At 63.0% G+C, this 56,859-nt stretch carries 47 protein-coding genes and 2 riboswitches (2 of these 49 cut by a window edge); of the genes, 25 read left to right on the top strand and 22 right to left on the bottom strand.

The genetic code is table 11. The features are described 5' to 3' along the window. The 10 genes from livH to AC1RTQ_RS10060 all read right to left on the bottom strand — a co-directional run. A protein-coding gene (livH, locus tag AC1RTQ_RS10105) for a high-affinity branched-chain amino acid ABC transporter permease LivH (RefSeq protein ID WP_492875390.1) crosses the window boundary here: on the bottom strand, positions 1-531 show its 5' portion. It extends 393 nt beyond the left edge of the window; only the first 531 of its 924 coding nucleotides appear in the window; the start codon lies at positions 529-531; the stop codon falls past the left edge of the window. Between the two features lie 96 nt (positions 532-627). After that, complete coding sequence (locus tag AC1RTQ_RS10100) at positions 628-1,749, bottom strand: branched-chain amino acid ABC transporter substrate-binding protein (protein ID WP_492875388.1); 1,122 nt, start codon at positions 1,747-1,749, stop codon at positions 628-630. 349 nt (positions 1,750-2,098) lie between these two features. Continuing rightward, entirely contained in the window at positions 2,099-2,761 is a 663-nt protein-coding gene (locus AC1RTQ_RS10095) for an RluA family pseudouridine synthase (protein WP_492875386.1), read from the bottom strand. A gap of 20 nt (positions 2,762-2,781) precedes the next feature. Then, complete coding sequence (locus AC1RTQ_RS10090) at positions 2,782-4,962, bottom strand: PAS domain-containing hybrid sensor histidine kinase/response regulator (RefSeq protein WP_492875384.1); 2,181 nt, start codon at positions 4,960-4,962, stop codon at positions 2,782-2,784. Positions 4,963-5,205: 243 nt separating this feature from the next. Beyond that, positions 5,206-8,109 (bottom strand): aminomethyl-transferring glycine dehydrogenase, encoded by a 2,904-nt coding sequence (gene gcvP / locus AC1RTQ_RS10085; RefSeq protein ID WP_492875382.1) that lies wholly within the window; start codon positions 8,107-8,109, stop codon positions 5,206-5,208. Positions 8,110-8,199: 90 nt separating this feature from the next. Beyond that, positions 8,200-8,751: a MolR family transcriptional regulator gene (locus tag AC1RTQ_RS10080; protein ID WP_492875380.1), complete on the bottom strand. Its 552-nt coding sequence runs from the start codon at positions 8,749-8,751 to the stop codon at positions 8,200-8,202. 47 nt (positions 8,752-8,798) lie between these two features. Next, the gene (gene gcvH / locus AC1RTQ_RS10075) at positions 8,799-9,173 is read right to left on the bottom strand and encodes a glycine cleavage system protein GcvH (protein WP_302090954.1); all 375 of its coding nucleotides are present in this window, start codon (positions 9,171-9,173) and stop codon (positions 8,799-8,801) included. 124 nt (positions 9,174-9,297) lie between these two features. Beyond that, complete coding sequence (gcvT, locus tag AC1RTQ_RS10070) at positions 9,298-10,434, bottom strand: glycine cleavage system aminomethyltransferase GcvT (protein ID WP_492875378.1); 1,137 nt, start codon at positions 10,432-10,434, stop codon at positions 9,298-9,300. 64 nt (positions 10,435-10,498) lie between these two features. Further along, positions 10,499-10,624: riboswitch (glycine riboswitch) on the bottom strand. A 19-nt stretch (positions 10,625-10,643) separates the two neighbouring features. Then, a riboswitch (glycine riboswitch) is annotated at positions 10,644-10,754 on the bottom strand. 88 nt (positions 10,755-10,842) lie between these two features. Beyond that, complete coding sequence (locus tag AC1RTQ_RS10065) at positions 10,843-11,418, bottom strand: energy transducer TonB (protein ID WP_492875376.1); 576 nt, start codon at positions 11,416-11,418, stop codon at positions 10,843-10,845. A 13-nt stretch (positions 11,419-11,431) separates the two neighbouring features. Then, entirely contained in the window at positions 11,432-12,514 is a 1,083-nt protein-coding gene (locus AC1RTQ_RS10060) for an MBL fold metallo-hydrolase (RefSeq protein ID WP_492875374.1), read from the bottom strand. A gap of 150 nt (positions 12,515-12,664) precedes the next feature. Between AC1RTQ_RS10060 and AC1RTQ_RS10055 the strand changes: the two genes are divergently transcribed. Further along, positions 12,665-12,994, top strand: a complete 330-nt coding sequence (locus tag AC1RTQ_RS10055; RefSeq protein WP_304349152.1) for a hypothetical protein — start codon at positions 12,665-12,667, stop codon at positions 12,992-12,994. A 69-nt stretch (positions 12,995-13,063) separates the two neighbouring features. On the opposite strand, the gene AC1RTQ_RS10050 is transcribed toward AC1RTQ_RS10055, so the two are convergent. From AC1RTQ_RS10050 to AC1RTQ_RS10030, 5 genes are all read right to left on the bottom strand, one after another. Next, on the bottom strand, positions 13,064-14,692 hold the full coding sequence (locus AC1RTQ_RS10050) for a DHA2 family efflux MFS transporter permease subunit (RefSeq protein ID WP_492875372.1): 1,629 nt from the start codon (positions 14,690-14,692) through the stop codon (positions 13,064-13,066). 15 nt (positions 14,693-14,707) lie between these two features. Further along, on the bottom strand, positions 14,708-16,012 hold the full coding sequence (locus AC1RTQ_RS10045; protein WP_302090948.1) for an HlyD family secretion protein: 1,305 nt from the start codon (positions 16,010-16,012) through the stop codon (positions 14,708-14,710). Positions 16,013-16,163: 151 nt separating this feature from the next. After that, complete coding sequence (locus AC1RTQ_RS10040) at positions 16,164-17,648, bottom strand: efflux transporter outer membrane subunit (protein WP_304349155.1); 1,485 nt, start codon at positions 17,646-17,648, stop codon at positions 16,164-16,166. Between the two features lie 60 nt (positions 17,649-17,708). Then, the gene (locus AC1RTQ_RS10035) at positions 17,709-18,284 is read right to left on the bottom strand and encodes a MarR family winged helix-turn-helix transcriptional regulator (RefSeq protein WP_409812461.1); all 576 of its coding nucleotides are present in this window, start codon (positions 18,282-18,284) and stop codon (positions 17,709-17,711) included. A gap of 220 nt (positions 18,285-18,504) precedes the next feature. After that, complete coding sequence (locus AC1RTQ_RS10030; RefSeq protein WP_302090945.1) at positions 18,505-18,975, bottom strand: CopD family protein; 471 nt, start codon at positions 18,973-18,975, stop codon at positions 18,505-18,507. A 155-nt stretch (positions 18,976-19,130) separates the two neighbouring features. Here AC1RTQ_RS10030 and AC1RTQ_RS10025 point away from each other — a divergent pair, with 155 nt between their 5' ends. Beyond that, positions 19,131-19,379, top strand: coding sequence for a hypothetical protein (locus AC1RTQ_RS10025; RefSeq protein ID WP_492875369.1), 249 nt, complete (start codon positions 19,131-19,133; stop codon positions 19,377-19,379). A 107-nt stretch (positions 19,380-19,486) separates the two neighbouring features. Here AC1RTQ_RS10025 and katG read toward each other — a convergent pair whose 3' ends face one another. Both katG and AC1RTQ_RS10015 read right to left on the bottom strand, forming a co-directional pair. After that, positions 19,487-21,688 carry a catalase/peroxidase HPI gene (gene katG / locus AC1RTQ_RS10020; RefSeq protein ID WP_492875367.1) on the bottom strand — a complete coding sequence of 734 codons (2,202 nt, stop codon included), beginning with the start codon at positions 21,686-21,688 and terminating at the stop codon, positions 19,487-19,489. Between the two features lie 343 nt (positions 21,689-22,031). Beyond that, positions 22,032-22,574: a PAS and helix-turn-helix domain-containing protein gene (locus AC1RTQ_RS10015; protein WP_302090942.1), complete on the bottom strand. Its 543-nt coding sequence runs from the start codon at positions 22,572-22,574 to the stop codon at positions 22,032-22,034. A 74-nt stretch (positions 22,575-22,648) separates the two neighbouring features. On the opposite strand from AC1RTQ_RS10015, the gene AC1RTQ_RS10010 reads away from it, so the two are divergent. The 7 genes from AC1RTQ_RS10010 (at position 22,649) to dnaE (ending at position 32,188) form a co-directional block, all read left to right on the top strand. Then, complete coding sequence (locus tag AC1RTQ_RS10010) at positions 22,649-23,347, top strand: CoA transferase subunit A (RefSeq protein WP_302090941.1); 699 nt, start codon at positions 22,649-22,651, stop codon at positions 23,345-23,347. Positions 23,348-23,350: 3 nt separating this feature from the next. Beyond that, positions 23,351-23,827 (top strand): DUF3806 domain-containing protein, encoded by a 477-nt coding sequence (locus AC1RTQ_RS10005; protein WP_304349157.1) that lies wholly within the window; start codon positions 23,351-23,353, stop codon positions 23,825-23,827. Between the two features lie 30 nt (positions 23,828-23,857). Further along, positions 23,858-24,496: a 3-oxoacid CoA-transferase subunit B gene (locus AC1RTQ_RS10000; RefSeq protein ID WP_492875364.1), complete on the top strand. Its 639-nt coding sequence runs from the start codon at positions 23,858-23,860 to the stop codon at positions 24,494-24,496. A 195-nt stretch (positions 24,497-24,691) separates the two neighbouring features. Further along, positions 24,692-26,044, top strand: a complete 1,353-nt coding sequence (locus AC1RTQ_RS09995) for an HD-GYP domain-containing protein (RefSeq protein ID WP_302090938.1) — start codon at positions 24,692-24,694, stop codon at positions 26,042-26,044. A 334-nt stretch (positions 26,045-26,378) separates the two neighbouring features. Next, a complete protein-coding gene (gene imuA, locus AC1RTQ_RS09990) occupies positions 26,379-27,251 on the top strand; it encodes a translesion DNA synthesis-associated protein ImuA (protein WP_492875362.1) in 873 nt (290 codons plus the stop codon). A gap of 1 nt (position 27,252) precedes the next feature. Next, on the top strand, positions 27,253-28,785 hold the full coding sequence (locus tag AC1RTQ_RS09985; RefSeq protein WP_492875360.1) for a Y-family DNA polymerase: 1,533 nt from the start codon (positions 27,253-27,255) through the stop codon (positions 28,783-28,785). Further along, positions 28,778-32,188 (top strand): DNA polymerase III subunit alpha, encoded by a 3,411-nt coding sequence (gene dnaE, locus AC1RTQ_RS09980; RefSeq protein ID WP_492875358.1) that lies wholly within the window; start codon positions 28,778-28,780, stop codon positions 32,186-32,188. Before AC1RTQ_RS09985 ends, dnaE begins: the two co-directional genes overlap by 8 nt. Positions 32,189-32,224: 36 nt before the next feature. On the opposite strand, the gene AC1RTQ_RS09975 is transcribed toward dnaE, so the two are convergent. Then, on the bottom strand, positions 32,225-33,133 hold the full coding sequence (locus AC1RTQ_RS09975; RefSeq protein WP_492875356.1) for a LysR substrate-binding domain-containing protein: 909 nt from the start codon (positions 33,131-33,133) through the stop codon (positions 32,225-32,227). A 114-nt stretch (positions 33,134-33,247) separates the two neighbouring features. Between AC1RTQ_RS09975 and AC1RTQ_RS09970 the strand changes: the two genes are divergently transcribed. The 9 genes from AC1RTQ_RS09970 to AC1RTQ_RS09930 all read left to right on the top strand — a co-directional run bounded on the left by AC1RTQ_RS09970 (position 33,248) and on the right by AC1RTQ_RS09930 (position 43,148). Continuing rightward, positions 33,248-34,228 (top strand): Bug family tripartite tricarboxylate transporter substrate binding protein, encoded by a 981-nt coding sequence (locus tag AC1RTQ_RS09970; protein ID WP_492875354.1) that lies wholly within the window; start codon positions 33,248-33,250, stop codon positions 34,226-34,228. Further along, complete coding sequence (locus AC1RTQ_RS09965) at positions 34,225-35,472, top strand: CaiB/BaiF CoA transferase family protein (protein WP_053282158.1); 1,248 nt, start codon at positions 34,225-34,227, stop codon at positions 35,470-35,472. The genes AC1RTQ_RS09970 and AC1RTQ_RS09965 overlap by 4 nt, the downstream gene beginning before the upstream one ends. Then, entirely contained in the window at positions 35,469-36,698 is a 1,230-nt protein-coding gene (locus AC1RTQ_RS09960; RefSeq protein ID WP_492875351.1) for a CaiB/BaiF CoA transferase family protein, read from the top strand. Before AC1RTQ_RS09965 ends, AC1RTQ_RS09960 begins: the two co-directional genes overlap by 4 nt. A 25-nt stretch (positions 36,699-36,723) precedes the next feature. Continuing rightward, positions 36,724-37,233: a MaoC family dehydratase gene (locus AC1RTQ_RS09955; protein ID WP_053282156.1), complete on the top strand. Its 510-nt coding sequence runs from the start codon at positions 36,724-36,726 to the stop codon at positions 37,231-37,233. A 79-nt stretch (positions 37,234-37,312) separates the two neighbouring features. Continuing rightward, positions 37,313-38,290, top strand: coding sequence for a Bug family tripartite tricarboxylate transporter substrate binding protein (locus AC1RTQ_RS09950; RefSeq protein WP_492875349.1), 978 nt, complete (start codon positions 37,313-37,315; stop codon positions 38,288-38,290). Between the two features lie 14 nt (positions 38,291-38,304). Next, positions 38,305-39,462 carry an acyl-CoA dehydrogenase family protein gene (locus AC1RTQ_RS09945; RefSeq protein ID WP_492875347.1) on the top strand — a complete coding sequence of 386 codons (1,158 nt, stop codon included), beginning with the start codon at positions 38,305-38,307 and terminating at the stop codon, positions 39,460-39,462. A 14-nt stretch (positions 39,463-39,476) separates the two neighbouring features. Next, positions 39,477-40,514 (top strand): acyl-CoA dehydrogenase family protein, encoded by a 1,038-nt coding sequence (locus AC1RTQ_RS09940; protein ID WP_492875345.1) that lies wholly within the window; start codon positions 39,477-39,479, stop codon positions 40,512-40,514. Between the two features lie 30 nt (positions 40,515-40,544). Further along, positions 40,545-41,333, top strand: a complete 789-nt coding sequence (locus AC1RTQ_RS09935; protein WP_492875343.1) for a crotonase/enoyl-CoA hydratase family protein — start codon at positions 40,545-40,547, stop codon at positions 41,331-41,333. A 264-nt stretch (positions 41,334-41,597) separates the two neighbouring features. Next, the gene (locus tag AC1RTQ_RS09930) at positions 41,598-43,148 is read left to right on the top strand and encodes a methyl-accepting chemotaxis protein (RefSeq protein ID WP_492875341.1); all 1,551 of its coding nucleotides are present in this window, start codon (positions 41,598-41,600) and stop codon (positions 43,146-43,148) included. Positions 43,149-43,502: 354 nt separating this feature from the next. Here the strand turns inward: AC1RTQ_RS09930 and AC1RTQ_RS09925 are convergent, their stop codons facing one another. Together AC1RTQ_RS09925 and AC1RTQ_RS09920 are read right to left on the bottom strand one after the other, a co-directional pair. Continuing rightward, positions 43,503-45,716: an AsmA family protein gene (locus AC1RTQ_RS09925; RefSeq protein WP_492875339.1), complete on the bottom strand. Its 2,214-nt coding sequence runs from the start codon at positions 45,714-45,716 to the stop codon at positions 43,503-43,505. 271 nt (positions 45,717-45,987) lie between these two features. Next, entirely contained in the window at positions 45,988-46,938 is a 951-nt protein-coding gene (locus tag AC1RTQ_RS09920; protein ID WP_304349166.1) for a LysR family transcriptional regulator, read from the bottom strand. Between the two features lie 113 nt (positions 46,939-47,051). On the opposite strand from AC1RTQ_RS09920, the gene AC1RTQ_RS09915 reads away from it, so the two are divergent. From AC1RTQ_RS09915 to AC1RTQ_RS09885, 7 genes are all read left to right on the top strand, one after another. Beyond that, a complete protein-coding gene (locus tag AC1RTQ_RS09915; RefSeq protein ID WP_492875337.1) occupies positions 47,052-48,167 on the top strand; it encodes an aryl-sulfate sulfotransferase in 1,116 nt (371 codons plus the stop codon). 29 nt (positions 48,168-48,196) lie between these two features. Further along, positions 48,197-49,192 (top strand): Bug family tripartite tricarboxylate transporter substrate binding protein, encoded by a 996-nt coding sequence (locus tag AC1RTQ_RS09910; protein ID WP_492875335.1) that lies wholly within the window; start codon positions 48,197-48,199, stop codon positions 49,190-49,192. Positions 49,193-49,340: 148 nt separating this feature from the next. Then, a complete protein-coding gene (locus AC1RTQ_RS09905) occupies positions 49,341-50,258 on the top strand; it encodes a pseudouridine synthase (protein WP_492875333.1) in 918 nt (305 codons plus the stop codon). A 90-nt stretch (positions 50,259-50,348) separates the two neighbouring features. Next, positions 50,349-50,897 carry a TetR/AcrR family transcriptional regulator gene (locus AC1RTQ_RS09900; protein ID WP_492875331.1) on the top strand — a complete coding sequence of 183 codons (549 nt, stop codon included), beginning with the start codon at positions 50,349-50,351 and terminating at the stop codon, positions 50,895-50,897. 5 nt (positions 50,898-50,902) lie between these two features. Next, positions 50,903-53,083 carry an efflux MFS transporter permease gene (locus AC1RTQ_RS09895; RefSeq protein ID WP_492875329.1) on the top strand — a complete coding sequence of 727 codons (2,181 nt, stop codon included), beginning with the start codon at positions 50,903-50,905 and terminating at the stop codon, positions 53,081-53,083. A 16-nt stretch (positions 53,084-53,099) separates the two neighbouring features. Then, positions 53,100-54,323, top strand: a complete 1,224-nt coding sequence (locus AC1RTQ_RS09890; protein ID WP_492875327.1) for an HlyD family secretion protein — start codon at positions 53,100-53,102, stop codon at positions 54,321-54,323. Beyond that, a complete protein-coding gene (locus tag AC1RTQ_RS09885) occupies positions 54,320-55,768 on the top strand; it encodes an efflux transporter outer membrane subunit (protein ID WP_492875325.1) in 1,449 nt (482 codons plus the stop codon). Before AC1RTQ_RS09890 ends, AC1RTQ_RS09885 begins: the two co-directional genes overlap by 4 nt. Positions 55,769-55,823: 55 nt before the next feature. Here the strand turns inward: AC1RTQ_RS09885 and AC1RTQ_RS09880 are convergent, their stop codons facing one another. Both AC1RTQ_RS09880 and AC1RTQ_RS09875 read right to left on the bottom strand, forming a co-directional pair. Further along, positions 55,824-56,528, bottom strand: a complete 705-nt coding sequence (locus AC1RTQ_RS09880) for a ribosomal protein L7/L12 (RefSeq protein WP_492875323.1) — start codon at positions 56,526-56,528, stop codon at positions 55,824-55,826. A 37-nt stretch (positions 56,529-56,565) separates the two neighbouring features. Then, positions 56,566-56,859: the 3' end of a YwqG family protein gene (locus AC1RTQ_RS09875; protein ID WP_492875321.1), read on the bottom strand. Its footprint extends 471 nt past the window's final position; 294 of the gene's 765 nt are visible here — the last part of the coding sequence; its start codon lies off the right edge, out of view — the gene reads right to left on this strand; it ends in the stop codon at positions 56,566-56,568.

Genomic DNA, 56,859 nt, shown 5'->3' with positions numbered 1-56,859 from the left:
CGAATGCTTGATGTACATGGTCAGTGCAATCATCAGCACCACGGTCACTGCGATGATGAGCACGCGGGTATAGGGGATGAAGACCTCGAAATTACCCATCTGGAAATTGATGGCGCCGGGCAGCAGCGAAGGCACGGCCATATCGCGGGCGCCCTGGCCCAGAGCCACCCAGTTCTGCAGGAATATGGACATGCCGATGGCCGAGATCAGTGCTACCAGACGCGGGCTCTGGCGCACGGGCTTGTAGGCCACCTGTTCGACGACTAGGCCATAAACTCCGGTGACGAATACGGCCACCACCAGCATCAGGCCGATGATGGCCCATACCGGCAGACCGCTTTGCGTGCCAATCGCCGAAAGCGTCACGAGGCCTATATAGGCCCCGATCATGTAGATGTCACCGTGTGCGAAGTTGATCATGCCGATGATGCCGTAGACCATGGTGTAGCCAATGGCGATCAGGGCGTAAATGGCTCCGAGTGAGAGCCCGTTGAATAGCTGTTGTATCAGCTGAGGGAGAAAGTCTGACATGTAACGCCACCCTTGAAACAGGAAAAGGCCCGAGGGCCAGATAACAAACATCCGGAGACATGGCCCCTGCCATTGCCTCCGGAGAGAGTGGTGGAATTACTTGGCGAGCGATTTGCTGCCGTCCTTGTGCCACTGGAAGACCTGGAAATCGAAGGAGTTCAGGTCACCCTGCTTGTTCCAGGACACGGGGCCCAGCACGGTGTCCACGCCGGTCGATTTGTGCATCCAGTCCGCCACCTTGGCGGGGTTGTCGCCAGCGGCCTTGATGGCGGCCAGCAGCGATTGAGTTGCGGCAAACGACGTCAGCTGGAAGGCACCCGAGGCATTGCGCTTCTTGTCCTGGAAGGCCTTCACAACGGCAGCGTTCTTGGGGTTGGCCGCAAAGTCGGCGGGCAGAGTCACCAGCATGCCTTCTACGGCAGGGCCGGCAATGGCGTTGACTTCGGGGTTGCCCACGCCTTCAGGACCCATCATCTTGACCTTCAGACCTTGCTCGGCAGCCTGACGCAGCAGCAGACCCATTTCGGGGTGGTAGCCGCCGTAATAGACAAAGTCCACGCCTGCACCCTTGAGCTTGGTGATGACGGCGGAGTAGTCGCTGTCGCCTGCGTTGATGCCCTCGAACAGGGCCACTTCAATCTTGGCCTTCTTCAGGTCGTCACGCACAGAAGAGGCAATGCCCTGACCGTAAGACTGCTTGTCGTGCAGCACGGCAACTTTTTTGGGCTTGAGCTTCTCGGCAATGAACTTGGCGGCGGCCGGGCCTTGCTGGTCGTCACGGCCAATGGTGCGGAAGATGAAGTGGTAGTTCTTGCCGTCGGTCAGAGCGGGCGAGGTCGCAGAAGGAGTGACGACCACCACGCCTTCGTTGTTGTAGATGGGCGCGGCGGCAATCGAGGCACCCGAGCAGACGGGACCGACCACATAACCGATTTTGTTGTTGACCACGCGGTTGGCCGCGACGGGGCCTTGCTTGGGTTCACAGGCGTCGTCCACGGGTACCAGCTCGATTTTCTTGCCATTGATACCGCCAGCGGCGTTGGCCATTTCAACGGCGGTGGTGGCGCCTTCCTTGACCATGTCGCCGTACTGAGTCAGCGCACCGGTGGTGGGGATGACCAGGGCGATCTTGATTTGGGCATGCGCGGTGGAGACCAGGGCGGCACCAGCCAGGCCCAGGGCGGCAACAACGGTTTGCATGCGGAACGGAATGCTCATAAGGACTTCCTTAATCTCGAGAGATGTTCGAAAAGCGCGATTGCTGCCATAGCAGTTCGCGCAAAGAAGCTCAGATTAATCGAGTGGTCAACGAAGGCAACAGGGTATGCAGGGGCTGGTGCAGGCTTTCGGTTTTTGCTATGTCGTGCATAGCAGCTATTACCCAAGGGCTATGGCTTGACCTTCATTTGTGATGTATGTGCAAGGTCCAGGCCCGAGCGGTGCGGCAAGTGTCTGCATCAGCGGTCTTCGGGTGCCGATTTTTGGGGCTTCAGGCGCAGCTTCAAAGGGTCTTTGTTGCAGCGCGGCAACTATTGGCGCTTGACGGCTGCTGCCAATTTGATCGGGCTTAAAAAAGAGGCTCGCTTTTTAGCTGCAGCAGTGCACCGGTGACCGGGTGCGCCAGCTCCAGTGCTGCAGCATGCAGCAACAGGCGTGGGCTGGCGCTGACCACTGCTTCGCTGGCATAGAGCGCATCGCCCAGCATGGGGTGGCCCATGGCAGCCATATGCAGGCGCAATTGATGGGTGCGGCCCGTCAGCGGGCTCAGCAGCACGCGGGTGCAAGGCTGTCCCAACTGCTCGGTGTGCTCGATCACCCGCCACAGCGTCTGGCTGCTTTTGCCGGTTTCGTGGTTGATGACCCGCAGCGGTCGACGCTCCCAGTCGGCCGCTATCGGTAGATCGATCAGTTGCCAGCCCCTGGCATCCGCTGCTTCGCTGTGCGCCTGTAACTCACCGGCCACTACGGCGATATAGCGTTTGTCGACCTTGCGCTCGGCAAAGGCCTGGCTGAGCTGGCGTTGGACGGCCGGATTTCGAGCCATGACGACCAGACCCGATGTGGCCTGGTCGAGGCGGTGCACGACCAGTGCATCGCCGAAATGCTGGAGGGCACGCAAGCTCAGGCAGTCTTGCTTGTCGGGGCCGCGACCGGGCACGCACAACAGGCCCGAGGGCTTGTCAAGCACCAGCAGGTGCTCGTCTTCATACACACAGTTCAACGCACTCATTCAAACAGCTATCGATGGTTTCAGGGGTTGAGCAGTTCATGCACCGTGGCGCAGAACTCCTGCACATCGTTGGGCTTGTGGATCAAGGCTCTGGCTCCGGCTGCAATCGCGGCCTGCTCGATTTCTGCCGTCACATAGCCGGAGGCAAGTGCCACGGGCAGTTGAGGGCTGATCTGCAGAGCCTGTCTGAGCAGGTCCAGACCGCTGAAGCCGGGCATGTTGTAGTCGGTGACTATGAGGTCAAAACGCTGTGGCTCCTCATGCAGAGCAGCCATGGCCTCATGAGGATCGGTAAAGCCCGAGACTTCATAGCCGCGCCGGCGCAGCAGGCGCTGAAACAGAAAGACCAGAGCCTGATCGTCGTCCACATACATGACATGGCTGGCGCGCGTGGCCAGGACCAGCTCGGGCGGTGGGGCTTCGGGCTTGTCCATGCGCATGGGCGGCAGCGCACAGTGGCTGGAAGTCGGGTCGCTGAGAGGAAAGTACAGCGTAAAGCAGCTGCCCTGACCCAGTTCGCTGTGCACATCGACAGCGCCGCCATGGGTGCGCATCACGCCATGTACGACCGAGAGACCCAGACCTGTGCCCTGGCCGACCGGTTTGGTGGTGAAAAAAGGCTCGAAGATGCGCCTCTGAGTCACGACGTCCATGCCGGGGCCCGAGTCCTGCACCATAAAGACCAGGTATTCGGCCACGGCCAGACCCAGGCGCTCGCATTGGTAGCTGTCGGGAGCAATGCGCATGGCACGCATCTGGATGACGCCGCGCTGACTGCCAATGGCCTGCATGGCGTTGTTGCAGAGATTGAACAGTGCCTGTTCCACCTGAGTGGGGTCGGCCAGCAGCGGCGGCAGGTCGCTGGACTCCTGCACCTGAAGCTCTATGGAGGGAGGCAGAGTCACGCGCAGCAGGCGAGCCGTGTCGGACATGACTTCCTGCACCTGAACCGGACGCCGTTCAGGCAGGTCATTGCGGCTGAAGGTCAGAATCTGGCGCACCAGATCTCGGGCGCGGCGACCGGCTTTTTCGATCTCGCGCAGGCTTTCCATGGCAGCCGGGTTGCCGCAGCTATCGGCCTTGGCCAGCTCCACGTTACCCAGGATTGCGCCCACGATGTTGTTGAAGTCGTGGGCAATCCCGCCGGCCATGGTGCCCACGGCCTGCATCTTGTGGGATTCGCGCAGCTGGGTCTCCAGCACATTGCGCTGGGCTTCGGCGCGATTGCGGCTGGTCAGGTCGCGCGCAAAGATGGTGGTGGTGTCGCCGCTGCTGTGGTGCTCGAAGGAGACGCTGATTTCCATGGGGATCTCACGCCCCGACAGGGTCAGGCCCGTCATCTCGCCCAGTACGGCCTGTGTGGTCAGCGAGGAAAAAGCCAGTGCCCGAGCGGCATCGGGTAAAAAGCGCTCCAGCGGGCTGCCCAGGGCATCCTGAGTCGAGCACAGAAAAAGGGCTGCTGCGGTGGGGTTGAAGACGGTGATGCGCTGGTGCTGATCGACGCAGATGATGGCGTCCAGCGCGGAGTTGATGACCGACTCCAGCCGTCTCTCGCTGGCATAAAGCTGCTGGTTGCGCTCTTGCAGCGCCTTGCGCTCGGCAAGCAGCGGGCCTTGATTGACAACGGCACACAGATACTGCCAGGTGGCCGGACCGTTTTGCTGGGGCACGACCACGCCGGCCACATGCAGGTCGCCGCAGAGCTCGAATTCTTCGGTGATCTGGAACAGAACCTCGTGTACCTCGGCGCGTCCCAGCGCTTTGGCCTGCTCGAAGGCCGTAGTCACGCGCTTTGCGTCGTTGGCATGCACAAAGGGCTTGAAGTTGATCAGCAACCGGTCTTTTTCGGTGGGCTGAAATGCGCGGTGAGCCATGGCATTGGCCTGGACCACCATATCGAATTCATCCACCACCAGCAGCGGCAGCGGAATGCTGGCAAACAGCGTTTCAAACCGCTCCGAAGCGCTTTCGGCGACGGCCTGGCTGTAATTGAGCACTTCGTTTTGCAGCTCCAGCTCGTGCTGGTAGTTGCGCAACTCCGCCACCAGGGCCTGCAGCGGGTCTTCATCCTCCGGCACCAATGGCTGGGTGTTGGCGTTCAGGCCCAGCGGGACAGCACCGGGGGCCAGCAGGGCATGCAGAGGCAGGCCGCCATCAATGACAGGCAGCAAGGGTGGGGGAGTGGGTTCAGAGGAGCTCATGAGACATGCAAAAGACCTCGGCAGTGTAAGCCGCTCCCTGCCTTGCCCTTGAAAAAGGCGGACAGTCAACCGGTATTCAGGCAGCACGATGCGCGGTTTGGCGGCAGCAACGCAGATTGCATTGATGTTGTGAATGTGCTCACAGCCGGCGAACAGCGATGGGTTGGCAGGTGTTCGGCATTGATTGGGCATAGAAAAGCCAGTGCGACAGAGCGCACTGGCTTGGGGTGGAGGCTTTGGCGATCAGCCTTCGTAGGCGTCCATGGGCACGCAGCTGCAAAACAGATTGCGGTCACCATAGACGTTATCCACGCGGCCCACGGGACTCCAATACTTGGCGCGGCGCAGGGCCGGCACGGGATAGGCGGCGGTTTCGCGGCTGTAACCATGTTGCCAGTCGGCGGCCAGCAAGGACTCCGCCGTATGGGGGGCGTTCTTGAGCGGGTTGTCATCCCGGGGCAGTCTGCCGGCCTCCACTTCGGCAATCTCGGCGCGGATGGCGATCATGGCTTCGATGAAGCGGTCCAGCTCGTACAGGCTTTCACTCTCGGTCGGCTCCACCATCAGCGTGTTGGGCACCGGAAAGGACAGTGTGGGTGCATGGAAGCCGTAGTCGATCAGGCGCTTGGCCACGTCCTCGGCCATCACGCCGCAGCTTTCCTTGAAGTGGCGCAGGTCCACAATGCATTCATGGGCCACGTGACCATACTCGCCCGCGTACAGCGTGGGGAAGTGGTCCTTGAGGCGCGCGCTGATGTAGTTGGCGCTGAGGATGGCGGTTTCGGTCGCCAATTTCAGGCCCGGCTCGCCCATCATGCGGATATACATCCAGCTGATCGGCAAAACGGCGGCATTGCCCAGAGGCGCTGCGCTGACAGCGCCCACCTGGCGGATGTCGCCTGCGGTGGCATGCCCTGGCAGAAAGGGCACCAGATCTTCGACCACGCACACGGGACCGACGCCGGGGCCGCCGCCGCCGTGAGGAATGCAGAAGGTCTTGTGCAAGTTCAGATGGCTGACATCGCCGCCGAACTCGCCGGGCGCGGCAAGACCTACCAGGGCGTTCATATTGGCGCCGTCCACATAGACGCGGCCGCCGTGGCTGTGCACCAGCTGGCACAGCTCCTTCACCTGGGTCTCGAACACGCCGTGCGTGCTGGGGTAGGTGATCATGATGCAGGCCAGATTGGCGCTGTGCTTCTCGCAGGCCAGCTTCAGATCCGCCATGTCCACGTTGCCGTTGTCATCGCATCGGGTGACCACGACCTGCAGGCCCACCATTTGCGCGCTGGCCGGGTTGGTGCCGTGGGCGCTGCTGGGAATCAGGCAGATATTGCGGTGCGCCTCGCCGCGTGATTGATGGAAGGCCTTGATGGCCAGCAGACCTGCGTACTCACCCTGGCTGCCTGCATTGGGCTGCAGGCTGATGCCCGCGTAGCCCGTGGCCTGACACAGCCAGGCGCGCAGTTGCTGGTCCAGCTCGGCATAGCCTTGCAGCTGGCTGGCGGGAGCAAACGGGTGAATATCGGCGAACTCTGGCCAGGTGATGGGAATCATCTCGCTGGTGGCATTGAGCTTCATGGTGCAACTGCCCAGCGGGATCATGCTGCGGTCCAGGGCCAGGTCCTTGTCGCTGAGGCTGCGTATATAGCGCAGCATGGCGGTTTCGGAGTGATGGGTGTTGAAGACCGGGTGGCTCAGATAGGCCGTGCTGCGCTGCAGGGATTCGGGGATCAGCGAGGTCGGGCCTTCGTCCATGGCCTCGATGGTGGGCAGAGCCTGACCCTCCTGGGCAAAGATGCTCCAGAGCAGCTCGACATCGGCCCGGGTCGTGGTTTCGTCCAGGCTGATGCACAGATATTCATCCCATGCCTTGCGCAGATTGACACCTCGGGACACGGCACGAGCCGCCAGGGCATCGGTCGCATCCCGGGTATGCAGGCACAGTGTGTCGAAGGCTGTGTCGTGGTGATGGGCGCTGAAGCCCAGCCGGGCCAGGCCACGGCTCAGGATGGCCGTCAGGCGCGCTACCCGCTGGGCAATGCGCTTCAGTCCCTGGGGGCCGTGGTAGACGGCATACATGCTGGCGATCACGGCCGGCAGGACCTGGGCCGTGCAGATATTGGACGTCGCCTTTTCGCGGCGGATATGCTGTTCGCGCGTCTGCAGAGCGAGGCGGTAGGCGGGCTTGCCATGCGCATCGACGCTGACACCCACCAGGCGCCCGGGCAGGCTGCGCTTGTATTCGTCGCGGCAGGCCATGAAGGCCGCGTGCGGGCCGCCTGCGCCCATGGGCATGCCAAAGCGCTGGCTGTTGCCCACGACAATATCGGCATCCCATTCGCCGGGCGGCGTCAGCAGGGTCAGGGCCAGCAGGTCGGTGGCCACGATGGCGGCCGCCTGCTTGGCGTGAATGGCTTGCACATCGGCCTTCCAGTCCACGATCCAGCCGCTGGAGGCCGGGTACTGGATGACGGCTGCAAACAGGTCGCCCGCCAGCGCAGCTTCCCACTCCTGCTGGCTGTTGGCGATTACCACTTCGATGCCGATCGGCCGGGCGCGTGTCTCGATGACTTCAATCGTTTGCGGGTGCAGATCGCCGGCCAGCACGATGCGATGGCTGCTGGATTTGACAGAGCGTCTGGCCAGCGTCATGGCCTCGGCGGCTGCCGTGGCCTCGTCCAGCATGGAGGCATTGGCAATCGGCATGCCGGTCAGGTCGGTCACCATGGTCTGGAAGTTGACCAGTGCCTCCATGCGCCCTTGTGAGATCTCGGCCTGATAGGGGGTGTAGGCCGTGTACCAGGCGGGGTTTTCGAGGATGTTGCGCAGGATGACGCCCGGCGTGTGCGTGCCGTAGTAGCCCTGGCCGATAAAGCTCTTCAGCACCTGGTTCTTGCTGGCGATGGCCTTGAGTTCGGCCAGCGCAGCGGCTTCGGTAATCGGCGGCGGAAGATCCATGGGCCTGGCGCGGGCGATGGAGTCGGGCATCACATCGCGAATCAAGGCGTCCAGCGAGGGCTTGCCGATGGCAGCCAGCATTTTTTGCTGCTCATCGGCGTCCGGGCCTATATGACGGGGGATGAATTCTTGGCTGTTTTCCAGCGCTTCCAGCGAAGCGACGGGGGCGGGAGGCGACATCAGCATGGGAGGGACCTATTCTCAAATACTGTGACTGACGGTTGGCATGCCAGGCATGCGTGAATGCCGTATGCCTGAAGGCATGCAGCCGGTGCTTCAAGCAGCGCTGGCTTGTTCCAGCGCGGTGTTCATCAGGGCCAGGCGTTCGCTTTCCTGGTCGGCATATTCCCAATCGGGATATTTGCTGCGTGCCACGGTGTTCAGCCATTGCTGGCAGGCCAGGGCAAGCAGGGCCTGCTGGTGCAGATCGGCATCGATGCCGCCTGTGATCTTGAGCTGACCAAAGGCGGTGGCCACATGGGCGCGACAGACCGAGCGCAGATAGCTCTGGTTCATGTCGTCGCTGGCCAGCCATTGGGCCTTGGCCGCTTCGTCATGAGCCAGCATGTCCTGGGGCACGGGCAGATCCCAGTCGCTCAGTTGCTGACGCAAAAAGCGCAGGGTCTTGGCGTGCTTGCCGTCCGTCTGCTCCTGATACCACTCTTCAAGTGCGGCCAGTGTGTCGCTGCCGTCATCGTTGCCGAAGGGGCTGAAGTCGTCACCGCAGTCGTAATAGAAGTCCTGGGCCGCGATGCGCGCAAAGGCCGGGTGGCTGGTCTCGCGGGCGAGACCGACGTCCGGATCATCGAAATACAGAATGGTGCTCATGGCTGCATGCAAAAACGGCCTTCGCAATGCGAGGGCCGTTGATATGCTTAGTGGTCCTTGGCGAAATCGTTGTAGGCGGTCTCTTCCATCAGAGCCTCGAGCTCGCCCACATTGCTCATCTTGACCTTGAAGAACCAGCCTGCGGCCAGCGGGTCGCTGTTGGCCAGCGACGGGTCATCGCGCAGGGCTTCGTTGACTTCGACGATCTCGCCGGTCACGGGCATGTAGACATCGGCAGCAGCCTTGACGGATTCGACCACGCCAGCCACATCGCCGGCCTTGAAGGAGGATCCCACGGCAGGCAGGTCCACAAACACCACATCGCCCAGCGCATCCTGTGCGTGTACGGTGATGCCGACGATGGCGGCATTGGTGTCAGCGGCGTTGATCCACTCGTGTTCTTTGGAATACTTGATGCTCATGGAAAGCTCCAGATGGGGGATTCAGGGGAATCGGGTGTTGTTTGAGAAAGGTCCAGCTCGCACTTTAGCGGTGTTCTGGCCGCTGTTTGGCAAACTGGCCCGTCTCATGCACGGCTGTAGAGACCTAGCCGCGGTAGTAGCGGGTGGGAACGAAGGGCGTGGCGACCACCTTCATGGGGACGGGCTTGCCGCGCACCATGGCGAAGAATTCCGTACCGATGGCGGCATAGTCGGGCTCGACATAGGCCAGCGCCACAGGCTGGTTGAGCGTGGGGCTGAGCAGGCCGCTGGTGATGTGGCCGATATGCTGTCCGTCCATGTTTTCCAGCACGGCGGGCTCGCGCACGGGAATGCGCTCCAGCGCGATCAAGCCCACGCGCTTGCGGCGCAGCGATTGCGGGTTCTGCAATTGCTCCAGCACGATGGCCGCGCCGGGAAAACCGCCCTCGCGCTCGCCGCCGGTGCGGCGCACCTTCTGCATGGCCCAGTTCAGCGCGGCTTCCACCGGGGTGGTGCTGGTGTCTATGTCGTTGCCGTACAGGCAAAGTCCGGCTTCAAGGCGCAGCGAGTTGCGCGCGCCCAGGCCGATGGGGGCCACCTCGGGCTGTGCCAGCAGAGCTTGGGCAAAGGCTTCGGCTGCTTCGCCGGGCAGGGAGATTTCAAAACCGTCCTCGCCCGTATAGCCGCTGCGCGTGATGTAGAGCGCATGGCCCTGCCAGTCGAAGTGATTGCCGGTCATGAAGACCAGTTGCGCAACACCGGGAATCAGGCGCGAGAGTGCCGCAGCGGCTTGCGGGCCTTGCAGGGCCAGCAGGGCGCGGTCGGGCAGTGGGACGACCTCGCAGCGGCTGCCGATGCTGCTCTGGATATGAACGATATCGGCCTCTTTGCAGGCACCGTTGACGATGAGGAACAGATCATCGCCGCGATTGACGAACATCAGGTCGTCGAGAATTCCGCCTTGTTCATTGAGCAGCAGCCCGTAGCGCTGCTTGTGCAGGCCCAGGTCCATGACATCGACGGGCATCAGCGATTCGAGGGCGGCAGCGGCATCGGGGCCGCGCAACAGCAACTGGCCCATGTGCGAGACATCGAACAGGCCGGCGGCCCTGCGCGTGTGCAGATGCTCGGCCATCAGGCCTTGAGGGTATTGCACGGGCATTGAGTAGCCGGCAAACGGCACCATGCGGGCGCCCAGTTGCTGGTGCAGGGCAAGCAGCGGCGTGGAACGCAGATCGGAAGAGGTGGCGGCAGCAGTCACAGGCAAGCGCTCCGGTGGTCAAAACCCAATGAGTGGCCATGCATGACTGGGCCATGCTTGGCGGGCTTGCCCTGCTGTCCGCTTTACCTGAGAGATTCACCGCCTTTGCTTTCGCGGGCGGTTTGCTCCTTCGGTGGATGTCGGCGCACATACGAAATGACGGCCTGCATCTCTCTCCAGCAAGGGACGCTGCAGGTTTGCACACCTTGCAGCGCTTGTCAGTCCTTTTGCCTGAGCGTTTTGACACCGGGTAGGGGGTCTGCGCCTTCGGCGGTGCGAGGCAGCTTCAAGCTGCAGGCACTCTCTCCTGACGTTGGCAATTCTAGCGGTGGGCAGGGTGCCTGCACCACCGCAATGAGTGGATTTTGGGGTTTTCGAGCACAGATCGTCGTCACTGAGCTTGCGCTCTCACTGCGGGTCCGTGTTCATGGTGGGCGTGCGAGGGGCGTCGACCGCTTGGCGCGGAAACACCAGTTGGTAGGGCTGCTCGAAGCAGGCTGTCACGGGCTGGCCCTGGCGCATGCCGGGCTTGAACTTCCAGCGTTCGAGCGAGCGCATGATGGACTTCACGATGCGGGGATCGGTATCGGCGGGCTGATAGGCCACACGGCCGAGTTGACCCTGAGCCGTGACCTCCAGGCGAAAGACCACCGTGGTTTCCAGCCCGTTTGGAAACCAGTGGGCGCTGATGAAAGGCGTGGTGTGGCGGCGTGGCCGGGGTTGCTGATCGAGCTGGGCGGGGGGCGTGCAATCTGCATGGATCCAGGCAGGCCACTCCGTGCTCTGTGGACGCTTTGGAGATGCCGCCGGGGCAGGTGTCAGCTCTGGCTTTGGGGAAACCGTCTGCGGTGTGTCGGCGCTCGCAAGCGGCTTGGGCTGGCTGTCATCAGGAAGGCTGGAGCAGGCACCGAGCAGCAAGCTGAGCAAAGAAGCGGCGACAAGGTGTGGGGTGCGCGTAGAGTCCATGACCGCATTGTCGGCCATGTCGGCAGCGCGTTCAGGGTTGCACCGGGCGCAGGTCCAGCTCCTTGTTGTCGGCCTCGGCGCAGGCGCGCCACCAGGCCGAGCCCGCATGCGGAGCGCCCAGGTCCAGGCGCTCGCCCATCATGGGCGTGGCGACCTCGATACCGTGCTGTCTGCCCAGTTTCAGAATCTGCTCGAACGGGTCCCACCAGGCATGCATGGCGAGGTTGAAAGTGCCGTTGTGTATGGGCAGCAGCCATTGGCCGCCGAGATCCCGGTGGGCCTGCACGGTCTGGGCCGGATGCATATGGACATAGGGCCAGTGGGCGTCGTAGGCGCCGGTCTCCATCAATGTGACATCGAAGGGGCCGAAGCGCCTGCCGATTTCGGCAAAACCGTCGAAGTAGCCGCCATCGCCGCTGAAGAAGACGCGCAGCGGCCTGTCGGCCTGGAGCTCTTCTATGGTCCAGGAAGCCCATAGGGTGCGGTTGCCGTCGCGCAGGCTGCGTCCCGAGAAATGCTGGGCGGGCGTGGCCGTGAAGCGCAGGCCGTCGACCTCGCTGCCCTGCCACCAGTCGTGCTGCACGATCTTGTCGGCCGGCACGCCCCAGGCTGCCAGTCTGTCACCCACTCCCAGGGGGCACAGGAAAACTCCCACCTTGGGCGCGAGCACGCGAATGGTGGCGCGGTCCAGGTGGTCGTAGTGGTCATGCGACAGCAGCACGCCGCGCAAGGCTGGCAACTCGTTCAGGGTAATCGGCGGGGCATGAAAGCGCTTGGGGCCGGCAAACGATAGCGGCGAGGCACGCTCGGAAAATACGGGGTCCGTCAGCCACCAGCCGCCGCGCAACTTCATCAGCAAGGTCGAATGGCCCAGGCGATACAGGCTGCGCTCGGGCGCGAGGCTCAGCTCGGCCGTGCTCAGCGGCAGCACGGGCAGCGCCTTGCCCGGCTCGGAATCGGCCGGCTTGTTGAAGAAGAACTTCCATAGCGTCCCTGCATCGGGCTTGGGGCCGTCGGCCGGACGTGGATGCGTGTTGCGAAAGCGCCCGCCCGTGTATTGAGGCGAGTCCTCGTAGTCGGCGATGGGGGTGTTGAGGCTTGGTTTGCGAAACAAGATCGGACGCCTTAGTAAGACAATTGCCGCAGTTTGGGACGGTTTGCCGCGCTGCAAGAGCCGGCTTGCGAGAGGCCGTATCGCCGGGGCGGCCATTGCCCTGATCCGATGGGGCGAATGCGACACTCGCTGCCTGAGGAGCAAATGCACATGAATCCCATGGTTCACAATCTGGAGAGCATGCTGGCGGCCGGCAAGGACGGTGCGCTGCTGCGCTATACCCTGGGCAAGGCCTATGCCGACGATGAGCAGATGGCCGTGGCGCGCGAGCATCTGAGCAAGGCCACGGCACTGGATGCCGAATACTCCGTCGCCTGGAAGCAACTGGGCAAGGTAGAGCTGGCGCTGGGCGATGCGCAGGCGGCGCGAGCCGCCTGGCAGCAAGGGCTGAGCTGCGCCCAGGCCAAGGGCGATGCCCAGGTCGTCAAGGAGTTGCAGGTGTTTTTGCGGCGCCTGGACAAGCAGGCTGACAGCGTTTAGGAGCTATCAAAAAAATAGCTGAAAACGCTTGTGAGTCAAGCGTTTTCAGCCAATTTGGTCTGACGTCAATCAGTGTGCGCCGGCGGCCGCGTCGGCGGCTCCTGCGGGAGAGGCCGGGCGCTTGGTGAACCAGATCAGCACGATCAGGCTCAGGAAAAGAAAGGACGATGCCAGAAAGATGTCGTCGGCGGCCCGCGTGAAGGCCTGCTGATCGATCAGCCGGTTGATCTGGGCATAGGCCTGCTCGGCGCTCATGCCTGCTGCCTGCAGATTTTTCACCGTGCTCGCAAACGTGCCCTGGCCCTGCACCAGCAGCTCGGTCAGATGGGCGTGGTGCATGGAAGCCCGGCTTTCCCAGAGCGTGGTGGCAATCGAGGTGCCCATGGCGCCCGCCGTGATCCGCACGAAGTTGGACAGGCCTGCGGCGGCAGGAATGCGGTCTGGCGTCAGCCCGCTCAGCGTGATGGTGGTCAGCGGAATGAAGAAAAAAGCCATGGCACCGCCCTGAATCAGCGTGGGAATCAGGATGTGGGCGAAGTCGGTCTCCACGGTGAACTGCGAGCGCATCCACAGCACCATGGCAAACACGATGAAGGCAATGGTTGCCATCTTGCGCGGGTCCCAGACGCCGACCTTGCGGCCCACCATGGGCGTGAGCAGGATGGCCAGCAGGCCCACCGGCGCCAGGGCCAGGCCGGCCGAGGTGGAGGTGTAGCCCATCCATTGCTGCAGCCACAGCGGCAGCAGCACCACATTGCCGAAGAACAGGCCATAGGCGATGGACAGCGCGATCGAGCCAGCCGCGAAGTTGCGCCGCTTGAACAGGCGCAGATCGACGACGGGATGGGCGTCGGTCAACTCCCAGACCACGAAGACGGCAAAGGCCACCACGGCAATCACCGCAAAGGCGATGATTTCATTGGAGGCAAACCAGTCCAGCTCCTTGCCCTTGTCCAGCATCAGCTGCAGCGCCGCCACCCAGAGCACGAGCAGAGACAGGCCCACGGTGTCGATAGGCAGTTTGCGCGTGGGCGTTTCGCGGTTGCGGTAGATGCTCCATGTCATGAGGGCCGAGAGCAGGCCCACGGGCACATTGATGTAGAAGATCCAGGGCCAGGAAATATTGTCCGTGATCCAGCCGCCCAGCAGTGGCCCCACCACGGGCGCGACCAGCGTGGTCACGCCCCACAGCGATAGCGCCACACCGGCCTTGGCGGGCGGATAGCTGGACAGCAGCAGGGTCTGCGACAGCGGAATCATGGGGCCGGCCACGGCGCCTTGCAGCACACGGAACAGCACCAGCATCTCCAGCGAGGAGGCGAAGCCGCAGAGCCAGGAGGTCAGCACGAACAGCAGCACGCTCATGGTGAACAGGCGCACGGCGCCGAAGCGCTGGGTGAGCCAGCCCGTCAGCGGCACGGAGATGGCATTGGCCACACCAAAGCTGGTGATGACCCAGGTGCCCTGGCTGGGGCTGACGCCTACATCGCCGGAGATGGCCGGAATGGCCACGTTGGCGATGGAGGAGTCCAGCACGTTCATGAAGGTGGCCAGCGATAGCGCCAGCGTGCCCAGGGCGAGCTGCGCGCCCTTGAGCGGGGCGATGGCAGGCGGCATGGGGCGGGCCGCCGGGGCTGGCGGTGAATCGCCTGGCGCAGGTCCGCCTGGCGCAGGATTGGCAGAGGTCGTGGAAGTCATGGCTGATTCCGCGTCTTATTGCACAGGCTGGGCAGCGGGCTGGGTGGGCGCGGCCGGGGCGGGCAGATCGGACAGCTGGGTCAGCGCAGGCAGCTTGTCGCCCGCGATGATGTGCTGGATGCGCTGCTCGGCCTGGGCCAGGCTGCCGTCATAGACGGTGGTCTGGGCCACGGGCTCGGTGCGCGGCGTGCTGGCCAGGGCCTGGCCGTCCTTGTCGCGGATATCGACCTTCACGTTCATGGACAGGCCCACGCGCAGCGGGTGCTGCTTGAGCGCTTCGGGCTCCAGGCTGATGCGCACGGGAACGCGCTGCACCACCTTGATCCAGTTGCCGGTGGCGTTTTGCGCAGGCAGCAGCGCAAACGCCGCACCCGTGCCGGCGCCCAGGCCCACGACCTTGCCTTCATAGCTGGTCTTGTCGCCGTAGACATCGGCGTTCAGCTCCACCTTCTGGCCCATGCGCAGATCGGCCAGCTGGCTTTCCTTGAAGTTGGCATCCACCCAGAGCTTGTGCAGATCGACCACGGTCAGCAGTGGCGAGCCAGCGGCCACGCGCTGGCCCAGTTGCACGCCGCGCTTGGCCACAAAACCGTCCACGGGCGCGATCAGGCGTGTGCGCTGCAGGGCCAGATAGGCCTCGCGCACTTTGGCTGCGGCAGCCATGACGGCCGGGAAGTCCTCGGCCGTCGCTCCCTTGGTCTGGGCTTCGGCGGCCGTCAACTGGGCCTTGGCAGCGCGCACGGCGGCTTCGGCGGCCGCCACAGCGTTGCTGGCGGCCGTGGCCAGGGCCTTGGCATGGTCAAACTCTTCCTTGCCCACGGCGCCGGTGGCCGTGAGCGGGCGGCGGCGCGCCACATCGTCGTTGGCTTTGGCGGCATCGGCCTTGAGGCGCAGCAGATCGGCTTCGCGCTGGGCCACCTGGGCGGCCAGCGGGGCGTTGTTGGCGTACAGGGTGCGGGTCTGGCGCGCGGTCTGGGCCAGTTGCGACTCGGCCTGGGCCAGTTGCACCAGATAGTCAGCAGGGTCCAGCTGCACCAGCAACTGGCCGGCCCTGACATAGTCGGTATCGTCGGCGCCGATGCTGATCACGGTGCCGCCGACCTGGGGTGTGATCTGCACTACGTTGCCGGCCACATAGGCGTTGTCCGTGGTCTGGTAGTTGCGGGCCACCATCCAGTGCCAGCCGCCCCAGGCGATGGCGGCCACGGCGACGGCGGCCGCCACGATGGTCAGGCCCTTGCGGCGGCCCGCAGGGTTGGCGCTGGGTGTAGCTGCCGCAGGAGCTTGGGGAGCGTTCTGAGTAGGCTTGGTGTCGGTCATGATGTTGGCGCTTTGTTATCTGTGAAGCGGTTTTGCGCTATTTAAAAAGAGGAGCTACTGACGCCTGTCAATAAAGGAATTTAAGGTGTTTTAGCCTTGAATTCGTTGGTAGGAAAGCGCTAGCAGCTATTGATTTTGTTGAGTGCGGTGTTTATTGCAGGGCAACAGCCGGGGTGTCGTCGCTCCAGCCACCGCCCAGGGCTGCGGCCAGGGCCACTCGGGTGTCCAGCTCGCGCGCCTGCAGGTCCACGGCCAGACGGCGCTGGTTGATGAGCTGGGTTTCGGTGTTGAGCACGGTGATCTGGCTGCCCAGGCCGGCCTGATAGCGCTGCACGGCAAAGTCATAGGCACGCTCGGCCTTGGAAAGCGACTCGGTTTGCAGCTGCTGCTGGCGCTGCAGCGACTGCACGGAGGCAATGGCGTCGCCCGCCTGCTTGACGGCATCGAGCACGGCGCCGTTGTACTGGGCGATGGCGGTGTCGAGATCGGCCTGTTTGCCGCGCAACTGGGCGCGCAGGCGCTTGCCGTCGAAGATCGGCAGGCGCAGCGCAGGCGTGATGCCCATCTGGCGCGAGCTGCCCTGCAGCAGATTGTCCAGGCCCAGCGCGTTCAGGCCCACGAAGGCTGTCAGGTTCACATCGGGGTAGAAGTCGGCCTTGGCGGAATCAATGCCTTGCGTGGCCGCTTCCACGCGCCAGCGCGCGGCCACCACATCGGGGCGGCGGCCCAGCAGATCCGCGCCCAGTGCCTGGGGCACGGGCTGGATGCGCAGCACCGACAGCCTGGGCGAGAGCGCATTTTGCGCATCGGGCGCCTGGGCGCAGAGCACGGCAATCGTGCGGCGCGCCAGCGTGATCTGCTCGCCGAGCATTTCGATCTGGGTTTGGGCATCGGGCATGCCGGCCTGGGCCTGGGTCAGCTCCACCTGGCTGTCCAGGCCCGCTCGGGTGCGCTGCTCGCTCAGGCTCAGCAGTGACTGGCGCTGACCCAGCGTGCGCTGTGCCACTTCCTTCTGGGCAATCAGCCGGGCCAGGGCGATATAGCTTCGCGCCACCTGTGCGGCCAGCTGGTTGGCGGCGGCGGCGCTGTCGGCCTTGGCAGCACGCGCCTGGCCCAGTGCGGCCTGCAGGTCTGCGGCATGCTTGCCGAAGAGATCGGGCGACCAGGACAGGCCGGCCTGCAGATTGGCGCTGTTGAAGATATTGCCCGCAATGGGGGCGGGAATCATGCCGTTGGCCGTGTAGCGCTGGCGTGTGGCGTCGGCGCTCAGCGTTCCGCGCACATCGCTGGCCGTGCTGCTGGCCGTGGCCAGGGCCGCGGCTTTTTCAAAGCGGGCGTTGCTGGCGGCCAGACTGGGGCTGCCGGCCAGGGCCTGATCGATGAGCTGATTGAGCTGGGCATCGCCCAGACCTGTCCACCATTGGGAGGAGGCCAGTGCCGTGGCGTCCGCCGCGCTGAGGCTGGCGGAGTCGTTCAGGCCGACATCGGCCGAGCCCAGTCGTGCCAGCGGCTGGTGCGCCGGCCCTTGCGAGGCACAGCCTGCCAGCGCGAGCACGGCGGCCAGTGCTGCGGTTGCCAGCAGCGAACGGCCGGGGGCGCACTCGGTGGCGGGTTTGCGTGAAGGTCTAGAGGTCATGGAAAAGTGCCAGTGGTTTTTATTGAAATAGGGCGGTGAAAAAGTAGGCAGCAGGCCAGCCTAGTGCTTGGGGTCGCGGCCTGCCTCGTTCGTTTGGATGGGGGGCTTGCCTGGCTCCTGGGTCAGGGCCTCGCGCAGCGCATCGCCGTTGACCAGCATGCGCTGCAGCATGGACAGCATCAGCGTGCATTCGCTGTGGCTGAAGCCGCGCAGATGGCCGTTGAGCACCTTGGTCAGCACCTTGGGCACCTGGGTGGCGACGCTGCGCCCCTCCTCGGTGAGCACCAGATGCACCACGCGCCGGTCGGTGGTGGAGCGCTCGCGACGCAGCAGCCCCTTGGCCTCGATGCGGTCCAGCGCGCGTGTCACCGAAGCCGGGTCCATGCCCAGATCCTTGGCCAGCGTGCTGCTATTGGTGTCGGAGCAGATCAGCAGCTTGTACAGCGGCAGCCACTGCACATAGGTCAGTCCTTGCTCGGCCAGCTGGGCGTCGGCCAGCTGCAGGATGGAGCTCAGTACACGCCGCATGAGAAAGCCGATGCTCTTGTCTGGCGCGTAGACCCCTGCCTGGTAGAAGAAGCTGGACTCGTCCTGCGGGTCGATGATGGGGTCGGTCTGGTTTTGCAATGGCGCCACCAATATTTGCTTGGTCAATGATTGAGTTGGCAATTATTGTGCAGCTGCAAAAAAATGTCAGCAAAGTTTTGAATGGAGCCGCGCCTGCCTGCGCAGTCTCGGCTTTTATTGCTATGAAAATAAAAGCAGTTTGCGCATTGTTGGTATGTGCCAGAGCCTTGTCGGACGCATAAAAAAAGCCCGGCCATGAAGACCGGGCTTGCACAAGGCTGGCGCAGGCTCAGAGCGGCACGCGCAGCACGACCACGATCACCAGGCCCAGGGCCAGATTGAAGGAAACCCATTTGCGGATGCTCTGCAGCGCCTTGCCGCCGGCGGGCCAGTCCTTGAGCTGCACGGCCGCATCCAGGCGCTTGAACAGTGCAAAGCGGATATGGCCGAACACGGCCATCATCACCAGGCCCAGAATGCTCATCACAATCCAGTTGACCGGCATGTTGAACTGACCACCGGCCTGGGCGGCCATGGCGTGAATGCTGCCTATCATCCCGATGCCGGTGGCCAGCACGACCACCACCAGCACCATGACCCAGGCAAAAAACCGCTGCAGCACGCCATGCATCAGCGTCACGCGCTCGGGCGGCTGCAGGCCCTGGACGGCAGGGCGCAGAAAGAAATGCGCAAAGAACATGCCGCCCACCCAGATGATGATGGCCAGAAGGTGCAGAAGTTTGAACAGAATGAAAAGCATGGCTTGTGGGGCTTGATTGGGGAGATATCGCAAGCCTAACGGAGATCGTCCTACGGGTGGAACACACAGGCCGAAATAGCAGGGCTATCGCGTTGCCCAGGCCTGATTAGACTTGGCTGCAACCAACAACAGTCAGCCATAGCGCAGGAGTCCCTATGTCAGAACAAGCCACCGTCGTCGCCTTCAAGCAGTCTTCCGGTCGGGTCGCCTTGCGCACCGGCAACGGCCGCTTTGTGCTGGCCGAGCAGACCGATTCCAGTGTGCTGCGCGAAGGACTGAGTCTGAATGGCAATATGAGCGAGTTCGGCCCCGAGGTCTGGGGTGACGACAGCGGACAGAACCAGTACGAAGTCTTTGTGCTGGGCTGGGATCTGTCGCAGGAGGCGGTCGAGCTGGAGATGTGATGTGTCGCTCCTGAAAAAAGAGCTGCCAGCGCATGCTTGACAAGCGCTGGCAGCTCTCTTTTTTTGGGATTTTCCTGCAACCGGGGCTTTCACCCCGGCGCGCCCCATTACTTCTTCAGGTCGAAGCGGTCCAGTTCCATGACCTTGACCCAGGCAGCGACGAAGTCCTGGTAGAACTTCTGCTCGTTGCCCTTTTCGGCATAGACCTCGGCCACTGCGCGCAGAACGGCGTTGGAGCCGAAGACCAGGTCCACGCGGGTGCCGGTCCACTTCCTGGCACCGCTCTTGCGGTCCACGCCTTCGTAGTTGCCATCCTCCAGGGGCTGCCACTGTGTGCCCATGTCCAGCAGGTTGACGAAGAAATCGTTCGTCAGCTTGCCCGGAGTCTGGGTCAGCACGCCGTGGTTGCCGGCAGTGTTGATGTTGATGGCACGCAGGCCGCCGATCAGCACGGTCATCTCGGGGGCCGTGAGAGTGAGCAACTGGGCCTTGTCGATCAGCAGGGCTTCTGCGGGCGCCGGGAAGCGCCCTTGCAGATGGTTGCGGAAGCCGTCGGCCTTGGGCTCCAGCGGCGCGAAGGATTCGGCATCGGTCTGCTCGTCGCTGGCGTCGCCTCGGCCGGGGGTGAAGGGCACGTTGATCTTCACACCAGCGTCTGCGGCCGCTTTTTCCACGCCCGCGCTGCCGGCCAGCACGATCAGGTCGGCCAGCGAGATGCGCTTGTCGCCCTCGGCCGCCTTGTTGAACTCGCGCTGGATTTCCTCGAGCTTGCCCAGTACCTTGGCCAGTTGCGCAGGGTTGTTGGCGGCCCAGTCCTTTTGCGGAGCCAGGCGGATGCGGGAGCCGTTGGCGCCGCCGCGCTTGTCCGAGCCGCGGAAGGTGGAGGCCGATGCCCAGGCCGTGGCCACCAGCTCCTGCACCGACAGGCCCGATGCCAGCAGCCTGGCCTTGAGGGCGGCCGCATCGGCATCGTTGACCAGCTCATGCTTGACGGCGGGGATGGGGTCTTGCCAGATCAGCTCTTCCTTGGGTACTTCGGGACCCAGATAGCGTGCACGCGGGCCCATGTCGCGGTGGGTCAGCTTGAACCAGGCGCGGGCAAAGGCTTCGGCGAAAGCCTGTGGGTTTTCAAGGAAGCGGCGCGAGATCTTCTCGTAGGCAGGGTCCATGCGCAGCGACAGGTCGGTGGTCAGCATGGTGGGCTTTTTGTGGGGGCCGCCATGCGCGTCGGGGATGACATCGCCCGCGTCCTTGGCCACCCACTGAATGGCGCCGGCAGGGCTTTTTTCCTGGACCCATTCGTACTTGAACAGGTTCTCGAAGAAGAAATTGCTCCACTGTGCCGGGGTCTGGGTCCAGGTCACTTCAAGGCCGGAGGTGATGGCATCGCCAGCCTTGCCGGACTTAAAGCTGCTGGCCCAGCCCAGGCCCTGGGCTTCCAGGCCGGCGGCTTCGGGCTCGGCGCCCACATGGCTGGCGGGGCCCGCACCATGGGTCTTGCCGAAGGTGTGGCCGCCAGCGATCAGCGCCACGGTTTCCTCGTCATCCATGGCCATTCGGGCAAAGGTGTCGCGGATGTCATGCGCGGCCGAGAGAGGGTCGCCATTGCCGTCCGGGCCTTCGGGGTTGACATAGATCAGCCCCATCTGCACGGCGGCCAGCGGGTTCTCGAGGTCGCGCTCGCCGCTGTAGCGGCTGTTCGGGTTCTGGGTGGGGGCCAGCCATTCCTTCTCTGCACCCCAGTACACATCCTGATCGGGTTCCCAGGTGTCCACGCGCCCGCCACCGAAGCCGAAGGTGCGGAATCCCATGGTTTCCAGTGCGACGTTGCCGCACAGAATCATCAGGTCACCCCAGGAAATCTGGCTGCCGTATTTCTGCTTGATCGGCCACAGCAGGCGGCGCGACTTGTCGATGTTGACGTTGTCAGGCCAGCTGTTGAGCGGGGCAAAGCGCTGCTGGGCGCGGCCCGCGCCGCCTCGACCGTCCTGAATGCGATAGGTGCCGGCAGCGTGCCAGGCCATGCGGATGAACTGGGGGCCGTAGTGGCCGAAGTCGGCAGGCCACCAGTCCTGCGAGTCGGTCATCAGGGCGCGCAGGTCGCGCTTGACGGCTTCATAGTCCAGCTTCTGGAAAGCCTGGGCGTAGTTGAAGTCTTCACCCAAGGGGTTGCTTTTGGCGGAGTGCTGGCTCAGCAAATCCACGCGCAGCTGATTGGGCCACCAGTCCTTGTTGCTGGTGGCGTTGCCTGCGGCGGCGGTTTCGCTGTTCTGTCCTTGGTGGAAGGGGCACTTGGATTCAGTAGTCATGGGGCTCTCCGTTTCAACGATCCGACAGGTCGGTAGGTGCAGGAAACAGATATCAATCAATGATTAATATCAATCAATTAAACTCAATAGCTATTAGCGATTGGCTGAGGTGAATTATCGGTGCGCGGCTGGCATGAAGGGCGTGTTGTGCTATTGAAATTACTAAGCAGCGCCATAGGAAGAATTAGGGGGCGAGTCTTGAGCCGACGCAATGTCGGGTTCAGATACTTCGCAAAGTGACTGAGACTGTGACTTTTAAAGCGTATGCGAGGCAGCCTGTTTGCACAAGCATGAGCCATCAAATCAGGTCGTTGACCTACCTGGCCTCAGCTGTGGCAGCGGCTCAGCCGGCGACCAGCTTGTGCACCAGATCGGCTGCGGTGGAGGCGCCGTATTTGCGCATCAGCCGGGCGCGGTAGATTTCCACGGTGCGGTGGCTGATGGCCAGCGCCTTGCCGATTTCCTTGCTGGTCATGCCTTCGAGCAGGCGCGCGGCCACTTCGCGTTCGCGGCCTGTCAGCTCGGCCTTGACGGGGCGCTGGGCCGAGAGGTCTTCAAAGCTCCAGATGCCCGAGGCATGCGGATCGTCGCGGTCCAGCGTGCGGCCGCTGACATGGCACCAGAACACCTCGCCATTGGCGCGCTTCATGATGCGATTGTCGGAATAGATGCCTGTGATGTTGAGAATCGGGGCAATGCGTGCGCCCAGGCGCTCGTATTCGTCAACGCTGGGGTACAGCACCTGGAACGTCTGTCCTATGAGTACTTCGCGCGAGGCGTGGAACATTTCACACAATTGCCGATTACAGTCAATCATGATGCGGTTGCGCGAGATGACGAGACCTACGGGGGCGGCGTCGAACGCCAGCCGGTAATCCACAACCATGGTACTGCTCTTTACGAAAAACTACTTACTCAAGTACGTAGTATCGTAGCGCATCCAATTTCAAGGAGACATGTGTGAAAAAGCTCTACCCATCCGCAGAAGCGGCGCTGCAGGGCGTGGTGGCCGACGGGCAATTGCTGGCCGTTGGCGGCTTCGGCCTGTGCGGCATTCCCGAGGCCCTGATCGATGCGGTTTGCGCCAGCGGCGTCAAGAACCTCACGGTGGCATCCAACAACGCCGGCGTGGACGGCTTTGGTCTGGGCAAGCTGCTGGACACCCGCCAGGTCAAGAAGATGATCTCCAGCTATGTGGGCGAGAACAAGGAGTTCGAGCGCCAGTACCTGGCCGGTGAGCTGGAGCTGGAGTTCACGCCTCAGGGCACTCTGGCCGAGAAGATGCGCGCCGGCGGCGCCGGCATTCCCGCCTTCTTCACCAAGACCGGTGTGGGCACGCTGGTGGCCGAGGGCAAGGAGTTGCGCGAATTCGACGGCGAGACCTATGTGATGGAGCACGCCATCGTGGCCGATGTGTCCCTGGTCAAGGCCTGGCGCGCGGACAAGAGCGGCAATCTGCAGTTCCGCCTGACGGCGCGCAACTTCAACCCTGCGGCAGCCACCTGCGGCAAGGTCTGCGTGGTGGAAGTCGAGGAACTGGTGGAAGTGGGCGAGATCGCCCCCGACGACATCCATCTGCCCGGCATCTATGTGCACCGCATCGTGCATAACGCCAACCCCGAAAAGCGCATCGAAAAGCGCACCGTGCGCGAAGCCTGAAACATGGCAGATACGTCCCATTCGCCCGAGGCTGCCGCCCAGGCCGACGTACCGGTCTTTCGTGCGTTGGCTGCGCAAGAGCGGGAGCAACTGGACCGCGAGCGCTTGCTGGTGTGCCAGGTCGCGGCCCGTGAACTGGGGCTGAGCGACTGGAGCATGGACCGCTCGGGCCTGGCGCAGTTGCAGCAGTTGCTCGATCGCGGCCTGGTATCGGCCGACAACCTGCTGCTGGCCCGAGGATTGGGCGTGGTGCTGGGGGACGCGCTGAGCTGCGAAATGGACGACATGGACTGGCATATGGTGAGCGACGACTGGGGAGCCGACCCCGTTGTGCGCTACCGCGAAACCAGCATCCAGGTGGGGGCTCGCGACATGGTCCTCAAACGGCTCGAAGACGGCCAGAGCGTCGATCTGCTGCACTTGCTCGATGGTGTGATTTCGCACCTGCAGCCCATGATCGATTCCGGCGATTACCAATAACGTCAATCACGATTTATTCAGGAGGCTCTTATGCCCTGGACCCAAGACCAGATGGCCGCGCGCGCGGCCCAAGAACTCGAAGACGGCTTCTACGTCAACCTCGGTATCGGCATTCCCACGCTGGTGGCCAACCACACGGGTGACAAGGAAGTGTGGCTGCAGTCCGAGAACGGCATGCTGGGCATCGGCCCCTTCCCGACCGAAGACCAGGTCGACGCCGACCTGATCAACGCCGGCAAGCAGACCGTGACCACGCTTCCCGGCTCGGCCATTTTTGGCTCCGACCAGTCGTTTGCCATGATTCGCGGCGGCAAGATCAATCTGTCCATTCTGGGTGCCATGCAGGTGTCCGAAAAAGGCGATCTGGCCAACTGGATGATTCCCGGCAAGATGGTCAAGGGCATGGGCGGGGCCATGGACCTGGTAGCGGGCGTCAAGCGCGTCATCGTGCTCATGGAACATGTGGCCAAGAAAAAGGACGGCACGACCGACCTGAAGATTCTGCCCAGTTGCACCCTGCCGCTGACGGGTCTGGGCGTGGTGGATCGCATCATCACCGATCTGGGCGTGATGGACGTGACGCCCGAAGGCCTGAAGCTGGTGGAGCTGGCACATGGCGTGAGCTTTGACGAGATCCAGTCCAAGACGGGTGTGACGCTGCTGAAATAAGTGGCACTGCGCTCACGGGCAAGAACCGCTGCGGCGGTTCTTTTTTATGCCTTTTTTGCGGAATCAGCAGAATTAATAGCTGCCGGGGTTGATAGGACAAGCGATGTAAGCTGTTTTTGCTTTAATTGTGGCCCACAAATTATTGCAATCTGCAACAATCGAGATTGATTGAGCAGACAGAAAAAGAGCGCTTTGATGAGTGAGAACGCTGGTGCGCAGGGGCACGAGACCGATATACATTTTTTGCGCGCAGTCACCGATATGGCCGAGCATACGGAGGTCATGACAGGCGATGCAATCTATACCGATAAGGGCATGAAGCTGGTGGACAAAGGCACACGTGTTGACAGTCGACTCTATGACCGTCTGGTCATGCACAAGCTGCGTGACCCGATCGATGCCAACCTGGTCACGGGCGATCTGGTCGACGTTGCATCCCTGGTCGCTCTGGCGCGCCAGCAATGCGAGCAGGTCGATCTGCTGCACCGCATGGTGGCGTCCATCGGCGATATCGAGCGTCTGCTGGCGCCGCTCAAGAGCTTGCTGCTGCCCCAGGCCATTGCCTTCAAGCTCACCGTCATGCGCGAGCAGCGCTCCGACCTCTACCAGCACAGCCTGCAGATGACGCTGGTGGCGATCTTTCTGGCGCTCAAGAACGGCTGGACCGAGCGCGAATGCGTGCCGTTGGCCACGGCCGCGCTGCTGCACGATGTGGGCATGCTCTATATGGACCCGGTCTGGACCGATCCGGACCATCGCTTGAGCGGCGAGGAACGCAAGCATCTGGTCGCGCATTCCGTCACCGCCATGCTGGTGGTGCGCAGCACCGAACTGTATTCGCGCGCCGTGGAAATCGCCGTGCTCGAGCACCATGAGCGCATGGATGGGGCCGGCTATCCGCGCGGCATCAAGGGCAACGCCATTTCGCCCATGGGGCAGGTGCTGCTGCTGGCCGAGGTGGTCTCGGCCTTCTTCGAGAAATTCACGGACATGCCGGGTCAGCGCCTGTCGCTCATGCTGCGCATGAACCACAAGAGCTATCCGGCCGATCTGGTGCACCTGATTTTGCCGCTGCTCTACGACGAAATCAGTCCCGGCAAGCCGCTGGCGCCGCTGCAGGCCGAGTTCTCTCACAGCATTGCGGCCCTGGAGGCTGCGCTGCGCAAATGGAGCGAACTCAGGCTCGATTTTCCCGAGCAATGGCAGCAAATGCCCGACGCACAGGCGGCGGTGGCCGTGGAGAGCAATCTTGCCCAACTGCAAAAGCAGCTGGCCGAGGCAGGCTCCCACCCCAGCCAGCAACTGGATGTGTTGAGATTCTTCAAGGATGACGCGCTGGGCATGAGCGAGCTGGCCCTGGTCAACCGCGAGGCCTTGTGGCAGCTGCAGGCCATCATGAACGACTGCCTGCGCCGCTGGCCCACGCTGGGGCAGGGTGGCTCCACGCTGGAAGTCGCCGTGGCCGAATGGTGCGAGGCCTGCGCTCAGCTGATGCCGCAGGCGGGCCGCAGCTCGGCCATGAATGTCGACACGCAGTCGTTGAGTTGACGGCATTGACCACGAGCTTCGCCCGGGACGTATGTCCTCAGGTTTGATAGCTGCAGGCGCTTGATTGACGGGCGCTACACGGGTATTTCTTCAAGATTTTGCGCATCGCGCCGCAGTGCGGCGTGCTTTGCCGTGTCTGCTGGCGGCATTCTGAAAAAGTATTGTTGATAGCGCGCGAGGCACGATCAACAAGGGCCGGCCGCATCTGCTACCAGTCTTAGGGCTTTGTTTTGCGCAGGAATTCGGATAACTGTATATTTGTACAGTATCAAAGAGTTCTCGCATGCATACCCAGTCCTTGACATCCTTGGCCCGCCCTGGCTCACAGCCAGGCATGACGGCGTCCGTCCGGCAGCAGGCAGGTGCAGAGCAGGGCGTGCGGCAGGATCTGCACTCTGCGGGTAGCCCGCATTTGTCCGCCATACAGATTCCCGGTGTCTGGCGCGGCACGGACTGGCAGCAGGATGCATGCCGCAATGTCTGGCCCAGTGGTCATGCAGCGCTGGACTGCGAGCTGCCCGGTGGTGGCTGGCCCGGCAATGCCTTGATTCAGCTGCAGCAACCCGCGCACTGTCATGCGGAGTGGGCCTTGCTGTTGCCCGCGCTGGCCGCAAGAGTGCGGCAGCATGCGGCTTCACGCGGGGATGCGCGAATGGGGCAGCTGGTGCTGGTGGCTCCACCCTATCTGCCTTTCGCCCCGGCCTTGCAGGCCGCCGGTATTGACGCGAAGCGGCTGTGCGCGGTGCAGCCGGGGCGCAGTGCCCAGGATTTGGCTTGGGCCTGCGAGCAGGCACTGCATTGCCGGGATGTGTTGGCGGTGCTGGCCTGGTTGCCCGAGCTTCCCGCGTCCACGCTGCGCCGCTTGCAGCTGGCTGCCGCTTCGCAGAGTCGGCCTCTGTGGCTATGGCAGGAGTTGCAGGCCGAGCCGCTGAGCTCTCCCGCCGCATTGCGGTTGAGACTGGGGAGAGCCACGGCAGACTCCGCTGCCCAGCAGGCGCCGGGTTTGCAGATACAGATACTGAAGCGTCGTGGGCCTTTGCTGGAGCGCCCTATACAGCTCCCGCTTTCGCAGTGGGCCTGGCAGCCCGTGCTGCAGGCACAGGCCCAAAGACATGCGCGCCAGAGCGAAGAGGCTGCCATGCTCATGCAAGGGCGTATGACAGCCGCCGCTCCTGCAACGGCCTCGCATTGGATGACGGAGGCATGAGATGGGCAGTGCAGAGCACTGGATGGCCTGGCCTCTGGCCTGCCTGAGCAAGTCAAGCCCGGTGCCCGAGAGTGCCTGCTGGTGGGCGCTGGAGTTTTCGCCGCGTGTAGCCTTGCTCGAAGACGCCTTGCTCATGGAGACCAGCATGGTGCAGCGTCTTTGGGGCGGCAAAGAGGTCTTGCTGGCGCGGCTGGACAGTGCTTTTGCCCAGGCCTGTCAGGCCGCTGTGTCCGGCCTGCCAGAGTCCGGGGGCGGCGATGCGAGATGGCAGCCGCTGTGCGGACAGGGCAGCACGGCCTGGCAGGCTTTGGCACGGCTGCGGCTGCAACAGGGCCGGCCTGGCGGCTGCGTCCTTGTTTCCTTGCCCATGCCTGAGCCATCGCTGCATGCCGATGCGCTGCCGCTATGGACGCTGAACGCCCTGGAGCAGCACAGCGCCGTGCTGCTGCGCCTGGGCTGCCGGTGCTGGGGCGATGTGCGCGCACTGCCGCGTGCGGGGCTGTCGCGCCGCATTGGAGCCAAGGCCTTGCGTGCGCTCGACGAGGCCTATGGTCTGCTGCCCCAGCCGCTTGACTGGCTGCAGCTGCCTCAGCAGTTCGAGTTGCGCCACGACCTGGGTTATCCGGCCCACCATGCCGATGCCGTGCTCCATGCCGCGCAGCCGCTGTTGCGCGCGCTGCAGTGCTGGCTGCAGGCACGTCACCATGCGGTGCTGGCGCTGCAATTGCGCTGGCACCATGATCTGCGCCGTATTGACGGCCAAGAGCTGCCGGCCTGGGAAGCGCTTGTCATCCGCACGGCCCAGCCCACGCAGGGCATGGCGCATCTGCAGCGCTTGCTGCGTGAGCACCTGGGCCAGCAGCGCTGGCGCGCACCCGTGGACATGCTGGAGTTGCAGGCGCTGGAGACGCTTGCCTGGGCGGCCGAGCCGCTGAGCTGCCTGCCTGGCGCCCAGGGCCAGAGTCCGTCGGACACTCTGGCCTGGCATGAATGGGTGGAACGCCTGAGCGCTCGCTGGGGCGAGGAGGCCGTGCAGATGGTGCAGCCGCTGGCCGACCACCGCCCCGAGCGCATGCAGCGCTGGCAAGCTGCTGCACCTCTGCTGCAGAGCAAGAATCCGGCTGCTGCAAGAGACGCTACCCAGGCTGGAGCGGGAGCACAGCTCAGGCAGCAAGGCACGCATCGCGGCCGTCAGTCCGGCTGTGCCGACCCCTGGCAAGCCCTGTGGCCGCCCTGGCTGCTGCCCCAGCCCCAGGCCTTGCCCGTGCAGGGCAATCGTCCCCAATGGCATGGGCCGCTGCAGCTCAGGGCCGGGCCCTACAGGCTCGAGTCCGGCTGGTGGGATGCGGCTGGCGATGCATTTGCCGATGCCCGGGCCGGCGCGCCGGCCGGCCTCGCCGAGCGTGACTATTTCGTGGCCTATAACGCCGTGGTCGGGCATGTCTGGATTTACCGCGAGCGCGTCCGTAGCGAACACCTGATGGGCATGACAGCCAACCCTGCCAGCTGGTTTGCGCAAGGCATGTATGGCTGAGCAGATCATGGCCGAGCCGCCCGCTGCCGCTCTGTGCCTCGCAGGGCCGCCGCCTGCCGCCATACCGGCCAGTCCCGTGGCTCAGGGCATGGGCAGAGGGCCGCTGGCCTATGCCGAGCTGCACTGTCTCTCGCATTTCAGTTTCCTGCGCGGCGCTTCATCGCCTGCCGAGCTGGTGCACCGGGCCAAAAGCCTGGGCTATGCGGCGCTGGCGCTGACCGACGAATGCTCGGTAGCCGGTGCCGTGCGCGCCTTTGAAGCGGCGCGGGACTGCGGCCTGCACCTGATTCATGGCAGCGAATTCGCCTGGGGCCCGCTCAGGATCGTGGTGCTGGTGCGTGATCTGCTGGGCTGGGGCAATCTCTGTGAATTCATCACCGCTGCACGCAGCCGGGCTGACAAAGGGGACTATCTGGTCGATGAATCCAGCCCCTGGCAGCTGCTGAATCAAGGCTGCGAGTGCCTGCTGCTGCCGCAGCGCGGGAAGCTGGATGCATCGGATTTGATAGCTGTAATCGCTTACCTGGAAAGTGTTTTGGGCTATCTTGATGCTGAAAACCTCTGGCTGGGTGTGGAGCTGCATCTGGCACCCGACGACAGCCTGTGGCTGCAGACCCTGCAGCAGGCGGGCGCGGCGCTGGGGCTGCGCTTGCTGGCCTGCGGGGATGTCCATATGCATGCGCGCTCATGCAAGCCGCTGCAGGATGTGGTCACGGCGATCCGCATGGGGCGCACCGTGGCCGAATGCGGCTTTGCTCTGCAGCCCAATGCCGAGCGGCATCTGCGCTCGCGTCTGCGGCTGGCTTCGCTCTATCCCAGGGCCATGCTGGAGGCGACGCTGGAGCTGGCCGGGCGTTGCAGCTTCAGTCTGGACGAGATCCGCTACCACTATCCGCAAGAGAGCGTGCTGCCCGGCATGACGGCCACTCAGACCCTGGCCTGGCTGACCTGGGAGGGCGCGGCAGGGCACTATCCCCAGGACATTCCCGAGAAAGTGCGCGATCAGCTGCGCATTGAGCTGGCGCTGATCGAGGATCAGAAGTACGAGATGTACTTTCTCACCGTGCATGACATCGTGCGCTATGCGCGCAGCGTCGGCATTCTCTGCCAGGGGCGCGGCTCGGCGGCCAATTCTGCGGTCTGCTACTGCCTGGGCATCACGGCGGTAAACCCGGATGGAAACCATCTGCTGTTCGAGCGCTTTATCAGCAAGGAGCGCAGCGAGCCGCCCGATATCGATGTGGACTTCGAGCATGCGCGGCGGGAAGAGGTCATTCAGTACATCTACGAAAAATACGGGCGCGACCGCGCCGCGCTCACGGCCGTGGTCAGTTGCTGGCGCAGCCGCAGTGCGCTGCGCGATGTGGGCAAGGCGCTGGGCCTGCCTGTCGACCTGATCGATGCCCTGGCCAAGGGGCAGTACTGGTTCAGCGAACATGCCCAGGCGCAAGCACAGACGCATGCCGAGGTGGCGGATTCGGCACAGGAGGACCAGGCGCCCGAAGCACTGCCCGAAGACTGGGTGCAGCGCAAGCTCCAGGAAGCCGAGGTGCTGGCGCGCGAAATGAATTGCGCGGTGGGCGCGCACCGGTTGCGCCTCTGGATAGAGCTGGCCTGGCAGCTCAAGGACAGCCCGCGCCACCTCAGCCAGCATGTGGGCGGCTTCGTGCTGACCGAAGGCAAGCTCACGCGCCTGGTGCCCGTGGAGCCTGCCACGATGGCCAAGCGCTCAGTCATTCAGTGGGACAAGGACGATCTTGATATCGTGGGCCTGCTCAAGGTCGATGTGCTGGCCCTGGGCATGCTCACCATGCTGCGCAATGCCCTGAACGAGCGCGCCCGCTGGCGCGGCGAGCCATGGGAGCTGCACCAGATTCCGCAGGAGGATGCCGCAACCTACGAGATGATCTGTCAGGCCGATACCGTAGGCACTTTCCAGATCGAAAGCCGCGCCCAGATGAGCATGCTGCCGCGTCTGCAGCCGCGCACCTTCTATGACCTGGTGGTGGAGGTTGCCATCGTGCGCCCCGGCCCGATTCAGGGTGGCATGGTCCATCCCTATCTGCTGGCGCGCGAGCGCGAACGAAGGGGGCTGGCGCTGAAGCTCCCAGACCCGGAGCTTGAGAATGCCTTGCTGAGAACCCTGGGCGTGCCCATTTTTCAGGAGCAGGTGATGCAGATCGCCATGGATGCTGCCAAGTTCTCGGCCGGCAAGGCTGATGAGCTGCGCCGCTCCATGGCGGCCTGGAAGCGCAAGGGCGGCGTACACAAGTTCGAGCGCCCGTTGATCGACGGTATGGTGGCGCGTGGTTACAAGCTGGAATTCGCTCAGGCCATCTTTGCGCAGATGCTGGGTTTTGGCGAATATGGCTTTCCCGAAAGCCATGCCTACAGCTTTGCGCTGCTGGCCTATGCCAGCGCCTGGCTCAAGCGCCACGAGCCGGCCATCTTTCTGCAGGCGCTGCTCAATGCCCAGCCCATGGGCTTTTACTCGCCGTCCCAGCTGGTGCAGGATGCGCGCCGACATGGCGTGCGCGTGCTGCCGGTTGATGTCTGCCATAGCCACTGGCATTGCACCCTCGAAGCCCCTTTGCAAGCCATCCGCGGCGTGGCCCAGCCTCAGCCGGCCGTGCGCCTGGGGCTGAACCGGGTTGCCAGGCTGGGCAAGGCCGCAGCGCTGCGGATAGAAGGCGAGGCGGCGCAGGCTCCGTGGGAGGACGTGAGCGATATGGCGATCCGGGCTCGGCTGGACAAGGCGGATATGGAAGCCCTGGCTGCGGCGGATGCGCTGCGCAGCCTGGCCGGTCACCGCCGTCAGCAGATGTGGGATGCTGCTGCTCAGGTCAGCCTGCCGCCCATTTTTGCGCAGGCCGCCATTCATGAGCCGAGGCTTGAGCTGCCCCACGCCGCCGAGGGCGAGGAAATCATGTTCGACTATGCCGCCACCGGCCTGAGCCTGCGCCGCCACCCGCTGGCCTTGCTGCGTCCCAGGCTGGCGCGCCATGGGCTGAAAACCGCAGCCGATCTGCGCCAGATGCTGCCGGGCCAGAAGGTGCGCGCCTGCGGCATCGTCACCGTGCGCCAGCGCCCGCCTACCGCCAACGGCACGCTGTTCATCACGCTGGAAGACGAAACCGGCGTCATCAACCTGGTGGTCTGGAGCCAGACCTTTGCCCGCTGGCGCTCTGCTTTGCTGGCCTCGCGTCTGCTGGCCGTGGAGGGTATCTGGCAGCGCAGCACGGCCCCTCAACTGGATGCGTCGGAGTCAGCGGGAGATATGCCTGCGGCCCGGACAGGGCAGGAACCTGCGGTCCGCCATCTGGTCGTGATGAAGGCCAGGGATGTGACCCGCTGGCTGGGGCGGTTTGCCGAGGTCGGACTGAACAGCCGGGATTTTCATTGAGCGTGGCAAGGCCGGTGCGCGCTGGCCGCCGCGAATTCAGGGCGCTGCCGTCAGCTTGGCATGTTGCAGCGCATGCTCAATGAGCTTTTCCACGGCCCGGCTGCCTGGTGTCACCGAATGCACCAGTGCAATGCCCACATGAAAGCCGGGCGGGTTGTCCAGCAACGGCAGGCATTTCACGCCGCGTGGCTGAACGAGGTGCGATACGCCTGCGACCAGTCCCACGCCCAGGCCGGAAGCCACCAGGCTCATGATGGTCTGTACCTGCATGGCCTCCTGGGCGATGCGGGGGGTGAAGCCCGATTGCTGGCAGCGTAGCTTGGCTAGCGCGGCGAGGCTGGGGACCGTGTCCTGCGGATACATCACAAAAGGTTCATGCGCAGCCTCGGACAGAGCGATGGCGTCGCGCTGTGCCAGGGGGCTGTTGTCCGAGACGGCCAGCACGAACTCGTCCTGATCCAGCGGCGTGAGTTCAATACCTTCATCGAGCTCCAGCACAGGGTAGCGAAGCAGGCCGGCATCGAAGCGCCGGGTCGCCAGCCCCTCCAGGATCTCGGCGCTGGTCGCCTCATAGAACTCCAGCCCCACCTTGGGGTAGCGGTCGCGAAACGAGGGGATCAGGCGCGGCAGCAGTTCGTAGGTGGCTGAGCCGACAAAGCCCAGCCGTATCAGGCCGCCCACGCCCTCCCTTGTATCGCGCACTGCCTGGCGACATTGCTCGGCATGAAACAGGGTGGCGCGTGCGCTCTCCAGCATGGCCTTGCCGGCAGGCGTCAGCACGACGCCGGTGCTGGTGCGATCGAACAGGGCGCTGCCCAACTCCTCCTCCAGTTTGCGAATCGAGATAGACAGCGGCGGCTGAGCCATATGCAACTGTTCTGCGGCCCGGTGGAAGTTGCCGGTTTCGGCCAGAGCGATGAACTGGTTCAGTTGCTTGAGGTTCATTGATATTCAATGGATATCAGAAATGAAATTTTTAATATTAGACATTAATTTTGCGCCTGCCTAAAGTGAGCTCACAAGAAAAACACGGCAGCAATTCCGTATCAGGAGACAAACTTGAAGCAAGCACGCAGATACCTGCTGGCGGCCTTGCTGGGCGCCGGCCTGCTCGGTGCCGGCATGCCCTCCAAGGCTCAGGCCCAGGCCTTCCCTTCCAAGCCGATCAAGCTCATCGTGCCCTTTGGTCCGGGCAGCGGCACCGACACATCGGCACGCTATTTCGGGCGCAAGCTTCAGGAGCTTACAGGCCAGCCCGTGGTCGTTGAAAACAAGGCCGGAGCCAACGGCTTCATCGCCGTCAAGCAGGTGCTGTCTGCTCCCGCCGATGGCTATACCGTGTTCATTGGCAGCAACTCAACGCTGGCGGTCAATGCGGCGCTGTTCAGGCATCTGCCTTACGACCCGGTCACGGACTTTACGCCGTTGACGATGATGATGCGCTCGCCGGCCATGCTGGCCGTCATGCCTCAAGCGGCCTACTCCGACCTGAAAGGCCTGATCAGCCATGCCAGGGCCAACCCAGGGAAGGTGAATTTCGGGGCCGGCTCGGCAGGCTATCAATTGATGGGCGAGCTGTTCAACGACGCTGCCAGGATCGAAACCGTGCATGTCCCGTTCAAGGGGGCGGGAGAAACCACCACGGCCGTCGCTTCAGGGACGGTGGACTACACCTTCGCGGAAGTCACGGCAGTGCAGGAACTGGCCCGAGGAGGGCGTGTCAAGGTCCTGGCTGTGGCCTCCGATAAGCGCGTGAGCACCTCGCCCGATATCCCCACGGCCACGGAGGCCGGACTGCCCGGATTCGAGGCCTACACCTGGGTGGGTGCCATGGTGAGCGCCAAGACACCGGCCGCCGAGACTGCCAGGCTTGCCGAGCTTTTCACTGCCATCTCGAAGATGGATGAAACCCGTGCCTTCTATGAGCGACTGGGGGCCACTCCCATGACCGGCGGCCCGGCACAGATGCATGAATTCCAGAAGAACGAAATCGCGCTCTGGAAGCGCATCGTCGTCAAGGCAAAGGTGCCGCTGCAATGAAGGCATATGACAGCCAGCCGCCACAGGCGCTGCAGCACATCAAGGTGCTTGATCTTTCCAGGGTTCTGGCAGGCCCGTGGGCGGCGCAGACCCTCGGGGATCTGGGGGCTGAGGTGATCAAGGTCGAAAGACCGGGCGTCGGCGACGACACGCGCGCCTGGGGGCCGCCCCATGTGACCGATGCCGAGGGCCAGCTGACGGGGGAGTCGGCCTACTATATGTGCACCAACCGCAACAAGCAGTCGATTGCGGTGGACTTCACCCGCGGCGAAGGCCAGGAGATCGTGCGCCGGTTGGCCGCCCGATGCGATGTGCTGATCGAGAACTTCAAGACTGGCGGTCTGGCGCAGTACGGGCTTGATTACGCGAGCCTCAGTGCCCTGAATCCGCGCTTGGTCTACTGCTCGGTCACGGGCTTCGGCCAGGACGGTCCCTATGCGCATCGTGCGGGCTATGACTTTCTGATCCAGGGCATGGGGGGGCTGATGAGTATTTCGGGCCATGCCGATGGCCAGCCCGGGGGCGGCCCCATGAAGGTTGGCGTGGCGCTGACCGACATCCTCACAGGACTCTATGCCAGCACGGCGATTCTGGCGGCCCTGCAGGCCCGCGAGCATACGGGGCGCGGCCAGCACATCGATCTGGCTTTGCTCGATGTTGGCGTGGCCTGTCTGGCTAACCAGGGCATGAACTATCTGTACGGTGATCAGGTGCCCCAGCGCATGGGCAACGCGCACCCGAACACGGTGCCCTACCAGGAGTTCCCGACCGAAGACGGCCACATGATCCTGGCCGTGGGCAATGACGGCCAGTTCGCGCGCTTCTGCCATGCCGCAGGCAGGAGCGAATGGGCCGAGGACGAGCGGTTCCGCTGCAATGCGGCTCGGCTGGCCCACAGAGCCGAGCTGGTGGAGATGATCCGCCGCGTGACGCTCACACGCAGTACCCGCGCCTGGGTGCAATTGCTGGAGCAGCATGCCGTGCCATGTGGCCCCATCAACAGCGTGCGTGAGGTGTTCGAGGATCCGCAGGTCAGGGCCCGCGGCATGCAGATCGCCATGACACACCCTAGGGCAGGCCTGGTGCCGCTGGTCGCCAGCCCCATCCGCTTGTCTGAGACGCCGGTGAGCTACCGCCATGCACCGCCACAGCTGGGACAGCACACCCGCGAGCTGCTGGAGCGCCATCTGGGCCTGTCGCCCCAGCAAATGCAGAGCTATCGAGACAGTGGGGTATTGGGATGAGCAGCCAGGATGCATTGAAGCACACGCGCATCGTGGGCAAGGACGAAGCCCAGGGTGCCTTGTCAGGGGTGCGGGTACTGGACCTTTCCAGCGTGATTTTCGGCCCCATGGCCAGCCAGGTGCTGGCCGACTACGGCGCCGAGGTGATCAAGATCGAGCCCCCGGAGGGCGACTCCACGCGTCACACGGGCCCGGCGCTGGAGCCGGGCATGGCGGCAATGTTCATGGGCTCCAACCGCAGCAAGAAAAGTGTGGTGCTGGATCTGAAGCAAGATCAGGCGCAGGCCGCGCTGCATGCGCTGTTGCAGAGGGCCGATGTACTCATGCACAGCATGCGACCGCAAAAGCTGGCCAGACTCGGGCTCGATCCGGACAGCCTGCGCAAGCAATACCCGCGTCTCATCTACGTGGGCCTGCACGGTTTTGGCGAGGATGGACCCTATGCAGGGCAGCCCGCATATGACGACGTGATCCAGGGCATGAGTGGCCTGGCCGATCTCATGCAGCGCCAGACGGGCGAGGCCCGCTATCTGCCCACGATTGCGGCCGACAAGACCTGTGCTCTGGTGGCCGCGCATGCGGTGCTGGCGGCACTCTACCAGCGCGAGCGCAGCGGTGAGGGCAGTTATGTGGAAGTGCCCATGTACGAAACCATGGCGGGCTTCAACCTGGTGGAGCATTTCTACGGCATGCATTTCACACCAGCGCAGAGTGGCGCGGGCTATCCGCGCGTGATGGCGCCCTGGCGCAAGCCCTACAGGACGCTGGACGGCCATGTCTGCCTGATGCCTTACACCGACGCGCACTGGCGCCGCTTCTTTGCGGCCGTCGGCCAGCCCCAGCTGGCACAGGATCAGCGCTTTGCCACCCAGGCGATGCGCACCCGCCACATCGCCGAGCTGCTGGAGACGATGAGCGGCTACGTGGCGCAAAAGGACACCGCCTATTGGCTGGCCAGCTGCGAACAGCTGGAGATTCCAGCTGCCCCGGTGACTCGTATGGACGATCTGCCTCATGACCCGCACTTGCAGGCCACCGGCTTTTTTGTCGAGAAGCAGGACGCAGCGATGGGGATTGTGAAATTTCCGCGTTCGTCCGTGCGCATCAACGGTACCCAGCCACCCATCGGCATGCCCCCGCGCCTGGGCGAGCACACACAGGCATTGCTGCGCGAGGCAGGCTGGGACGACGCGCGCATTGCGGCCTTGCAGTCGAAGGACTGCTGAATAAACAGCATGAAGCGGAGACAGAATGAACGCGAGCAATTTGATTTCTTCTACTGAAAACCGTGCTGCGGCGCTGACAGACACGCCGCGCATGGGCCAGGGTTTTGTCTGGCAGGACCTGCGAGTAGGCCAGCAACTGCGCACCTTTCGCCGTACGGTGACAGAGACCGATCTGGTCAATTTCATCAACACCACGGGCATGCTCGAGGCGATCTTCATCGAGGACGGCTACGACGGCGGCGCTATTCAGGGCCGCCCGGTGCCGGGCGCGCTCACCTATACCTTGATCGAAGGCTTCATCCTGCAAAGCATGATCCAGGGCACGGGTCTGGCCATGCTCGAGCTGCACCAGAAGATTCTGGCTCCTGTGGTGGTGGGCGACACCATCGAGGCGCTGGTCGAAGTGATCGACATCAAGCCAACGAGTAAGGGCGGTCGCGCGGTGGTGAGCTCGCGGATCGAGGTCTACAACCAGCGTCGGCAGCAGGTGATGGTCTATACCGCCGTGCGCCTGCTGGCCGGCCGTGGAGCTTAGGTCCGCGCTGCCGCGGATGCCGTTGCACCGGTGCGCACTTCCCTGTGCGCCTAGATGAGAAAACTACAGGAGACACAAGATGAGTTATCGATTTTCACGTCGCTCGTCGCTGCTCGCCGTTGCCGCGCTGGCCGTATGTGGTGCGGCGCAGGCGCAGGACACCTGGCCCAGCAAGCCGATCACGCTGATCGTCCCTTTCCCGCCCGGCGGCCCGACGGACATGGTGGCACGGGTGCTGGCGCAGCAGCTAGGCCAGCAACTGGGGCAGTCGGTCATCGTGGACAACCGGCCTGGTGCCAACGGCAACATCGGCAATGCGCTGGTGGCCAAGGCACCGGCCGACGGCTATACAGTGCTCTACAACACCTCCTCGATCGCGCTCAGCTTGTCGCTCTACAAGAAGATGAGCTATGACGTGACCAGGGACCTGCGCCCGGTGGCCTTGACGGCGGTGGTGCCGCTGGGGCTTGTCGTCAATCCCAAGGTGCCTGTCAACACCGTGCAGGAGCTCGTGAAGTACGCACAGGACCACAAAGGCAAGCTCTCCTACGGCTCGGCTGGCAACGGCAATGTCACGCATCTGGCGGCTTTTCAGGTGGTGCAGCACTACAACATGGATGCAAGTCATGTGCCTTACAAAGGCAGCGCCCCTGCCGATGTGGATCTTGTGGCAGGCCAGATAGATTTCATGACCGACACCATCAATTCGGTGGCGCCTTTCATCAAGGATGGCAGGCTCCGGCTGCTGGCCGTCAGCACGGCAGGGCGGATTCCCAATTTCCCGAATGCCCCTACGCTGGCCGAAAGCGGCATGGCCGGTTTCGAGGCCGGTGCCTGGCAAGGCGTGATGGTGCCCGCCAAAACACCTGTTGCAGTCGTGGAACGCCTGAATGCCGAGCTGATGAAGGCACTCAAGGACCCGGGTGTGCTGGAGAAGCTGCGCGTGCAGGGAGCGGAGCCGCTGGGGTCTACGCCCAAAGCGTATGGTGACTACATCCAGAGTGAAATCAAGCGCTGGGCTGGCGTTGTCAAAAGCACGGGCGTGTCCCTGGACTGAGAGAAAGCAACACGATGACCATTCTCGATGGACTGAGCCTGACAGGCATCCCGCCCGAAGGTGAGGCACTGCGCGCCGAGGTGCGTGCTTTTCTGCAGGACGCAGTCAAAGACATTCCTGCGCATGTCCGCGCCAAATCCTGGAGCGGGTATGACCCGGCCCTCAGCCGCAAGCTGGGTGAAAAGGGCTGGATCGGCATGACCTTGCCCAAGGCTTATGGCGGTGGCGAGCGCAGCGCGTTCGCTCGCTATGTGCTGGTGGAGGAATGCTTGAACTACGGTGCGCCGGTGGGCTCGCACTGGATTGCCGACCGCCAGAGTGCGCCGCTGATCCTCAAATACGGTACGGAAGCGCAAAAGCAGTTCTACATTCCGAGAGTCTGCCGGGGCGAGGTATTTTTCTGTATCGGCATGAGCGAGCCCAATGCTGGTTCGGATCTGGCAAGCGTGAGGACAAGAGCGGTTCCCAACGAGCAGGGCTTTTTGCTCAATGGTCAGAAGATCTGGACCACCAACGCGCATCACTGCCAGTACATGATTGCTCTGGTGCGAACCTCCGGCAGTGCCGAGGACCGTCACCAGGGCTTGTCGCAAGTCATCGTGGATCTGGCATTGCCCGGTGTGACGGTGCGTCCCATCCAGGATCTATCGGGCGACAGCCATTTCTGCGAGGTCTTTTTCGAGAATGTGCAACTGTCTGCCGATGCATTGATCGGTGCCGAAGGTCAAGGCTGGGAACAGGTTACTGCCGAACTCGCTTTCGAGCGCAGCGGCCCGGAGCGCCTGTTCTCCAGCATCGTGCTGTTCGATCAATGGCTGCAGTATGCGCGCACGCCGCAGGGACGCACCGAGTCCGGCATGCAGCTTGCGGGAAAGGTGCTGACACAACTGGCACCGCTACGCGCGATGTCGGTATCCGTGCAGCAGAAGCTGACTCAGGGAGCAAGTCCTGCTGTCGAAGCCGCGCTGGTCAAGGAATTGGGCACGACACTGGAGCAGATGATCCCGGCTGCCATTGCCGAGGAGCTGTTTGCCCGACCGGCCGAGGATGTTCCAGTGGAGCTGCTGCTGACGCTCAAGTATGTCACCGAAGCATCTCCCTCGTTTTCCTTGCGCGGTGGCACGCGTGACATTCTGCGCGGCATGATCGCCCGTGGCCTGGGTTTGCGCTGATCGGAGACAAGTTCATGAGCAATAACGATTTGTTTGCAGATGCCGCGCGCAAGGTGCTGGCAGACTGCTGCACCCCTCAGGTGATTCGTGAGATCGAGAGTGCTGGCAGCCGCTCAGTGGCCGTCGCCAGGCTATGGCAGCAGTTGGAGGAAACCGGTTTGGCCGATGCCTTGCTGGCCGAAGCAGAGGGCGGCGCCGGTCTGGGCCTGGGCGAGATGTTTGGAGTGCTGGAGCAATGTGGTGCCCACGCCCTGCCTCTGCCTCTGGGAGAGACCATGCTAGCTCGGGCCTTGTTGGCGCAGGCGAATATGGCCTGCCCGGCTGGCAGCATCGCGCTGGCGCAGGGTGCGGTGCAGGTAGATGGCGGTTTGCATTGCGCGCTGGTGCGAGGCGGGCAAGTCGCGGACTCGGTGCTGGTTCAAGTGCAAGAAGAAGCCAGGGTCTGGCATCTGCTGAGCGTGTCACAGGCTAGGCTTGCGCCGCACGCTCTGGCGCTGGACGCATCGCTGAGCTGGTCATCAGAGCAGTTGCGGGCCGCCGGCGTCATCCGCCCCGGGCCGCAATTCGATGCCCGGAGCCTGCAGGCCGCCGTGGTGGCCGCGCAAATGGCGGGGGCCATGCGCGAGGTGTTCCAGCGTAGCTTGCAATATGCGAACGAGCGTCAGCAGTTTGGACGTGCTATCGGGAAGTTCCAGGCGATCCAGCATCAGCTGGCAGTCATGAGTGAGCATGTTTTTGCCGCCCGCATGGCGGCCCAGCTCGGCTGCAGCGGTGACGGCATCGTGCCCGACAGTTTGCGTGTGGCGGTCGCCAAGGCTCGCTGCAGCGAGGCGGCTCCGGTGGTCACGGAGCTTGCGCATGCGATTCATGGCGCGATTGGCTTCACAGAGGAATATGACCTGCAGCTGTTTACCCGCAGATTGCATGCATGGCGCCTGACGGCCGGCAGCGAAGGCTATTGGCAGGCATTGGCCGGACAGGCCCTGATGTCGCATGAGGGCATGACACTGGATCTGGTCCGACGGATCACCGATGTCGAGGTCCTGGCTTGAAGCAACTCAACAACGACGGAGACCTGGAACATGGCATTTCTGAACATTGAACGCGATGGCGGTATCTTGACCGTCACCATGAATCAGCCCGAGACCCGCAATGCGCTGACCGGCAATACGGCGGTGGCGGAATTCGTGCAGCTCTGCGCAGAAGTGCGCCAGGACGCGAGCGTGAAGGTGCTGATCCTCACCGGGGCCGGGCCCATTTTCAGCTCTGGCGGCAATGTCAAGGACATGAAGCGCTATTTCGACGATGCACTCACGCCGGACCTGATTCGCGAGGAATATCGCCAGGGCATTCAGCAGATTCCGAATGCCCTCTACCAGTTGGATGTTCCCGTGATCTGCGCCGTCAACGGACCGGCCATTGGCGCAGGTCTGGATCTGAGCTGCATGTGCGATATCCGGATTGCCTCGGAGAATGCCAGCTTCGCGGAAAGCTTTGTGCGCGTGGGCATTGTTCCTGGTGATGGTGGGGCCTGGTTGCTGCCGCGTGTGGTCGGCCTGTCTAAGGCCAGCGAAATGGCTTTCACGGGTGAGGCGATCAGCGCGGCCCAGGCCCTGGCCTGCGGTCTCGTGAGCCAGGTGGTGGCGGCCGACAAGCTGCTGTCGGCTGCCAGGGCATTGGCGCTCAAGATTGCAGCCAATCCGGGCGTGGTGATGCGCATGACCAAGCGCTTGCTGCGCGAGGGCCAGAACTCCACTCTGGCATCGCTGCTGGAAATGTCGGCAGGCTATCAGGCGATAGCCCATAAGACTGCGGATCATCGCGAGGCCGTGACGGCTTTTATCGAGAAGCGCGCGCCACGTTTCGCCTGAGCAGGCTCGGGCGCAGACACGCCAAAGTGCGCATTTCGCGTCACTTTGGCGTTTTTTGCGTGGATAAAGGCCTTTTGCTGCGCCGGCAGAGGCCGGGGTCGCTCAATCCAGGGGCGTAAACGCTAGATAATACCTATTACATTGTGTTGCGATTTGCGCTAAGTGAGTGACGCAGCAAGCTGCTTTGCCGGATCGGCCCCCATTTCATGTATCGGAGTGGCTGCTTTGCCGGCTATTTACTTTTATATGGAATGGATGAAAGCGATGAGATTGACCAAGCTGAACATTGGTGCCCGACTGGGCCTGGGGTTCGCAGTGGTGTTGGCGTTTGCTGTGGTGATCACGGTTATCGGCATCTGGCAGCTGCACTTGGTGGGCAAGGCCACGCAGCAGATGATGCAGGAGCCGCTGACCAAGGAGCGCCTGATCAGCGACTGGAACAGCAATGTCAGCGTGGCCGTGGCACGCACCACGGCCATCGCCAAGAGCAGCGACGCAAGTCTGGTGCAGTTTCTGGCGGCGGATGCGGCCGCCACCACCAAGAGCACGGCCAATGTGCTCAAGCAGATCGAGCCCCTGATCTCCGAGCCTGCGGAGCGCGAGATCCTGGACAGGATCATGCAGGTGCGCAAGACCTATCTCGCCAGCCGCGACAAGGTCAGCCAGCTCAAGGCCGACGGCATGGCACAAGAGGCTGAGTCCACGCTGATCAACAGCTATGTACCGGCCGCCCAGGGTTATCTGAAGCTCTTGGGAGAGCTGCTGAATCTGCAGCGCGCCAGCCTCGACGCCAAGGCGGCAGAGGTGGAGCAGATCGAGAGCAGCAGCAGGACGTACTTTCTGGTTCTGGCCTTGCTGGCCCTGGCCATCGGCACTGTCAGCGCCTGGCGTCTTACGCAAGGCATCACCGCTCCGCTCAAGCATGCTGTCGGCGTGGCCCGCCGCGTCGCCGATGGTGATCTCACTGCACAGATCCAAGTCAACAGCAGCGATGAAACCGGGCAGCTGATGCAGGCCTTGCACGATATGAATACCAGCCTGGATAGGCTGGTGGGACAGGTGCGTCAGGGCACGGACAGCATTGCCACAGCGTCGGGCCAGATTGCAGCGGGCAACCATGACCTGTCTGCGCGCACGGAGGAGCAGGCCAGCTCCTTGCAGCAGACGGCTGCATCCATGGAGCAGCTGACTTCCACCGTCAAGCAAAATGCCGATAACGCCAGTCAGGCCAATCAGCTCGCGCTGTCGGCCTCCGATGTGGCCGTCAAAGGAGGTATGGTGGTGTCGCAGGTGGTGGAGACCATGGGCGCCATCAGCCACTCATCGCGCAAGATTTCCGACATCATCGGCGTGATCGACAGCATTGCCTTTCAGACCAATATCCTGGCGCTGAACGCCGCCGTGGAAGCGGCCCGTGCCGGTGAACAAGGCCGTGGCTTTGCTGTCGTGGCATCGGAAGTGCGCTCTCTGGCCGGTCGCAGCGCTGAAGCAGCCAAGGAAATCAAGCTGCTGATCCAGGCGTCGGTCACCAAGGTGGAGGAGGGCAGCGAGCAGGTCAGCCAGGCCGGTCAGACCATGGACGAAATCGTCAGCAGCGTTCAGCGCGTGACGGACATCATGGGCGAGATCACTGCCGCCAGCCAAGAACAGACCAGCGGCATCGAGCAGATCAACCGTGCCGTGGCCGAGATGGATCTGGTGACCCAGCAGAATGCGGCCTTGGTGGAAGAGTCCACGGCTGCAGCCCAATCCATGCAGCAGCAGACCAGTGATCTGTCACGGATGGTCAGCGTCTTCCGCCTCAAGAGCGTCTGATTCCGTGACGCTGCCGCAATCCGGGCCTAAAGGCCTGCGGCGACAAGGCCGGCGATTGGAATGCTATGCCCCGGCCATTTCTGCTTTGCTGGCCTCAGCGCGATGAAATATGGTGTGGAGTACTCCCGCCATATTCGTCTGAACGACTGTCTGCATCCCTTCGTACGGACAGTTCAGCAAGTCCTGGGGACTGCACCCTACAGGGCATGAGCTCGCGAGGCGGGGCGACAATTCGCGCCCGAGCAGACCTTGAAGGCGGAAGGCTTCATGGCTGCCATGGCGCATTGCTCGCCATGCAGACTGCAGTGGGCCGGGACTCGATGTTGAGATCAAACGGTGTGCGGCTTGCCCGCCTTAGCGGTTGCGTACCTGGGTCAGCAATTGCTTGCAGTTCACATCATCATCTGCCGCAGGCACGGTCAGCGGCACCAGTGCCAGTGCTGCTGGTGCAAAAACTGCAGCTGCTACCGCAGCTCCGGCGCGGGCTGCCAGTGGGCCAGGCTCCAGGCCCACATCGGGCTTGGCAAAGCTGCCGCGCACATGGAGCGGCGTGCGCAGCGAGAAGAACTTCCACTTCAGCGATTCGGGGACGATGCGCAGATCGAGCTGCTCCTGTGCCAGATTGATCTGGCCCGTGGCCTCAACAACAGCTTCGGTTGTGGCCAGCTTGGCGGTGCGTGGCCGCGCTATGCCTTGCTGAACATTGAGGTCGGCCACGGCACAGCGCAGTTGCACTTCCTTGTCGTTGCCAAACAGCTTGGCGATGACGATGGAGCCGACGTTCAGCCCCGCCAGGTCCAGCAGTTGCGCGCTGAAAGTGCCATCGCGCACATACAGGCGCAGCGAGCCGTTGCCTGTGCCCAGCCACTGTGCCAGTGACTCGCCCTGTCCGGTGAGAGCGACTGCGCCATCGAGCTGGCCCAGGCTTTTCTTCATCTTTTCGATCTTGGGAAACAGCGCGGAGAGCTTGAGCGACTGCACCTGAGCATTGAGCTTGGCGGCTACCGGCTTGGCATGACTGTCGACGCGGGCGTCGATATTCAGTGTGCCTTCGGCGAGGCCGAACTTCAGCGGCGAGAGGGTGAGTCTGCCGTTGTCCAGCAGCGCATGCACGCTGAGGTTTTGCAGGGGCAGAGCTTCGGGCCGCAGGATATGGCTGCTTTCATAGCGCAGGTCGAGATCCATCTTGTCCCAGCTCTCGGTCTGGAACTGAACCTGCGGCAGTACCTTGCCGTTGACGGGCTGGGGCTTGTCGGGGCTGTCGGGCGGGGAAGCGCCTATGACCGGGCCCAGATCCACCAGTCGCAGTTGTTTGGAGTGCAGCTGTGCTGTCAGCTTTGGCCGGGGCTGAGCCGATCGGTACTGGAGATCACCACTCAGATCACTCTGCCCCAGCTTGCCCTGAAATTTTTCGTATTGCCAGACGGCCTTGCCTGGCGCTAGGCTGCCGATCAGACGGCCGTTGGTCTCGAACGGCGGAGTGGCGGGCAGCAGCAAGCCGCTGAGCTCGAACAGATCGGCCATGCTCTTGCCGCGCACCTGAACTTGAAAGTCCAGTCCATCCAGTGCCTTGGGATTGTCGAGGATCCCCTCCGCAAAGGCTTGCAGGCTGCCGGCCCTGGCCGATATGCGCAGCGGAAAGCGCAGCCTGTCCTGGCGCAGATCCAGTACCGGTCCCGCCAGACCCTGGGCCTGAATTTGCGCGCGGCTCTTGCCTTGGTGCAGATAGCCAGCGAGGCCAAAGCGCACGCCATAAGGTTGATCGGCATTGACCGGTCTACGCAGCGTGTCGATACGGGCGCGCACGGCCATGTTCTTGATGGCGTCGGACCAGCCCAGAATGCCGTCGCTGATGCGCAACTGGCCTATTTCAAAACTCCACTTCGGTCCGCTGCTTGCGGGCTTGTCAAATGTCCAGTTGTTCTCGCCCTTGTCGTTGCGGGCCAGCACCATATCCGGAGCCTGCAGCAGCAAGGAGTCGAGTTGCACATGGCGCGCCAATAGTGGCCAAAGGCGCAGGCTGGCCGTGGCATTTGCTGCGGTGATCATGGTGCGGGCATCGCGTTCGGGCGGTTGACGGCCGGCATCGGCTATAGCGTCTTCGTCATCTGAAGCCGTCTTTTTTTCGTTCGCTGCCTGGCCTTGCCCGGGCAGGCGACCGGTGTTGAGTTCCTTGGGCGCCGCAGGCAATACCGGCTGTTTGCCATCGGATTTTTCAGGTACTTGCTGAACCAGCCAGCCCTCTGGTTGCGAGAGTGTCAGGTCGCTGGCATGTACCACCACGCCGGGCACCCAGTGGCGCCAGCCCGTATCGAGAGGCTGTGGCCAGGTCCACTGCAGCTTCAGGTCACCCTTGATGGCAAAGTCTCGGCCCGCGGATGTGCTGACTTTTTCATTGATCCATGGCCTGAGCTTGTTCCAGTCCATGAAGGCAATCAGCAGTGCAGCAGCCAGAATCAAGGCCAGCAGCAGCGCCATCGCAATGGCCGCCCAGCGCAGCCAGTGACGCGTCAGGTGCGGATGTGCAGGAGTGGATTCAGAGGCTGAAGTGCTGGCGTTATTGACCATGGCGGTTGCATCCTTTTTGCCACATGCTATTACGCATAGGTGTACTGCCTCGTCATCCAATTGCCTGACGCATGCAGGTCCGCATGCTATGAGTTCAGAAGTTGCCACCACTCGAGGAGGCGGTGGAGCAGCGCGAGGTCTCCTTGTCTTGTGAGTGCAACCGTCTGAAGCAATGGCTCCAGCGCTTCAAGAAATACAGCTTCACTCCACAAGAGACTTCAGCATCGGCTTTCTGGCGCTTGTGCTTCTCCAGCGCGCCGTGCCAGTGCAGTCAAACGGCAAGATTGCCGATGGACCAGGAAACACCGGTATCAAAGTTAGCCTTCAATTCGTCCGCTGCATGTTCCAGCTCGGTCAGGAACATTTCCATTGCGGCAGCCATTGCATAGCCGGTGCGCTGATAAGCGCAGCTGTGCAGCAGCGAACCGGCATCGTGCAACGCACGCCAGCTCAGACGCTCAGCTGCCACGTCTTCCGCTACATTGTCCGGCAGCATGAAGGCCAGTGCCTGTCCGCTTGCCACCAGGCGCCGGGCCATGGGGATGCTGCTGGTTTGCACCAGCGGCTGGATCCGGCTCAGTGCACCGTCGCCCAGACGCTCCAGCATGCTGCGCAACTCCATGTCGGGAGTCATCATGATCAGCGGATAGGCCAGGCAGTCACGCAGACGCAGCAGTCGCGGCCGCATGCGCAGAGGGTGTCCAGGAGCCATGACCACACCCAGGGGCTGTGCCCAGGAGCGCATCTCCTCGACACCGGCAGGAGGCGTTCGGCGCAGGCAGTAGGCCACATCGATCTCGCCCTGAGCCACATGGCGCAGCAGCTCTTCACCGATTCCGGCACGCACGCTGAAGGTGATATCGGGATAGCTGTGATGCATTGCCGCAATAACCTGGGGCACGAGGTATTCGGCCGTCGCGTGCGGCACTCCCACGCTGACATGCCCATGCCGCAAGGCATTCAGGTCTTCGACCTGGGCCAGGGCATTGTCAAAGTCTCGCTGGCTGCGCCTAACTGCTGCCAGCACGATCTCGCCCGCCACCGTCAGTTGCATGCCTCTGGGTAGTCGGTCGAATAGAGGCTGACCCACCTGCGCTTCGAGATTGAGAATCTGCTGGTTGACCGCTGCCGCGGTCAGGTGCAGCGTCGTCGAGGCCTTGCGTACTGAACCTCGGCGCGCCACCTCGTCGAAGCATCGAAAAGCCTGAGAAATTGCTGGCATGTCTTGAGTGTAAAGTTTTTTCTGACACCTCTTAAAAAACAAACAGCTATTCCTGACGCTATCGAACTTCTAGAGTGACAGCCATCAATCCCTTTAGTCACAGAAAGAACCCCATGGCTACCACCGTTGACCAGGTCACCCAACGCCGACGCGGCACAGGTCTTGTCGCTCATGACAGCGCTCTGAGCGCCGGCGGCTACACATTGATCGCCCCTCAGACGGCCGACGGACATGTCTATCTCATAGATATCCAGGGTCAGGTGGCTCATGAGTGGAAGCTGCCCGTGCGCGCCGGTCGCCACGCGGTCATCCTGCCTAACGGCAATCTGGGCTACAACGGCAACCACCGTGAATCGCCGGACCTCTATGCGCCATGGTCCATGTGGCACGGCGGTGATTTTTACGAGGTCAGGCCAGACGGAGAGGTGGTCTGGCGCTATGAAGACCCGACACACCACCATGACGCACAGTGGTTGCCCAATGGCCATTTGCTCTATGCAGCCTGCGCCCCTGTCCCCCCAGGCTTTGCCGAAAAGGTGCCCGGGGGCACGTCCCTTGGCGCAGCCGAGGTGATGTATGGCGATGTGATCCGGGAAGTGGACCGAACGGGTAGATTGGTCTGGGAATGGAAGGCATGGGAGCATCTGGAGCCTGAGGAATTTCCCATTCATCCCGGCTTTGGCCGCTATCACTGGCCTTTGGTCAACGGCCTCGGGCTTGCGGCCGACGGAACGGTGCTGATGAGTCTGCGCACCACCTCGGGGATCATTGGCGTGGACAAATCCAGCGGCAGGGTAAAGCTGCATATCCCGCCATCGGTGGTCTCGCACCAGCATGCTCCGGTTCCACTGGCGAACGGCCATGTCCTTATCTTTGATAACGGCAACTTCCGCACGGGAGCACATGTGGCTTTCTCGCGTGTGCTGGAAATAGATCCTGTCTCCACCAAGATCGTGTGGAGCTACCAGGACGAGATGGTCAACGCCTTCTACACCGCCTTCATGGGCAGCGCGCAGCGGTTGTGGAACGGCAACACGCACATCACGGAGTCGGCCACCGGGCGCCTGTTTGAGGTGACGCCGCAAGGCGAGGTGGTTTGGGAGTTCATCCTGCCCTGGTTTGGCGAGTATCCCGATGCCGCTGCACGACGCACAGGCCCGGGGCGCTTGAACACGGTGTTCCAGACATGGCGCTACCAGGCGGAGCAACTGCCTTGGCTGTCCCGCTGAGCCATTCCAGATCCAGCAGAAAGATCAACATGCAAATACGACGCAGACAGCTTGCAGTCTGGGCGCTGGGCGCTCCGCTGCTGCAGCAGCTATCACTGGCAAGCCAGGCGGTTGCCCGGCCCTGGCCTGCCCAGGCACTGACGGTGCTGGTTCCCTTTGCGCCCGGAGGCAGTGTGGATGTGGCCGCCAGGCTGGTGATGCCGCGTCTGGCAGAGCGCCTGGGTCAGCCCGTGATCATCGAGAACATGGTCGGCGCATCGGGGACTATTGCCACGCAGCGTGTTATCAAGGCCAGGCCCGACGGCTACACCTTGCTCTTCGGTGTGGCCAGCTCGGTGCTGGTCGCGCCCATGATCTCGCCGGCAAAGTTTCGCTACGACGGCTTGCACGAGTTGAAACCCGTGGCACCTGTAGCTTCTTCGGTGTTTGCGCTGCTCGCCCGCCCGGGTCTTGCTGCAGGCAGTGCGGACGATCTCATTGAACTTGCGCGTCAGAAACCGGGGCGACTGACCCTGGGCACCGATGGCATCGGTACCAGCCTGCACCTTACGGGGGAGCTCATTCAACAGATGTCCGGTATCAATCTGGTGCATGTTCCCTACAGGTCTGGTCCACAGGTGCTGACCGAGCTGGCAGGCAGCCAGATCGACCTTGCCGTGCTGCCTGTTGCGCTGGCTCAACCGTTTGTGCTGGAGGGCAAGCTCAAGGCACTGGGCGTGACATCCCGCCAGCGCCTGGCCACGCTGCCCCAAACGCCAAGTCTTTCAGAGACACCGGTCCTTCGCAATCTGGAGGTCGAGGCCTGGCAAGGCTTGCTGGCTCCCGCTCATACGGATGCCCGTATCATCAAGCGTCTGGCCGATGAAATCGCGGTCTTGCAAGCAGATCTCGAGATGGCCAGAAAGCTGACGGAAGCCGGCTTTAAGCCCATGCGAATGGGGCATCCCCAGTTCCTGGCCTATCTGGAGCAGGAGAAAAGAGTTCTGGAGAACACCATTCGCAAAGCGAATATCCGAACGGATTAGCCGGCGCGAAGTCGCATCACGGTCTGGCAAGGGCGCAGGCGGTCACAGATCCGGCAGTAGCTGGTCGGGGCATCCATGACGCCCCGGGCTCAGGGGCCCATGCCGCCATGAGAGCCAGGAATCGAGTCAGCCACTAAAATCCCGCGCCATGCATAACTCCCACGATCCCAAGGTTCTGCCCGTGCGCGATGGCGTCAGCCCTAGTTGTGTGGTGTTGCCATCACAGGGCGCAGGCCTGCTGATCGACTTCTTGTGCGAACGCCTGCCCGCTGTGGGGCGTGCAGGCTGGCTGCGCCGCATGGCAGTCGGTCAAGTGGTCAGCGAAACCGGAGAGATGGCTGGTCCGGACGCTGCATTCATGCCGGGGCTGCGCTATTACTATTATCGCGAGCAGGAAGGTGAGCCAGAGATTCCGTTTGCGGCTGAAGTCATCCATCGCGATGCGCATCTGCTCGTCGCCGACAAGCCGCATTTTCTGCCGGTGGTGCCCGCCGGCCATTATCTGCAGAACACGCTGCTGGTCAGGCTCAAGCGCGAGTTCGATCTGCCCGAGCTGTCGCCGATTCATCGCATCGACCGCGACACCGCGGGGCTGGTGGTGTTTTCGGTGCAGCGCGCCACGCGCGGTATCTACCAGGGGTTGTTCAGGGACAGGGCCATTCACAAGGTCTATGAGGCCGTGGCGGCTTACCGCGCGCAGCTGAGCTTTCCGCGCGAGCATGCGAGTCGCCTGGAGGAGAGCGGGCATTTCTTTCGCATGCATGAGGTCGCGGGCGAGCCCAATAGCCGCACCCTGATGGAAATCATCGAGCACAACAGTGCCTGGGCGCGCTACCGGCTCAGTCCTGTTTCGGGCAAGCGCCATCAGCTGCGTGTGCATATGGCGGCGCTGGGTCTGCCGCTCAGGGGTGATGCCTTCTATCCCGTGGTCAACGACCCGGAGCCGGGCGACTATTCCAATCCCTTGCAGTTGCTGGCACGTAGCCTGATCTTTAATGATCCCCTGACCGGACAACGCCGCGAATTCACCAGCCGGCGCAGCCTGCAGGCGCTGCCGCAAGACTGAGTCTAGCTGCGCATTGCCAGACCCTGACCAGGGAAGGGGAAACGTTAGGTGTTGTCAATTATCGGACAAAACTGTCCGATAATTGGCGCCATGTCCACCACCCGTCCTCCATCCGCCGAACGCCGTGCCCAGTTGCTGGACGCGGCCGATGCCGTGTTTGCCGAGCATGGCGTGACCGCACCACTGGATCTCATCGTCGAGCGTGCCCAGGTGGGCCGTGCCACGCTGTATCGCCAGTTTCCGGACCGTCGCGCCATCATGCTAGCGCTGCTGGAGCGCTCGGTCGAGAAGACCCGGGACGCTGCCATCGCCTGGCGCGACGACGACCAGGCCTTCTTCAAGCTGCTGGCTCTGGTGGGCGAGCGCATTGCTGTCTCCGCCACGCTGGTGGACTACTGGCGCACGGTGGACCAGAGCGATGCAGAAGTCATCCATGCGCGTCAGCAAATGTGGCTGGTGTTCGAAGAGCCCATGAAGCGTGCGGTGGCCAAGGGCCTGTGCAAACAGGCCTTGAATGCAAAGGATCTGTCCCTGGTGTTCGGCATGCTGGGCGGTGCCCTGCGTGGCGAGACTGCTGCCCAACGCAAACAACTGGCGCGTCGCGCTCTGCAAATCATTCTGGACGGAATCAAGGCCTGAGGTGTATGAGTCAAGCTGCAGCACAAGCCACGGGGGCTCAAGCCAATCAAGAAGGCCCGAAGCCTCCCAGCAGCCAGGCTTCAGCACCTCCAGCCATTGCGCAGGGGCCCGTCATCCTGCTGCGCCGCCCGCCGGACTGGGCCGAGCATGAAAAGCCCGCGCTGCCCGGCTCGCCGGCCATGCCCCATCACGAGCCCTGGATTCGTGTCTGCTACGGGCTGATTGCAGTCTTGGTCGGGCTGACCGGTGGCCTGGGCAATGCCTTGTTCACAGCCAATCTGCCCACTATCCAGGGACAGTTGGGGTTGACGGCGGTCGAGGCCGCCTGGCTGACGGGCGCCTACGTCATGTTCAATATGACGGCCAATCTGCTGGTCTACAAATTCCGCCAACAGTTCGGCATGCGCCTGTTCACCGAGATCGGTCTGGGTTGCTACGCTGCGCTCAGCGTGCTGCATCTGCTGCTGGGCAGCTATGACAGCCTGATTCTGCTGCGCGCGGCCAGTGGCCTGGCAGCAGCGACCTGCTCGTCGCTGAGCACGCTCTACATGCTGCAGGCCGCACCACGCACCTATGTGCTCAAGATGCTGGTGATCGGCGTGGGCGTGGGCCAGCTGGCCACGCCACTGGCCTGGATTCTGTCGCCGGGTCTGCTCTATAACAGCGAGTGGCACAACCTCTATCTGTTTGAAGCCGGCCTGGCACTGATGTCGTTTGCCGCCGTAGTGCTGCTCAAGCTGCCATCGGGCTTGTACATCAGGACTTTCGAGAAGCTGGACTTCGTCACTTTCTGCCTGATGGTGCCGGGCCTGGGCCTGTTGATTGCTGTGCTGGTCCAGGGCTACTCGCGTTGGTGGTTCGATACGCCGGGGCTGGCCTGGATGCTGGTGGCCGCGATCGCGCTGCTCAGCGTCGCGCTTTACATCGAGCACCATCGCGTCAACCCCATGTTCCACACGCGCTGGTTCGCGCAGATGCCGACGATTCGTTTTGTGATCGGTGCCATCTTGCTGCGCTTTCTCACAGCCGAGCAAAGCTACGGCGTGGTGGGGCTGATGCGCACACTGGGCATGACGTCCGATCAGATGCAGCCACTATTCATGGTGATTCTGCTTGGAACGCTTATAGGGGTTTCGCTGTCTGCTATTACTTTCGGTGTTCCCAATATGGGCAAGCAGATTGTGGTGGCGATTGCGCTGTTTGCCGTGGCAGCGTTTCTCGATCACCACCGCAGCAGCGTGGACCGGCCTTCGGACTTTTTCTTCAGCCAGTTTCTGCTGGCGGTGGGCTCGGGCGTCTTCATGGGCCCGCTGATGTTGACCGGCATCATCCAGGGGCTGAAGTTCGGCGCCAACCACATGCTCACCGCCGTGGTCACCATTTCCATGACCCAGGCCATGGGCGGCTTGCTGGGTTCGGCCTTGCTGAGCACTTACCAGACCTACCGTGAGCAGATCTACTCCGTGGCCCTGGTGGCGCAGATAGACCCGACCGACCCCGTGGTGGCCGAGCGGCTCAAGATACAGAACCAGATCTACGGCAAGGTGACGCCCGATCCCGCCATGCGCGCCAACCAGGGAACGCTGCAGCTGTCGCAGATCGTGCGGCGTGAGGCCAATGTACGGGCCTATAACGATGTGTTTGCGCTGACGGCCGCTATCGCCTTGCTGTATCTGCTCTGGAGCCTGGGAGCCTCGGCGCGCGTGCGCCAGGCTGCCGCCATGGTGCGCGCCATGACACGGCAAAGCGGCAACCAGGTGGCGGCAGCAGCCGGGACCGACGGCACGCCCCAGCGCGCACCTTCGGTGGCGCCGGTCGCAGAGCCCGAGGCAGCGAGCGCCCATGAGCCGAATGCATCGCAGCGCGTTACGGTGGTGGTGAAGCCCACAGCCACCGATGCCTATGGCGATGTGGAGGAGGGTGCTCAGATCGAGTCCGCCAGTCCGGCGCGGACCGTGGTGATCGAAGGCGCGCAGGCCCGGCGCCTTGCTGCCGCCGCGCAGGCCGCCGAGACCCGCGAGCAGGCAGTACTGGCCAGCCGCGACCCTCTGCAGGACAACACCCAGGCGCTCGATTTCGAGGCAGAGCTGGAGCAGGAAATCGACAAGGACGTCCGCAGCAGCCCTGCGGCCGGCGATGGCGGCCGGGATGGCTCCGGTCCCTCGGCAAGGAACTCAAACCGATAACAGCAAGAGATTGAGCATGAGCGACAGTCAACAACCCCATTCCCCCGCTGCCTCTGCGGCGACAGCAGCCCCTTCACCTGCTGCAGCCTTGCCTCCCACGCCCAAGAAGATCAAGCCTTCCTTGCGCAGCGTGCTCGTCATGCTGGTGGTGGCCTTGGCAGGCATGCTGCTCGTGCTGCGGGCCTGGAATCTGTGGCCCTTCAACAGCTCGGTGGTGACCACGGACAATGCCTATGTGCGCGGCGCCGTCACCGTGCTGGCACCGCAGGTCAATGGCTATGTGACCGAGGTGCTGGTCAAGGACTACGAGCAGGTCAAGGCCGGCCAGCCGCTGGTGCGCATCGATAGCCGCAGCTATGAAGCGGCCGTCGCCCAGGCGCAGGCGCAACTGGCCAATGCACAGGCGCAGCTGAGCAATTCCGAACAGACACAGGCCCAGAACCGTGCCACGCTGAGCGCCAGCCGCGCCGGTCTGGCAGCCGTGGAGGCGGAGGCTCAGCGTTCGCAGGCGGAGCTCAAGCGTGTGCAGGAGCTGGCCGAGCGAGGCTCCGTTTCTCTGAACGAGCGCGACAAGGTGCGTGCTACCTCGCGCCTGGCCGCGACCAACGTGGCCAAGGCTCAGGCCGACATCGCGATCAATCAGGAAAAGATCAAGGCTACGACCGTAGGCCGTGACTCTCTCAAGGCTCAGGTGCAGATGGCCGAAGCGATGCTGCGTCAGGCCCAGATCAATCTGGACAACACCGTGGTCCATGCGCCCAGCGACGGACAGGTCAGCGAGGTATCGGTGCGCAAGGGCCAGTACGTGGCGGCCGGTACGCAGCTCATGTATGTGGTGCCGCCCACTTACTGGGTGGTGGCCAACTACAAGGAAACCCAGACCGCCCGGGTGCAGATCGGCCAGCTCGTGAGCTTCAGCGTGGACGCGTTGGGCGGCTTGCGCCTCAAGGGCCATGTGCTGGAGATTGCGCCGGCCACGGGCTCGGAGTTCAGCGTGCTCAAGGCCGACAACGCCACGGGCAATTTCACCAAGGTCGTCCAGCGTCTGCCCATCAAGATTGCCATCGACGACGGCCAGGCCGACGCGGCGCGCCTGCGCCCCGGCATGTCGGTCATCGTGCGCCTCGATACTGCGCAAAAAACAGAGCATTCAGCGCAGACCCCTCAAACGATTGAGGCCGATCTGGCTCAAAAATCTCAAGGGCCCGCAGCTTCCGCATCCGAACAGGCCAAGCCATGAAGAACGCCTTCCATACCGTGCGTGCCTTGCCCCTGGCGCTTGCATTGCTGATGGCCGGCTGCAGCGTGCCCAGTCTGACCCGGGCCCCCGACAGCGCCCGGCCCGCAGTGCCTGCCAACTGGAGCACGGATCAGGCCTTAAGCGGCGCCGATGCTGTCCAGGCCGGCTGGTGGGAGGCTTTTGGTGATGCGCAGCTGAGCCGCTGGGTGGAGCTGGCGCTTGCGCGCAACAACGATGTGCTCACCGCCCTCGCTCGGGTGGAGGAGGCGCGCGCGAATCTCGATGTGGCCGGGTCCGCCGCCGCACCGCAGCTGTCGCTCAGTGCACCGGGCTCGGCCAACCGCAGCCTGAGCGCGCGAACCGGTCAGATGGTGCATGTGCGCTCGGCCCAGCCCGTGCTGCAAGCGAGCTGGGAGCTGGATCTCTGGGATCGTCTGGGCAGTCTCAGCCGGGTTGCCGATCAGCGCCTGCAGGCCAGCCAGGCGGATCGTGACGCAGTACGTCTGACGGTGGCCGCGACCGTGGCGCAGGCCTATATCGCTTTGCGTTCACTGCAGGCCCAGCTGGCCGTGGCCGAGGACACGGTGAAGTCGCGTGAGGACGCCGTGCGCCTGCTCACCGATCAGGTGCGTGTGGGCTATATCTCGCAGCTGCAGCAAAGCCAGGCGCTGGCCGAGCTGGAAAGCGTGCGGCAATCGGTGCAGCAGCTGTCTCTGGCGCTGCAGCGCCAGCGCATAGCGCTGCTGCAACTGGTGGGCGGCAGCGGTGATGACCAGGCACAGGCCTTGGCACGCGCCACCTTGAGCGAGCATGTCAGGCTCGAGTCCATGAGCTTGCCCGCTATGCCTGCACCGGGCTTGCCATCGGGCTTGCTGGAGCGCCGCCCCGATATTGCACGCGCCCAGCTGCTGCTGGCAGCCAGCGACAGCAATCTTGCGGCACAGCGCGCGGCCTTTTTGCCCCAGGTGAGCCTGAGTGCGAACTTCGGCAGCCTGTTCATCAACGCACTGGATTACAACCCGGCCCGAGTCTGGTCGCTGGGCGGCAGCATTCTGGCGCCACTGTTCAACGGCGGTCGCCTGCAGGGCCAGTTCGATGCAGCATCTGCCCAGCGCGATCAGGCGGCCTATGCCTATCGCGGCGTGGTCATCAAGGCCTTTGGCGATGTGGAAACAGCGCTGGTCAGCTCACAGCAGCTGCAAGCGCAGTGGGAGCATGCCAAGGAACGCGAAAAAGTGCTGGGTCGTACCCTGGGCTTTGCCAAGGATCGCTATGAGGCCGGCTACGCCAGCTATCTGGAGGAGCTGGATGCCCAGCGCAATCTGTTTGCCGTGCAGCAGGAAGTGCTGCGCCTGCGTCAGAACCAGCTGGAAAACGCCGTGGCGCTGTACCAGGCGCTAGGTGGCGGCTGGCAGTTGGCCGATACGGCCGCACCGCAAGCTTGAGTTCGAGCCGAGAGATCCTGAAAAGTGAGCTTTCTTCGCTTGTCTGCTAGGGGTTTCAAGGCATCTTGAAGTAGTACCAAAGGCCGGCGGCAGCCAGTGCCAGCACCAGCAGCCACAGATACCGGCCTTGTCCTCTGGGGACTTCGCCCGGTGATGGCGCTGCGGGCTGAAAGCTGTTTGGGACGCTGGCCCGCACCGATTGCCGTTGCAGGATCTGCCAGTCCAGCGCAATGCCATCCATCGCCGCATCGATATGGTCCTTGGCCTGGGCCAGACCCAGGCCTGTGGCGTCGCGCAGCAGCTTGATGGCTTCGACCTTGTTGCCGCGTGCCATGGCGTCTTCCACCTTGGCCCTGGTCTCAGCGGGCACTGCGTTCGCGCCGGACATCAACGCCTCTATGGCCTGTGCATGATCGCCGCTCACGGTGACGTTGGTGGTGGTCTTGCCATTGATGGTGGTGGTGATGGTCTTGATGGAGGTGAAGGAACTGCCGGGCGCGGTGCCGGCCTGACTCAGCTGGTCCAGCAGCAAAGTGGCATCTTTCATGCCCAGTTTTTCCAGCTGCTCGCGCAACTGCTGCATGGCCTGCGTCTGCTCTGTTGCGCCATGCTGGACAAAGTCCGGCTCGTCGCTGGCTTCCAGCAGGTCTTTGGCCTCCTTCAGACCCAGCCCGCCTTTCTCGCGCAGCTGTTTGATGGCTTCGATCTTGTGACCGTTTTGCCAGTGCTTGAGGATCTCGGGTGGAATCTGTGTGGGCATGAGCTGCTCTTTATGGTTGTGGCTGTTGAACCAGGCGTCAGCCGCAGTCCACCTGCAGATGGCCGAAGTCCCAGGTGCGCAGCCTTGCATCCTCGATAAAGGCCATGAGCCGTGCGCCGTCCTGCCAGCACCAGTGGAATTCCTCGTGCGACTGCAGCGTCAGTAGCGAGCGCCAGTGCGAGCTGCCAGGGTAATCCTCGGCGTCGGGCGTGGGGTCGTAACCGAGGCTGTCCCAGGAGGGGCGGCCCAGCAGATAGTCGCGAGGCAGATCGCCGCTTTCCTCAAGCCCATGGAGCCAGTCCTGGAGCTCATCGAACTCCACTGGCCAGTC

Source organism: Comamonas sp. GW821-FHT11H03, from assembly GCF_058807955.1.
The sequence above is the reverse complement of the archived record's forward strand: the minus strand, read 5'-3'. Positions and strand labels throughout refer to the sequence as shown.

What these genes read in the sequence shown, in the direction of transcription:
- AC1RTQ_RS10090 (WP_492875384.1), bottom strand. Translation starts at nt 4,962, where the DNA reads ATGAGCTCCTCTGAACCCACTCCCCCACCCTTGCTGCCTGTCATTGAT.
- AC1RTQ_RS09950 (WP_492875349.1), top strand. Translation starts at nt 37,313, where the DNA reads ATGAGTTATCGATTTTCACGTCGCTCGTCGCTGCTCGCCGTTGCCGCG.
- gcvH (WP_302090954.1), bottom strand. Translation starts at nt 9,173, where the DNA reads ATGAGCATCAAGTATTCCAAAGAACACGAGTGGATCAACGCCGCTGAC.
- AC1RTQ_RS10025 (WP_492875369.1), top strand. Translation starts at nt 19,131, where the DNA reads ATGTCAGAACAAGCCACCGTCGTCGCCTTCAAGCAGTCTTCCGGTCGG.
- gcvP (WP_492875382.1), bottom strand. Translation starts at nt 8,109, where the DNA reads ATGCTGATGTCGCCTCCCGCCCCCGTCGCTTCGCTGGAAGCGCTGGAA.
- AC1RTQ_RS10015 (WP_302090942.1), bottom strand. Translation starts at nt 22,574, where the DNA reads ATGGTTGTGGATTACCGGCTGGCGTTCGACGCCGCCCCCGTAGGTCTC.
- AC1RTQ_RS09900 (WP_492875331.1), top strand. Translation starts at nt 50,349, where the DNA reads ATGTCCACCACCCGTCCTCCATCCGCCGAACGCCGTGCCCAGTTGCTG.
- AC1RTQ_RS10045 (WP_302090948.1), bottom strand. Translation starts at nt 16,012, where the DNA reads ATGACCGACACCAAGCCTACTCAGAACGCTCCCCAAGCTCCTGCGGCA.
- AC1RTQ_RS10100 (WP_492875388.1), bottom strand. Translation starts at nt 1,749, where the DNA reads ATGAGCATTCCGTTCCGCATGCAAACCGTTGTTGCCGCCCTGGGCCTG.
- AC1RTQ_RS09910 (WP_492875335.1), top strand. Translation starts at nt 48,197, where the DNA reads ATGCAAATACGACGCAGACAGCTTGCAGTCTGGGCGCTGGGCGCTCCG.
- AC1RTQ_RS09895 (WP_492875329.1), top strand. Translation starts at nt 50,903, where the DNA reads ATGAGTCAAGCTGCAGCACAAGCCACGGGGGCTCAAGCCAATCAAGAA.
- AC1RTQ_RS09985 (WP_492875360.1), top strand. Translation starts at nt 27,253, where the DNA reads ATGGGCAGTGCAGAGCACTGGATGGCCTGGCCTCTGGCCTGCCTGAGC.
- AC1RTQ_RS09965 (WP_053282158.1), top strand. Translation starts at nt 34,225, where the DNA reads ATGAAGGCATATGACAGCCAGCCGCCACAGGCGCTGCAGCACATCAAG.
- AC1RTQ_RS09920 (WP_304349166.1), bottom strand. Translation starts at nt 46,938, where the DNA reads ATGCCAGCAATTTCTCAGGCTTTTCGATGCTTCGACGAGGTGGCGCGC.
- AC1RTQ_RS10080 (WP_492875380.1), bottom strand. Translation starts at nt 8,751, where the DNA reads ATGAGCACCATTCTGTATTTCGATGATCCGGACGTCGGTCTCGCCCGC.
- AC1RTQ_RS09955 (WP_053282156.1), top strand. Translation starts at nt 36,724, where the DNA reads ATGAACGCGAGCAATTTGATTTCTTCTACTGAAAACCGTGCTGCGGCG.
- AC1RTQ_RS10000 (WP_492875364.1), top strand. Translation starts at nt 23,858, where the DNA reads ATGCCCTGGACCCAAGACCAGATGGCCGCGCGCGCGGCCCAAGAACTC.
- AC1RTQ_RS10050 (WP_492875372.1), bottom strand. Translation starts at nt 14,692, where the DNA reads ATGACTTCCACGACCTCTGCCAATCCTGCGCCAGGCGGACCTGCGCCA.
- AC1RTQ_RS10055 (WP_304349152.1), top strand. Translation starts at nt 12,665, where the DNA reads ATGAATCCCATGGTTCACAATCTGGAGAGCATGCTGGCGGCCGGCAAG.
- AC1RTQ_RS10005 (WP_304349157.1), top strand. Translation starts at nt 23,351, where the DNA reads ATGGCAGATACGTCCCATTCGCCCGAGGCTGCCGCCCAGGCCGACGTA.
- imuA (WP_492875362.1), top strand. Translation starts at nt 26,379, where the DNA reads ATGACGGCGTCCGTCCGGCAGCAGGCAGGTGCAGAGCAGGGCGTGCGG.
- dnaE (WP_492875358.1), top strand. Translation starts at nt 28,778, where the DNA reads ATGGCTGAGCAGATCATGGCCGAGCCGCCCGCTGCCGCTCTGTGCCTC.
- AC1RTQ_RS09885 (WP_492875325.1), top strand. Translation starts at nt 54,320, where the DNA reads ATGAAGAACGCCTTCCATACCGTGCGTGCCTTGCCCCTGGCGCTTGCA.
- AC1RTQ_RS10095 (WP_492875386.1), bottom strand. Translation starts at nt 2,761, where the DNA reads ATGAGTGCGTTGAACTGTGTGTATGAAGACGAGCACCTGCTGGTGCTT.
- AC1RTQ_RS09880 (WP_492875323.1), bottom strand. Translation starts at nt 56,528, where the DNA reads ATGCCCACACAGATTCCACCCGAGATCCTCAAGCACTGGCAAAACGGT.
- AC1RTQ_RS09995 (WP_302090938.1), top strand. Translation starts at nt 24,692, where the DNA reads ATGAGTGAGAACGCTGGTGCGCAGGGGCACGAGACCGATATACATTTT.
- AC1RTQ_RS09960 (WP_492875351.1), top strand. Translation starts at nt 35,469, where the DNA reads ATGAGCAGCCAGGATGCATTGAAGCACACGCGCATCGTGGGCAAGGAC.
- AC1RTQ_RS10065 (WP_492875376.1), bottom strand. Translation starts at nt 11,418, where the DNA reads ATGGCCGACAATGCGGTCATGGACTCTACGCGCACCCCACACCTTGTC.
- AC1RTQ_RS09925 (WP_492875339.1), bottom strand. Translation starts at nt 45,716, where the DNA reads ATGGTCAATAACGCCAGCACTTCAGCCTCTGAATCCACTCCTGCACAT.
- katG (WP_492875367.1), bottom strand. Translation starts at nt 21,688, where the DNA reads ATGACTACTGAATCCAAGTGCCCCTTCCACCAAGGACAGAACAGCGAA.
- AC1RTQ_RS09890 (WP_492875327.1), top strand. Translation starts at nt 53,100, where the DNA reads ATGAGCGACAGTCAACAACCCCATTCCCCCGCTGCCTCTGCGGCGACA.
- AC1RTQ_RS09930 (WP_492875341.1), top strand. Translation starts at nt 41,598, where the DNA reads ATGAGATTGACCAAGCTGAACATTGGTGCCCGACTGGGCCTGGGGTTC.
- AC1RTQ_RS09915 (WP_492875337.1), top strand. Translation starts at nt 47,052, where the DNA reads ATGGCTACCACCGTTGACCAGGTCACCCAACGCCGACGCGGCACAGGT.
- AC1RTQ_RS10030 (WP_302090945.1), bottom strand. Translation starts at nt 18,975, where the DNA reads ATGCTTTTCATTCTGTTCAAACTTCTGCACCTTCTGGCCATCATCATC.
- AC1RTQ_RS09905 (WP_492875333.1), top strand. Translation starts at nt 49,341, where the DNA reads ATGCATAACTCCCACGATCCCAAGGTTCTGCCCGTGCGCGATGGCGTC.
- AC1RTQ_RS09975 (WP_492875356.1), bottom strand. Translation starts at nt 33,133, where the DNA reads ATGAACCTCAAGCAACTGAACCAGTTCATCGCTCTGGCCGAAACCGGC.
- AC1RTQ_RS09945 (WP_492875347.1), top strand. Translation starts at nt 38,305, where the DNA reads ATGACCATTCTCGATGGACTGAGCCTGACAGGCATCCCGCCCGAAGGT.
- AC1RTQ_RS09940 (WP_492875345.1), top strand. Translation starts at nt 39,477, where the DNA reads ATGAGCAATAACGATTTGTTTGCAGATGCCGCGCGCAAGGTGCTGGCA.
- AC1RTQ_RS09935 (WP_492875343.1), top strand. Translation starts at nt 40,545, where the DNA reads ATGGCATTTCTGAACATTGAACGCGATGGCGGTATCTTGACCGTCACC.
- AC1RTQ_RS10040 (WP_304349155.1), bottom strand. Translation starts at nt 17,648, where the DNA reads ATGACCTCTAGACCTTCACGCAAACCCGCCACCGAGTGCGCCCCCGGC.